Annotated in this window: 52 protein-coding genes (2 of these 52 running past the window's edge); 6 read left to right on the forward strand and 46 right to left on the reverse strand. The window is 46.9% G+C overall.

Going from position 1 to position 57,671, the window contains the following annotated elements; all coding sequences use genetic code 11:
* The 13 genes from MHI01_RS05990 to MHI01_RS06050 all read right to left on the reverse strand — a co-directional run.
* Window positions 1–2,406, reverse strand: the 5' portion of a protein-coding gene (locus tag MHI01_RS05990) for a bifunctional cytochrome P450/NADPH--P450 reductase (protein ID WP_340982755.1). It extends 768 nt beyond the left edge of the window; only the first 2,406 of its 3,174 coding nucleotides appear in the window; it begins with the start codon at window positions 2,404–2,406; the stop codon falls past the left edge of the window.
* Between the two features lie 299 nt (window positions 2,407–2,705).
* Window positions 2,706–3,260 carry a glutathione peroxidase gene (locus tag MHI01_RS05995; RefSeq protein ID WP_101313900.1) on the reverse strand — a complete coding sequence of 185 codons (555 nt, stop codon included), beginning with the start codon at window positions 3,258–3,260 and terminating at the stop codon, window positions 2,706–2,708.
* 215 nt (window positions 3,261–3,475) lie between these two features.
* Window positions 3,476–4,201, reverse strand: coding sequence for a LutC/YkgG family protein (locus tag MHI01_RS06000; protein ID WP_101313899.1), 726 nt, complete (start codon window positions 4,199–4,201; stop codon window positions 3,476–3,478).
* Entirely contained in the window at window positions 4,191–5,708 is a 1,518-nt protein-coding gene (locus tag MHI01_RS06005) for a LutB/LldF family L-lactate oxidation iron-sulfur protein (RefSeq protein ID WP_101313898.1), read from the reverse strand. The genes MHI01_RS06000 and MHI01_RS06005 overlap by 11 nt, the downstream gene beginning before the upstream one ends.
* A complete protein-coding gene (locus MHI01_RS06010; RefSeq protein ID WP_017688927.1) occupies window positions 5,705–6,433 on the reverse strand; it encodes a (Fe-S)-binding protein in 729 nt (242 codons plus the stop codon). Before MHI01_RS06010 ends, MHI01_RS06005 begins: the two co-directional genes overlap by 4 nt.
* Before the next feature lie 113 nt (window positions 6,434–6,546).
* Window positions 6,547–7,308, reverse strand: coding sequence for a DeoR/GlpR family DNA-binding transcription regulator (locus MHI01_RS06015; protein ID WP_340032755.1), 762 nt, complete (start codon window positions 7,306–7,308; stop codon window positions 6,547–6,549).
* 1 nt (window position 7,309) lies between these two features.
* The gene (locus MHI01_RS06020) at window positions 7,310–8,803 is read right to left on the reverse strand and encodes a rhamnulokinase (RefSeq protein ID WP_127546212.1); all 1,494 of its coding nucleotides are present in this window, start codon (window positions 8,801–8,803) and stop codon (window positions 7,310–7,312) included.
* Between the two features lie 235 nt (window positions 8,804–9,038).
* On the reverse strand, window positions 9,039–9,527 hold the full coding sequence (locus tag MHI01_RS06025) for a DUF2500 domain-containing protein (protein WP_340982756.1): 489 nt from the start codon (window positions 9,525–9,527) through the stop codon (window positions 9,039–9,041).
* A 138-nt stretch (window positions 9,528–9,665) separates the two neighbouring features.
* Window positions 9,666–11,468 (reverse strand): oligoendopeptidase F, encoded by a 1,803-nt coding sequence (pepF, locus tag MHI01_RS06030; protein WP_076318670.1) that lies wholly within the window; start codon window positions 11,466–11,468, stop codon window positions 9,666–9,668.
* A gap of 844 nt (window positions 11,469–12,312) precedes the next feature.
* Window positions 12,313–12,672, reverse strand: a complete 360-nt coding sequence (locus MHI01_RS06035) for a winged helix-turn-helix transcriptional regulator (protein WP_036608849.1) — start codon at window positions 12,670–12,672, stop codon at window positions 12,313–12,315.
* A gap of 267 nt (window positions 12,673–12,939) precedes the next feature.
* Window positions 12,940–13,503, reverse strand: coding sequence for a 6-phospho-3-hexuloisomerase (gene hxlB, locus MHI01_RS06040; protein ID WP_340982757.1), 564 nt, complete (start codon window positions 13,501–13,503; stop codon window positions 12,940–12,942).
* Between the two features lie 4 nt (window positions 13,504–13,507).
* Window positions 13,508–14,140: a 3-hexulose-6-phosphate synthase gene (gene hxlA / locus MHI01_RS06045; RefSeq protein ID WP_036670570.1), complete on the reverse strand. Its 633-nt coding sequence runs from the start codon at window positions 14,138–14,140 to the stop codon at window positions 13,508–13,510.
* A 381-nt stretch (window positions 14,141–14,521) separates the two neighbouring features.
* On the reverse strand, window positions 14,522–15,604 hold the full coding sequence (locus MHI01_RS06050; protein ID WP_076327805.1) for a lactonase family protein: 1,083 nt from the start codon (window positions 15,602–15,604) through the stop codon (window positions 14,522–14,524).
* Window positions 15,605–15,818: 214 nt separating this feature from the next.
* On the opposite strand from MHI01_RS06050, the gene MHI01_RS06055 reads away from it, so the two are divergent.
* Entirely contained in the window at window positions 15,819–16,748 is a 930-nt protein-coding gene (locus MHI01_RS06055) for an AEC family transporter (RefSeq protein WP_340982758.1), read from the forward strand.
* On the opposite strand, the gene MHI01_RS06060 is transcribed toward MHI01_RS06055, so the two are convergent.
* The 5 genes from MHI01_RS06060 to MHI01_RS06080 all read right to left on the reverse strand — a co-directional run bounded on the left by MHI01_RS06060 (window position 16,726) and on the right by MHI01_RS06080 (window position 20,754).
* Window positions 16,726–17,316, reverse strand: a complete 591-nt coding sequence (locus MHI01_RS06060; RefSeq protein ID WP_340982759.1) for a DUF2062 domain-containing protein — start codon at window positions 17,314–17,316, stop codon at window positions 16,726–16,728. The genes MHI01_RS06055 and MHI01_RS06060 overlap by 23 nt on opposite strands.
* Before the next feature lie 58 nt (window positions 17,317–17,374).
* Window positions 17,375–17,833, reverse strand: a complete 459-nt coding sequence (locus tag MHI01_RS06065) for an OsmC family protein (protein ID WP_074094724.1) — start codon at window positions 17,831–17,833, stop codon at window positions 17,375–17,377.
* Window positions 17,834–17,853: 20 nt separating this feature from the next.
* Window positions 17,854–18,621, reverse strand: coding sequence for a DeoR/GlpR family DNA-binding transcription regulator (locus MHI01_RS06070; RefSeq protein ID WP_340982760.1), 768 nt, complete (start codon window positions 18,619–18,621; stop codon window positions 17,854–17,856).
* Between the two features lie 137 nt (window positions 18,622–18,758).
* Window positions 18,759–19,889 (reverse strand): NADH-dependent flavin oxidoreductase, encoded by a 1,131-nt coding sequence (locus tag MHI01_RS06075; protein ID WP_340982761.1) that lies wholly within the window; start codon window positions 19,887–19,889, stop codon window positions 18,759–18,761.
* Window positions 19,890–20,076: 187 nt separating this feature from the next.
* A complete protein-coding gene (locus MHI01_RS06080; protein ID WP_036608866.1) occupies window positions 20,077–20,754 on the reverse strand; it encodes an SOS response-associated peptidase in 678 nt (225 codons plus the stop codon).
* 228 nt (window positions 20,755–20,982) lie between these two features.
* Here MHI01_RS06080 and MHI01_RS06085 point away from each other — a divergent pair, with 228 nt between their 5' ends.
* Together MHI01_RS06085 and MHI01_RS06090 are read left to right on the forward strand one after the other, a co-directional pair.
* Entirely contained in the window at window positions 20,983–21,504 is a 522-nt protein-coding gene (locus MHI01_RS06085) for a hypothetical protein (RefSeq protein ID WP_127546191.1), read from the forward strand.
* Between the two features lie 44 nt (window positions 21,505–21,548).
* A complete protein-coding gene (locus tag MHI01_RS06090; RefSeq protein WP_127546188.1) occupies window positions 21,549–22,220 on the forward strand; it encodes a hypothetical protein in 672 nt (223 codons plus the stop codon).
* 136 nt (window positions 22,221–22,356) lie between these two features.
* On the opposite strand, the gene MHI01_RS06095 is transcribed toward MHI01_RS06090, so the two are convergent.
* The 10 genes from MHI01_RS06095 to MHI01_RS06140 form a co-directional block, all read right to left on the reverse strand.
* Window positions 22,357–24,267 carry an AraC family transcriptional regulator gene (locus MHI01_RS06095; RefSeq protein WP_340982762.1) on the reverse strand — a complete coding sequence of 637 codons (1,911 nt, stop codon included), beginning with the start codon at window positions 24,265–24,267 and terminating at the stop codon, window positions 22,357–22,359.
* Window positions 24,268–24,504: 237 nt separating this feature from the next.
* Window positions 24,505–25,593, reverse strand: a complete 1,089-nt coding sequence (gene msrB / locus MHI01_RS06100) for a peptide-methionine (R)-S-oxide reductase MsrB (RefSeq protein ID WP_081745905.1) — start codon at window positions 25,591–25,593, stop codon at window positions 24,505–24,507.
* Window positions 25,594–25,609: 16 nt separating this feature from the next.
* The gene (locus MHI01_RS06105) at window positions 25,610–26,191 is read right to left on the reverse strand and encodes a redoxin family protein (protein WP_036609013.1); all 582 of its coding nucleotides are present in this window, start codon (window positions 26,189–26,191) and stop codon (window positions 25,610–25,612) included.
* A gap of 18 nt (window positions 26,192–26,209) precedes the next feature.
* Window positions 26,210–26,935: a cytochrome c biogenesis CcdA family protein gene (locus tag MHI01_RS06110; protein WP_442789456.1), complete on the reverse strand. Its 726-nt coding sequence runs from the start codon at window positions 26,933–26,935 to the stop codon at window positions 26,210–26,212.
* Between the two features lie 34 nt (window positions 26,936–26,969).
* Window positions 26,970–28,010, reverse strand: a complete 1,041-nt coding sequence (locus MHI01_RS06115) for a sensor histidine kinase (protein ID WP_036670551.1) — start codon at window positions 28,008–28,010, stop codon at window positions 26,970–26,972.
* On the reverse strand, window positions 28,007–28,711 hold the full coding sequence (locus MHI01_RS06120; RefSeq protein ID WP_340982763.1) for a response regulator transcription factor: 705 nt from the start codon (window positions 28,709–28,711) through the stop codon (window positions 28,007–28,009). The genes MHI01_RS06115 and MHI01_RS06120 overlap by 4 nt, the downstream gene beginning before the upstream one ends.
* A gap of 77 nt (window positions 28,712–28,788) precedes the next feature.
* The gene (locus tag MHI01_RS06125) at window positions 28,789–29,340 is read right to left on the reverse strand and encodes a hypothetical protein (RefSeq protein ID WP_340982764.1); all 552 of its coding nucleotides are present in this window, start codon (window positions 29,338–29,340) and stop codon (window positions 28,789–28,791) included.
* Between the two features lie 166 nt (window positions 29,341–29,506).
* A complete protein-coding gene (locus MHI01_RS06130) occupies window positions 29,507–32,056 on the reverse strand; it encodes a beta-mannosidase (RefSeq protein ID WP_340982765.1) in 2,550 nt (849 codons plus the stop codon).
* Window positions 32,057–32,303: 247 nt separating this feature from the next.
* Complete coding sequence (locus MHI01_RS06135; RefSeq protein WP_100528793.1) at window positions 32,304–33,335, reverse strand: LacI family DNA-binding transcriptional regulator; 1,032 nt, start codon at window positions 33,333–33,335, stop codon at window positions 32,304–32,306.
* A 190-nt stretch (window positions 33,336–33,525) separates the two neighbouring features.
* On the reverse strand, window positions 33,526–34,473 hold the full coding sequence (locus tag MHI01_RS06140; protein WP_340936197.1) for a DMT family transporter: 948 nt from the start codon (window positions 34,471–34,473) through the stop codon (window positions 33,526–33,528).
* 165 nt (window positions 34,474–34,638) lie between these two features.
* Between MHI01_RS06140 and MHI01_RS06145 the strand changes: the two genes are divergently transcribed.
* Complete coding sequence (locus tag MHI01_RS06145; protein ID WP_253507762.1) at window positions 34,639–35,514, forward strand: LysR family transcriptional regulator; 876 nt, start codon at window positions 34,639–34,641, stop codon at window positions 35,512–35,514.
* 40 nt (window positions 35,515–35,554) lie between these two features.
* On the opposite strand, the gene MHI01_RS06150 is transcribed toward MHI01_RS06145, so the two are convergent.
* The 5 genes from MHI01_RS06150 to MHI01_RS06170 form a co-directional block, all read right to left on the reverse strand.
* Entirely contained in the window at window positions 35,555–35,761 is a 207-nt protein-coding gene (locus MHI01_RS06150) for a hypothetical protein (protein ID WP_340982766.1), read from the reverse strand.
* 32 nt (window positions 35,762–35,793) lie between these two features.
* A complete protein-coding gene (locus MHI01_RS06155; protein ID WP_127546157.1) occupies window positions 35,794–36,276 on the reverse strand; it encodes a tetratricopeptide repeat protein in 483 nt (160 codons plus the stop codon).
* A gap of 426 nt (window positions 36,277–36,702) precedes the next feature.
* The gene (gene cyoE, locus MHI01_RS06160) at window positions 36,703–37,560 is read right to left on the reverse strand and encodes a heme o synthase (RefSeq protein ID WP_340982767.1); all 858 of its coding nucleotides are present in this window, start codon (window positions 37,558–37,560) and stop codon (window positions 36,703–36,705) included.
* 156 nt (window positions 37,561–37,716) lie between these two features.
* Window positions 37,717–38,283 (reverse strand): hypothetical protein, encoded by a 567-nt coding sequence (locus tag MHI01_RS06165; RefSeq protein ID WP_340982768.1) that lies wholly within the window; start codon window positions 38,281–38,283, stop codon window positions 37,717–37,719.
* A gap of 651 nt (window positions 38,284–38,934) precedes the next feature.
* Complete coding sequence (locus MHI01_RS06170; protein ID WP_036609024.1) at window positions 38,935–39,288, reverse strand: DUF3243 domain-containing protein; 354 nt, start codon at window positions 39,286–39,288, stop codon at window positions 38,935–38,937.
* Between the two features lie 246 nt (window positions 39,289–39,534).
* On the opposite strand from MHI01_RS06170, the gene MHI01_RS06175 reads away from it, so the two are divergent.
* Entirely contained in the window at window positions 39,535–39,750 is a 216-nt protein-coding gene (locus tag MHI01_RS06175) for a hypothetical protein (RefSeq protein ID WP_036670540.1), read from the forward strand.
* A 116-nt stretch (window positions 39,751–39,866) separates the two neighbouring features.
* Here MHI01_RS06175 and MHI01_RS06180 read toward each other — a convergent pair whose 3' ends face one another.
* The 13 genes from MHI01_RS06180 to MHI01_RS06240 form a co-directional block, all read right to left on the reverse strand.
* Window positions 39,867–40,784 carry an NAD(P)/FAD-dependent oxidoreductase gene (locus MHI01_RS06180; RefSeq protein WP_282321736.1) on the reverse strand — a complete coding sequence of 306 codons (918 nt, stop codon included), beginning with the start codon at window positions 40,782–40,784 and terminating at the stop codon, window positions 39,867–39,869.
* A 181-nt stretch (window positions 40,785–40,965) separates the two neighbouring features.
* Window positions 40,966–42,597 carry an S-layer homology domain-containing protein gene (locus MHI01_RS06185; RefSeq protein ID WP_253507756.1) on the reverse strand — a complete coding sequence of 544 codons (1,632 nt, stop codon included), beginning with the start codon at window positions 42,595–42,597 and terminating at the stop codon, window positions 40,966–40,968.
* Window positions 42,598–42,691: 94 nt separating this feature from the next.
* Window positions 42,692–43,291: a nitroreductase family protein gene (locus tag MHI01_RS06190; RefSeq protein ID WP_340982769.1), complete on the reverse strand. Its 600-nt coding sequence runs from the start codon at window positions 43,289–43,291 to the stop codon at window positions 42,692–42,694.
* A 149-nt stretch (window positions 43,292–43,440) separates the two neighbouring features.
* Entirely contained in the window at window positions 43,441–43,695 is a 255-nt protein-coding gene (locus MHI01_RS06195; protein ID WP_340982770.1) for a hypothetical protein, read from the reverse strand.
* 136 nt (window positions 43,696–43,831) lie between these two features.
* Complete coding sequence (locus tag MHI01_RS06200; protein ID WP_340984831.1) at window positions 43,832–44,680, reverse strand: AraC family transcriptional regulator; 849 nt, start codon at window positions 44,678–44,680, stop codon at window positions 43,832–43,834.
* A gap of 80 nt (window positions 44,681–44,760) precedes the next feature.
* A complete protein-coding gene (locus MHI01_RS06205; RefSeq protein ID WP_047842608.1) occupies window positions 44,761–45,309 on the reverse strand; it encodes a glutathione peroxidase in 549 nt (182 codons plus the stop codon).
* 189 nt (window positions 45,310–45,498) lie between these two features.
* Complete coding sequence (locus MHI01_RS06210; protein WP_373888064.1) at window positions 45,499–46,395, reverse strand: carbohydrate ABC transporter permease; 897 nt, start codon at window positions 46,393–46,395, stop codon at window positions 45,499–45,501.
* Window positions 46,396–46,412: 17 nt separating this feature from the next.
* Window positions 46,413–47,294, reverse strand: a complete 882-nt coding sequence (locus MHI01_RS06215; protein ID WP_036670532.1) for a carbohydrate ABC transporter permease — start codon at window positions 47,292–47,294, stop codon at window positions 46,413–46,415.
* Window positions 47,295–47,502: 208 nt separating this feature from the next.
* On the reverse strand, window positions 47,503–48,819 hold the full coding sequence (locus tag MHI01_RS06220; RefSeq protein ID WP_047842606.1) for an ABC transporter substrate-binding protein: 1,317 nt from the start codon (window positions 48,817–48,819) through the stop codon (window positions 47,503–47,505).
* A 168-nt stretch (window positions 48,820–48,987) separates the two neighbouring features.
* Window positions 48,988–49,839: a response regulator transcription factor gene (locus tag MHI01_RS06225; protein WP_282321739.1), complete on the reverse strand. Its 852-nt coding sequence runs from the start codon at window positions 49,837–49,839 to the stop codon at window positions 48,988–48,990.
* A gap of 182 nt (window positions 49,840–50,021) precedes the next feature.
* Window positions 50,022–51,842 (reverse strand): cache domain-containing sensor histidine kinase, encoded by a 1,821-nt coding sequence (locus MHI01_RS06230; protein WP_340982771.1) that lies wholly within the window; start codon window positions 51,840–51,842, stop codon window positions 50,022–50,024.
* Between the two features lie 198 nt (window positions 51,843–52,040).
* Window positions 52,041–54,374: an endo-1,4-beta-xylanase gene (locus MHI01_RS06235; RefSeq protein WP_340982772.1), complete on the reverse strand. Its 2,334-nt coding sequence runs from the start codon at window positions 54,372–54,374 to the stop codon at window positions 52,041–52,043.
* Between the two features lie 362 nt (window positions 54,375–54,736).
* Complete coding sequence (locus MHI01_RS06240) at window positions 54,737–55,501, reverse strand: AraC family transcriptional regulator (RefSeq protein ID WP_340982773.1); 765 nt, start codon at window positions 55,499–55,501, stop codon at window positions 54,737–54,739.
* A gap of 113 nt (window positions 55,502–55,614) precedes the next feature.
* Here MHI01_RS06240 and MHI01_RS06245 point away from each other — a divergent pair, with 113 nt between their 5' ends.
* Window positions 55,615–57,671, forward strand: partial view of an FAD-dependent oxidoreductase gene (locus tag MHI01_RS06245; protein ID WP_340982774.1) — the 5' portion only. It continues 226 nt past the right edge of the window; only the first 2,057 of its 2,283 coding nucleotides appear in the window; its start codon is at window positions 55,615–55,617; the stop codon falls past the right edge of the window.

A 57,671-nucleotide genomic window follows, 5' to 3' on the forward strand; every position in this document is an offset into this window, starting at 1 on the left:
CCGCACTTCATCCATATACACAGATTCATCAAGCAGCGCTTCAAGTTCTTTCTTATGCGGTGGACATACGGTGTATGCTGCCATTTCTCTCAACTGCGCACGAGTTGCCGCCTCCTGAAGCTCAACGCTATGACTGAGCAGATCATACAGGTTCACCGGTTGTTGCAGCGGCAGATGCGCGGCACTCCGACCGGATGCATCCAGAACAAGATGCTCCGTTCCGGTGAATCCATAACGACGCAATACACGTTCCACAAGTTCCGGTGGATTCTGTGGCAGAATGCCCAGATGATCCCCTTCCTTGTAGGTTATGCCTTCAGGCAATTTAATCTCCAGGTGACGTGTGCTTCGTTCACTGCCCGCGTCGTGAAGCTCCCTGTTCTCAATTACTTCTGCCACATGGGCATCATACGTATCCGCAAGCGGTGTTACGGCGAGCCCACTGACAAACTGTACAGATAGGGAACTGCGTTCGCTATTGGAGCTTGAGTTCAGTTTCAGTCCCATCGTTCGTGCGAGATCTGGCCATAATTGCTCTGTCCAATCCCCCACCTGTTTCTCGAAATCTCCACTGGCATCTGACTCACCCAGCGGTGATAACCGCTCTGCTCCTCTGGAAGATAACTGTTCATCTATTAAACGCGGAATACGCTGATAGGTGCTGGCCCAGTTGTGGTCACCGCATCCAAGAACGGCGAAACGCACACCCTTGAATTCATTCGCATCTGCATGTTCGATCCACTCGACAAACATCTTGGCATTACTTGGCGGCTGACCATTATAGGATGCACTGACAATAATGACGGCACCCTCCTTTGGCAGTTTGCCAACACGATCATCCAGCGTAGCAACCTCACTCCGGAAACCCTGATATCTGGCGGTATCTGCAATTTCACGTGCAATGCCTTCAGCGGTACCCAGATTGGAACCGTACAGAACAAGCATCGGTGTGTGGTGGGCATTGGCTGCATCCGGCTCCGTTCTTTTGGCAACTGGCTTTGGTTCTTCAACCGCTACACCCGGAACGGCCATGACTGGCTGCCCACCACGCGCACGTACACGAATTGTGAAGTTATCCGGTTTGAGCGTCAGCGTTTCTTTCACTTTTAACTGATAATCCGAATGATCTATGAAGTCAAAATGCTTCAACACCATGCCCAGTACCAGCGTTGCTTCCTGAAGTGCAAACTGCTGACCAATGCAGGCCCGTTGACCGTTACCAAAAGGTTTATAGGCATCATGCGGCACTTTGCTCGGATCTTCGAACCGTTCCGGGCGGAATTTCTCTACGTCGTCTCCCCATGCTTCGCGGTCACGATGCAGCTTGGGAATAAGTACACTGACACTGTCTCCTTTTTGCAAAGGATATTGACCCGCAAGTACCGTGTCCTCTTTTGCATACAGGGAAAATGCCGGGGCCGTAGGCCATAACCGCAGTGCTTCATTCAAAACCATGCGAACATACTTCAGATTGCGAACCTGGTTGTACGTGGGAACCGGATCTTTCAGAATCTGATCCACCTCAGCTTGTGCTTTAGCCAGCGTATCCGGATTCTTCATCAGATAATAAACGGCGAAGGATAACAGTCCACTTGTGGTCTCATGTCCAGCAATCAGGAATGTAATAATCTGATAACGGATGTTCTCATCATCCAGCGTTTCTCCTGTTTCCGGGTCCTTGCCACTGAGCATGTGGGACAACAGATCATCTGCGCCTTCCTGCGGTTTCTCTTTGCGCTCGGCAATAATGTGATCCACCAAAGAGAACATGGAACGGATATCCTGTTCAAACTGTTTCTTTTTGGTGATCATCAGCTTGTCTTGCAGACGCAGTCGCTGCAATGAACTCATGGATTCATCCAACGCACGAACCATACTCGTAATGAATGGATGTGGTTCTTCCCGATAGAAGCTGTTAAACCGATAGTTGAACCCACACAGACCAATCGTGTCGAGCGTAAGACGTGTCATATCATCCGGAACGTTAACCGTCTCATCCGGGTTCAATCGTGACCATTTCTGAACCAGCTGCACAGCCAGATCAATCATTTTGTTGTGATATCCCTGCATCGCACGTTGACTGAAACTTGGCAGCAGTACGTTATGGGCTTTTTTCCAATTCGGCTCCTCGGTCCAACTCGTAAATAGTCCATCTCCTGCAAAAGCACGAACCTTCGCAAGGGGTGCCCAAACACGTTTGTCGAATTTGGATTCATCTGTTACCTCGGCGACCAGTTTGTGACCGGAAATATACAATTCACTTCGCCCGGGGTACTCCATACGAAAGATCGGTCCGTATTCTTCAGCCAGTTTCACCAAGGATTGCACCGGCTCTTCAAAGTTCAATTGCGGCAAATTGCCCAGTGGGCCAAATGTTTTTGGTTGAGGCACTGAAATTGGTGGCATGACACTCACTCCTTCTTTCCAAGTTAAGAGTTCTACAACTAAAAAATAATGACTTGATTTACAGACTCGATTACACTTACTCTTCAGATCAACAGATTCAAGTTATTTTTTGCACATTTTCATATTTCATCCAGATAACGATAAAACCACAATAGAACTAACTGACCAAAATGGTATATTGGTCATTTTTGATTAAAAAAAATGGAGCCCTTCGTTATCTTCTTTTACCCTAACATTTCCAGTTCTAATCTTCAACAGTCCCAAAGTCATAGGACCTCAGGACAGGGATTAAGGTATAATTATGAATTCTTTAACAGAACCTGAATAACAGACTCCATCTCTAATGGAGCAACTGTCGTTTCATAACGGCCATGGATGTCCCCATTACGGTCAATCAGGAATTTGGTGAAATTCCATTTGATGCCGTCACCTTGATACAATTCTGGATGCTTCTCTTTCACAAAGGTGTCCATCCACTCTCCTTCCTTCGTGTCCAGATCATAACCTTGAAATGGCGCTTCTGTAGTCAGATAACGAAACACAGGATGCATCGATTGCCCAACGACCTCAACCTTCTCCAAAATCGGAAAGGATATCTGAAACTGACTTCTGCAATACTCAGCTACCTCAGCGCTACTACCAGGTTCTTTGTCGTTAAACTGGTTGCACGGGAACGCCAGAATCTCCAGCCCCTGATCACCATATTTCTCATACATCTGCTGAAGTTCACTGAATTGCCGGGAGTAGCTGCACCGACTTGCTGTATTCACAATAAGTAGCACCTTCCCTTTAAAAGCAGAAAAATCACCCTTGTGTCTATCCATAAACGGAACTTGGTAAGAAAATATACTCATCTGTATTCATCCTCCTCTTTCTCTTTTGTATCTCATATGAACTCTCTCTTGAGATGGATTATACACCTCCATTATTAATAGGTGAAATATATAATAAATATAATTTTAATAGCTTTTAACTATAGTAGACGAAATAAAAAACTGCCCTTAGCAGTCACACACTGCATCTCGGACAGTTATCAAAATCATGATGTTAAATCACGCTAAACACATCGTTAACCCATAATTAAACCATATACAATGCCTGGTCCGTGTACCCCAATGGTTAAATCATTTTCAATATCGGAAGAGCGGCTTGGCCCGGAAATAAAGTGGATGCCTGCTGGAAGATTCTCTCTCCCCGCTTCGTCAAATCGATCCAGCGTCTCACCCAGTCTGGTGTGCAGTCGATCTACTGGAATAATGATGATGAGTACCGTAGGCAAGAGACTGACTGAACGACCTTTTTCCGGTGAAGAAAGTACAGTAACCGAGCCTGTGTATGCTGTTGCATAATCCGCCATGACCACACCGATATCAGCCTCAGCTGCCCGAGCCTTCCAGTTCTCATCCGCCTGACTATTCCAGACTGAGATCTGTACATCCGGAAGCTGCTCTTCCAATCCGAGATCCTGTAACGCCTGTTCATTCTGACGAATGATATACCTGGCACTCAGTTCATGAGACTTGTTGGCAATAAATTGAGATACTTCTTCCATGTTCTGAACCCGGGCAATGTGTGCGCCTACACTCACAAAGTTATCTGTAAATGCTTGAATACGCTTCTCTTCATCCCATTCCAGTTCAGTCCAAAAGTCGGGTGCTCCCCGAAAGGGTTGGGTCGGCGCATGGCGTTGCCTTGGTCTCCTCAATTTCGAAGCAATATCATTCATGAACTGCTCCTGTTTCTCCATGGACTTCTTCTCCAATTGTGCGAGCCATTGCTGATGTTCAGTGACCATGCTTATCCTCCCCTTCTTCTCGTTCACGAATAATCTGCTCCATACGACTGCGAACGGAAGAATCCATGGCCGGTTGCTCTTGGTTCAGTTCCTGATCCAGCTTGTTCCATTGTTGCCGGAAGGATTTCTTGGCGAGACTTGGGGCAACCCGATACTTGTTCCAGCCTTTGAGAGGACCCAACTTGAGAGAAATGCCGTTGTTGCGTACAACTGCCTTCTGCCCGATCTGTCCCAGGCGTATGGCCGCACTGAAACGTTTGGAATTGGATACAACAGCGGCAAATCCCTTCATGCCCATGCTTTCCATTTTGTTTCCATGGCCGTCTTCCACTTTACGCCTGCGTAAATAAACGAGCATATCATGCAATGGAATTTTAACTGGACATGCTTCATAACAGGCTCCGCACAGACTCGAAGCACCCGCAATATCGTTCCATTCATCAATGTTGCCATTAAGTGCAGGTGTCAGTACTGCGCCAATTGGACCACTGTATGTTCCACCGTAGGCATGACCTCCAATATGACGATATACTGGGCAAGCATTCAGACAAGCACCACAGCGAATACAATTCAGCAACTCCTGGAATTCAGGATCACCGAGCTGTAAGGATCGACCGTTGTCCACGATAATAATATGCATTTCATCCGGTCCATCCGCATCCGCTGTTCGGCGAGGACCTGTGATGCCTGACATGTACATCGTTAATTTCTGACCTGTTGCGGAGCGTGGCAACAAGGTTGCCATGACCTCCAGATCCGTCCACGACGGGATGATCCGCTCCATGCCCATCAGTGTAATCTGCGTTTTTGGAACAGTGGATACCATACGGGCATTGCCTTCATTTTCGAACAAAACCATGGAACCTGTCTCTGCAATCGCAAAATTGCAGCCGGTCATGCCGATATCTGCTTCGAGGAACTTCTCGCGTAGCTTTTTGCGAACAAATCCGGCAAGTACCGTTGTGTCCGGCTCCAGAATTTCACCCGCTTCCTTCGATAACAACTCTGCAATCTGGTAGCGGTTCTTATGGATGGCTGGAATGACAATATGAGAAGGGGCTTCACCTGCCAACTGTATGATGTATTCACCCAGATCGGTCTCAATGGCTTCAATGCCCGCCGACTCCAATACATGATTCAGGTGTACTTCCTCCGACACCATCGATTTGGACTTCACCACCGTAGAAGCCTGCTTGTGCGCCGCAATATCCAGCGCAATCGCCGCTGCTTCCACCGATGTATCTGCAAAATGAATATGAACCCCGTTCGCACGGGCGTTATTCACAAATTCATTCAGGTAATAATCCAGATACGCAATTGTATGCAAACGAATCTGACGGCCACGCTCCCGCCATTCATCCCAGTTTCCATGTTCTTCTGAGGCAGACTTCTTGCCGTTACGCAATCGTTCTGTCGTGAATTTGACTGCTTTTCGCAGAAAATCATCATTCAAGGCCAGTCCGGCACGTTCTTTGACCGTAGTATCCATAACTCCCGGTTGGCTCATCCTGTTCGCACCCCCTCATACAGTAGTTCCGCCAGATGCATTACACGCACCGGTTCATTCCGATAACGCAGATTACCTGCGATATTCATCAGACAGGCCATGTCCAGCCCCACCAATACTTCGGCTTGTGTCTCTTTGACATGATCGACCTTCTCCGTCACCATCGCTCCTGAAATATCGGACATTTTGATGGCAAACGTGCCCCCGAACCCGCAGCAATCCTCAGCAAATGGGAGCGGAACCAATTCCAGACCTTTTACTTGAGAGAGCAGCGCCATCGGCTCATCCTTCACACCAAGCAGACGGCTACCATGACAGGATGGATGATAGGTTACTTTGTGCGGAAAATGTGCGCCCAGATCGGTTATCCCGAGCACCTGAACGAGGAATTGAGTAAACTCATAAGCTTTGGCTTCCAATCGTTTTGCCTTCTCCAACCATACTGGTTCATCCGCGAACAGCTCGGGATAATGATGAATCATATACGTACACGATCCCGAAGGACATACCACAAAATCACTGTCGTCAAACGCTTCAAGAATCGTTTTGGCCGCTACCCGAGTCTCATCCCAGTACCCGCTATTGTAGGAAGGCTGACCGCAGCAGGTCTGCACCGGCGGAAAATCCAGCCGAACGCCATGAGCGGCGAGCAATCTGACCATGGCCTCCCCCACTCGGGGATAGATGGCATCGCTGAGGCAGGTAATGAATAAGGAGACCTTCATAATTACACGCTCCTATTAACTGATTAGTAGATAAATTTACTATGAATATTTACACTGGACACTCCGTTTCGTGTAAATGTTTAGTTCATTTTATATAGATAAAATCTGAAAGATTAAACCGTGATGATACCAATATCGTATCCGCTCAAATGTTCTGTCTGTTCAGCCTCCAATGGCTGATCGGTAACGATCATATGGACTGCATTTAACCCGGATACTCGGGCAAAAGCACGTACACCAAATTTACTGGCATCTGCAAGTAAGATGACTTGATCTGATATGCCAACCATCTTCTGCTTCAGCCTTGCCTGGAGTTCATTGGATTCACTGATTCCGCCACCTTCGAGATGTACACCTTTGCACGACATGAACATTTTATCCACGTGATACGTTTCCAAAGAACGCTCCGCCAGCGGCCCAACAAAAGACAACGAGCGCGATGCCAGCTGGCCCCCTGTTGAGATGACCTCAACCTTGTCACGGTTGCTGAGTTCAGTGGCAATTTGGATCGAGTTGGTTAAGACCGTCAGCGGAAAATCCGGCATGTTCGCTGCCATATAACCTGCCGTTGTGCTCGCATCCAACAGAATGCGATCACCCGGATTAATCATCGTCAGAGCCGCTTGTGCAATCCGCTTTTTCTCTTCCGCATGGGTTGTCTCCCTGATCCGGTAAGGGATCTCCGGTTGATCTTCCTTCACACTCACTGCACCACCGTGAGATCGGCGTAGTCGTCCTGCGTGTTCCAGCCGATCCAGGTCACGCCGGATGGTTTCCTCCGTCACCCGGCAGCGCTCACTAAGCTCGGATACACGCATACTGCCCTTTACATTCACCATCTCCACAATCCGGTCATACCGCTCGGCTGCCAGCATGTTACACCTCACTCCCCGCTTGTGAATTAGATGAAGCCGTCACACGCAGAAATCTGCCATAAGCATCTTCCCAGATTGACCTGTCCTGCGGCTCATACACAGTTACCGGAAATGAATCACGAATGGCCTTACGCGCTTCCCAGATATCTTTAAAAGCTCCGCTCGCCATCCATTGCACAGCCATATTCCCGATGGCACTTCCCTCTGCTGGACCCGCCCATACCGGCTTACCAATGGAATTTGCAGTCCACTGACATAACAGGCGGTTCTGGATGCCTCCACCGACCATATGCAATCCGTTGAACGCCTGACCCGACAATTGCTCCGTCCATTCCAGAACTCTTCTATACTTCAATGCAAGACTCTCCAGAATTGCCCGGGCAATAGCCCCCTGATCCTCTGGTACCACTTGCCCTGTATCACGGCAATACTGACGTATACGGGTCGTCATATCTCCTGCTGGCATGAATAGTTCATCATCCGGATCAAACAAACTGGCAAATGGAGGTGCTTGTTCCGCCTGCGCCAATAACGCATCATAGCTAATTCCCTGCCCCTGGCGCTCCCACTCGCGCATGCTTTCCTGCAAAATCCATAAACCCATAATGTTCTTCAGCAGACGGAATGTTCCGCCCGCCCCGCCTTCATTCGTGAAGTTCAAGGCCAGACTCTCGGTACTAATTGCAGGATGATCTATCTCCGTACCCATCAGGGACCAGGTTCCACAGCTCAGATAAGCAAATGAACGTTCCGTTGCAGGAACAGCCACAACGGCTGAACCCGTATCATGCTCCGCAACAGCGATCACGGGAATCGGGGACAATCCCAGATCGTTACAGATACTGCTTCGCAATTGTCCAACACGGGTACCTGGCAGCACGGCTTTACCAAACAGTTTCTCCGAAATACGAATATGCGCCAGCAACTCACTATCCCACTGCCCCGCTGATGGATTGTATAATTGTGTTGTGGTTGCATTGGTGAACTCATTCACCGCTTCCCCTGTCAGGAAATAACGTAGCAAATCCGGAATCATGAGAAAACGCTCTGCTTCATGAAGCAACGGGGAACCGCTGCGTTGAAGCGTTGCCAATTGATACAGGGTATTAAAGCTAAGAAACTGTATCCCTGTACGTTCGAAGATTCGCTGAGAGCTCAGCTCTTGGCGTACCTGATCCATCATGCCGTTAAACTGTGTATCACGGTAATGATACGGGTTACCAAGCAACTCACCATTACTGCCAAGCAAACCAAAATCAACGCCCCAGGAATCGATCCCCAGGCTCTCCGGCTGTTCTCCCTGCTGTTTCACAAGGGTAAGCCCCTGCAACAATTCATGATGCAATCGCAGAATATCCCAGTGCATCCGCTCGCCAATCTTCACTGGTTCATTCTTGAACCGATGAATTTCGCTTGTTTCGATCCCTCGATCATTCAGATGTCCCAGTAGCGCTCTCCCGCTCCCAGCGCCCAAATCATAAGCCAGCACACTCACCGCGCTTCACCAACCTTTCGAACCCATCCTATTTTCCAAACGGTATCCCTTGATTCAGACCGTAACTCTGTACTTTATTCTGTATTTATTGTTTGTTTGTTTTTGTTTAATACTGTTTTACTTTATTTTACGAGTATATCACCAATGTAAGCGTTTGAATACCCTTCAGTTTTTCTTTCTTTTGGGTATACCAAAAACGACTCTCTCCCACCTGGGAGGAGCCGCATTTCTTTTTTTACGTATAAAATTGACCTTTGCTTACCCCCGACTGGGGTTGTACATCTCTCTCAAAATGCTTGAAACGTGTCCCCTGATACGTCAGCATCCCTCGATCATTTTCCACCATCATACCATAATGGTTTCCGCCAACAATCAGTTCAGTGCGCTCCCCATTGTCGAATTCAAATGTAACATAATACCGGGTAGTCGCACTGCTATCGCCGCTTCCACCTGAGACTTCCGTTCGTTTGGCTACCACTGTTGAGTGCAGGGTTAACAAGGCTGCCGCGTTATTTGACATCCCTGAGCGTATGCCTGAAATAATAACAAAAACAATGACTCCCGCAATGATGAGAAATATGGCGCCAATGAAAATCGAAGCAAATGCATTCATTGTAGCAAACTCATTAAATCCCGAAAAAAAACCACCCTGATTGCCTTCAAAACCTGGTACTCCATTCATGTCGTCAAACACACCAAAGCCGTCTACGCTTAATCGGCCCATCGATGAGGACACGCTCGTTAACGCCATTCATCATCGTTCCTTTCCCCTTGCAAAAATAAGATGCACCGCCCCCCACGCAAGGAAGGCGGTGCATGCAGACAACCCGTTCTGCCTTGTCCATATACTATATGAACCAGATCAGGAATACAGACGTTCAAGTTCGTCGACCAGACTGCCGACATAAGCAACCGCAGAGCGAATCGGCTCAGGTCCGGACATATCCACACCCGCAAGCTTCATTAACTCCTGTGGTGTGAGACTTCCACCAGCTTTGAGTGCATCAAGCCAGCGATCTACCGCAGGCTGTCCTTCTTCACGAATCTGCTGTGCAGCCGCTGTGGAAGCCGTCAAGCCTGCCGCATAGGTATACGGATATAGTCCCATATAATAATGAGGCTGTCTCATCCACGTGAGCTTGGCCCCTTCATCAATTACCAGATCAGGTCCCCAGAATTCGGAAAGGATGTCTCCCTTGAGTTGACTTAACGTCTTTGCCGTAATGGGCTCATCATTGGTTGCGCGTGCGTACACCCTGCGCTGTAATTCACCTTCCAGCAGATGTGTAACGAAGTTATGGTAATACGTGTTCAACAATTGCAAAATGACCCAGCGACGCATTCTCGGATTATCGGAACGCTTCAATAGATGATCGGCCAGCAGCATTTCATTCATGGTCGACGGCGCCTCAATGAAATAAAGAGATGGCCGTGTATTCGTGAGCCGTTGGTAACGTCCCGCAAGCATGAAGTGGCCTGCATGCCCCACTTCATGGGCAAGTGTAAATGCTCCGCGCATATTGTTCGCCCATGAAATTAAGATATAGGAGTGTGAACCATATATCGAGGAGCAAAATGCCCCTGTGGATTTGCCTGCGTTATCTGCGTAATCCACCCAGCGATCACTGAATGCGCGCTCTACGATCTCGCCGTACTCCGGCCCAAGCACATCAAGTGCTTCTCGAATGAGTATGCACGCCTCATCATATGTAATGGCAGGGCTAAATTCAGGATCAAGCGGCGCCTTCAGATCACAAAACATCAGTTTGTCCAGACCCAGTTCACGTTTCTTGAGAGCCGCCAGTCTGCGCATATGAGGTGCGAGTTCCTGCTGGATAATATCCAGAATATTATTGTACATCTCTTTGCTCACTTGTTGTGGGCTGAGAAGCATATCTGTAACATCGTCGTAACCACGCAGCCTGGATAAAACAACCTGTTTCTTCACTTCGGTTGCATAACCTTCTGCGAACGTATTTTTGTAATCATTTAATGTCGAGCTGAATGCAGCATAAGCAGAACGGCGCAGCTTTGTATCAGACGACATCTCATAATTATTTTCATAGAATGACCAGGACAGTGGACGATTATTGTCCTCTCCATCAAGAGCATCGTCAAACGTCATGTCTGCCAGTTTACCGCGCAGATAGATACGGTATGGCGAATCCAGTACCTCTCCTAATGAAGCGAGTACCTTCTCGGTCTCAGGCGTAAGCCGATGTGCTTTTTCTCGAATCAAACGCTCCAAACTGCGCGCATACGGCTCCAATTCCGGAAGCTCTTCAAGATAACGCTCAACGGTTCCCTCCGGCAGATCAACGATCTCCGAATTGACAAAAGACAAGGACGACGACAGATTTGATAGGATATCTCCTGCCTTGGCTGAATTCTCAATATTCACCGGATTCGTGCTGTCCTCTGACTGCTTCAAGCGGGCATAAGAAGCCGTCTTGCCGATCCGCTCCTGCAAAGCTTCACGCGCATCCAGACAAGCCAGCAATTGTTCAGCGCCTTCGCCAAGACGTCCTTTGAATGTTTCGATCTGGGCAGCAGCCTGAGGAAGTGATCGAAGCTCCTGCTCCCACTCTACATCGGTTACAAACAAGTCTCTCAGATCCCAAGTGGTTTCTGGGTTTACCTCAGCACGTGTACGTATTTTTTCCATCTTTAGTTGTCATCCTCCTTGCATTTTCCAATATCTCTCATCGTATCATATTCCGCGCATCTATACATGACATCTCTTAAAATGAGACTCAGCATTGTCGTAGATAACAGTTGATCTCTCAATATTCATCAAATACAGAAGGTGAATTGGATTGGAAAATAGATATAATTCCTTTTAAAGAGCAAAATGGCTTAACACCGTTGCTACTGGCATATATTTGAAAAACGCAAAAATAGTAATGAGATACATTATTATATAATTTTGAATTGCGTATTATCATACATTTTTCAATCTTTTAATAAAAACAAAGACTTGCGTTAATAGTTAGAGAATAAAATGTTTACATTGATTAAAGAAGTATGCTATTGGAGGTTCGAGTGATTTGAACTTAAATGTAATAATGAATTTAATTATGACTGCTATGTTGCTATTCATTTTTCTTTTTCGAAACAACGTAGCTGTATTAGTTTTTAGTGTTGTATTGTTCGGAATAATGCTTTTCACAACGAATAATCAAAGAACCAAATGGAATGTCGTAACGCTTGTAATTCTATCAATAGTAATGATTATTTGGAATATTTACCTCTGGATTTGATTGAATAGAATGCACCTTGTAACCTCTCCTTGGTTTGTTTATTAATCCGTTAACTCGCTAGCGTTCCGGATCCATAAAAAATCATACAAGGAGTTTTTTCTCAAACATCATATTTCTTCATATTAGAAAAGCTGTCCTCTACGTTTCGTATAAAATTTTGCTCATGTGACAAAAATTTAAAAGTAACTAAAAAACCGCTGGTTTATGGTAGAATCCATTTACCTAGCGGTCATTCTAACTATAACTTATTTAGCTTTCTTTCCAGATTACATTTTCGCCGTAATTTTTACCCCAGTTATACATTGCGTGCAGGACGGGCATCAGACTTTGACCGTGATCTGTCAACGTATATTCCACCCGAGGTGGTACCTCTGCATACACCTTGCGCTCAATCAGTTTGTCTTCCTCCAGCTCACGTAACTGGTTGGTCAGCATCTTCTGGGTAATATGAGGGATTAGGCGTTTCAGCTCACTGAAACGTTTGGTGCCTTCCAGGCCCAAGTGCCACAAAATAATCAGTTTCCACTTGCCACCGATCACCGCAAGGGTCAATTCCTTCTCACAGTTGATTTCTTTCAGATTAATCCGTTCCTTCACTTCGGACGCCATGGCTCCGAGCCCCCTCATCTTCAATCTTATATCGCGTATATTACACATATCACGGGGACACTACACATGAGGTAAGCTTTCCGCTCCATGCATGATGTAATAAGTACATTCATTCGATACAGCTATCTATTAATTCTACTACAGCCTGGTCGGGATGCAAAGTTTAACTGTAAATCACGGATAAAACCTATACAGATGAATGATTATGTATCGCAGAAAAGACCAGAACCCTTCATAATCAAAGGATTCCGGTCTTTCATCTATTCACTATTCCAGGTTCGCGTGGCGGCCAAACATATCCGCTCCGGTCATACCCTTCATTTCCATCATCGTAAGGATGAGAGCATCCATGCCGATTAACAGTCCTTGTTCGAACAACGAGCCCATCGGCTGAATGGTTACTGCCGCTCCGGAAGTTGCTGTGTCCTCTTTGGCTGAAGCCGGGAGACGCACTACCGTAGTTGCCAATTTCCCAATCGTGGAATCTGGCTTAATCGTAATGAGACCTACAGGCGCACCAGCCTGACTAGCCTTTTGAGCCATGGCCACCAGACTGCCTGTCTCTCCTGAGCCAGAGCACAGCAAGAGGAAATCTTTCGAGCTGATCCCAGGTGTTACGGTCTCGCCCACCACATATACACGAAGCCCCATCTGCATCAGTCTCATGGCAAAAGCCTTCCCCATAAGTCCTGACCGACCTGCTCCTGCTACAAAAATCTGTTCCGCAGCCAGAATGTGCTCAGCCATCGCTTGCATCTCTGCATCGTCGATCTGGCTTAGCGTACGTTCCAGCTCCTTCAAGATGTCAGCTGCGTACTGTGTTTTGCTCATCTGCTTACCCTTGTTTAACGAGACGTTGCATTTCAGCTGCAACTGCCGCTTTGTCTGCTTGTCCTGTGATACCGCCGCCTACAATAACCAGATCCGGTTGTGCTTTGATTACTTCTGGCAATGTTTCCAGCTTGATTCCACCAGCGACAGCCGTTTTAGCATTTTTCACAGCAGCTTTGATCGTTTGCAGATCTTCGAACGGGCTTTGTCCTTCAGCTTGTAGGTCATAACCTGTGTGTACACAGATGTAATCTACGCCAAGCGCATCAATTTCACGAGCACGTTGTTCCAGGTTAGGCACGTTGATCATGTCTACAAGAACTTGTTTGTTTTGTTTCTTCGCTTCTGCTACTGCACCTTTGATCGTACTGTCATTGGTTGCCCCAAGCACAGTGATTAGATCCGCACCAGCTTCAGCTGCTTTCATGATTTCATAACCACCAGCATCCATGATTTTAAGGTCTGCAAGAACTTGCAGATTAGGGAATGCTTCTTTCATTGCTTTAACCGCGTGCAAACCTTCATTAATAACGATTGGAGTACCAATCTCAACGATATCAATATATTGTTCAACCTCTTTAACCAGTGCGATACCTTCAGGGATATTTACCAAGTCAAGCGCCAATTGCAATTTCATCATTTATTTCTCCTTTGTTGTTCAAGTATGATTCGTTCCTGTAAAAATAATAATCAGATATTTAGCCTGCACCAATTTGTCTGTTCAGATGCATGCAGTGTTTGTTTTGGCTACTCACTCATTGTAGACCCTGACTATCCATTCAGGAAGTACGCACTTTGAAGTGGGGTAGTTACTTGGGGGATACTATTGATAATTATTCGTTGTTAGGTGAATCAAATATAGAATTAATCCTCTATTCCAATCCACATGCTTACAGCAGAACAGCAGCCTAATCATCCAATTAGATATTCAATATAAAAGACCCCGCCACATGGCAGGGTCTTTATCTTTATTGTTTCATTTTCAATCCAGCCAAAGCTGGTTTAGAAATTTATCATTTTACAGATATACAGGTTTCACGCATACCGGCTTGGATACACCTGTGCTGTGACCAGTGTATTTCAGACGTCCGCTCTCCTGATCCACCGTGAATGTCACGAGGTTGTTCGTATCGCGGTTAGCTGCGATCAGCAATTTGCCGTTAGGTGTCAGCGCAAAGTGACGCGGGTGCTCACCTTCTGCAGATACATGCTCAACCAGTGTCAGGTGACCTTTGTCTGCATCTACTGCAAATACAACGATGCTGTCATGTCCACGGTTAGAACCATATACATAACGCCCATCATTGGAAACCGTGATTTCGGCTGTTGTATTCTCTTTGCCATCATATCCATCAGGCAGTGTGGAGACTGTAGACAATTCAGTCAACGTACCCGCTGCTGCATCATATTTGAACGAAGTAATGGAAGAATCCACTTCGTTGATGACATAAGCGAATTCACCATTCGGGTGGAATGCCAAGTGACGTGGGCCTGCTCCCGGATGTGTTTTGGTTTCACTGTGCAGCACAAGTTCATTTTTGTCTGCATCAATAGAATAGATCGCGATGTTATCTGCGCCCAGATCCTGTACCATCATGTATTTACCATCTGGGCTGAAGAATGCGGAGTGAACATGTGGCTTGTCCTGACGTTCAGGATGCGCACCTTGTCCTTCATGTTTCTTCTCGTCCAGAAGCGCTCCAACTTCACCGTTATCCGTCAAGGCTTGCAGACCTACCAGACCACCGTGGTAGCTGGAGAGGATCAAGTATTTGCCGGAAGGGTCACGCTGGATATGACATGGCGGAGCTGAAATGGAGTTATTCCGGTTCAGCAACGTTAATTTTCCTGTAGAAGGATCAATGCTCAGAGCTACAGCTTCAGACATTTTGTTGCCTTCAGCTGACGCTGTTTCACCAATCGCATACAGTTTATTACCCTCAGCATCCACGTTGACAAACGTTGGGTTTTTCACACCAGCGATGCCGTCAAGCTTGGACAAGCTGCCTGTATCCTCATTCAATTCATATGCATAAATGCCCTCATTTTCCGCTTCGGCGTAAGAGCCAGCAAGTACGAGCAAGCGTTTTGATTCACTCATTACAGTTTCCTCCTCTATGTGTATGTAATCTTGTTGCACCTCTTCTATAATAAATCTGCCATATCAAAATAGCAATCCGCTGTCGCTACCCATCAGGGAAATCCTTAGTTAAGCAAGGCGATTACTACACATCATCATACTGAAATCCATTCATATGAGATGCATCTTCTGCTATGATAAGATAGGTTTTTCATCCAGAAGGGACTGAATTGCATTGCTTCACTCATTTTTACTCACCTTATACCATGTGTTCTTGCCGATATCACTTCCCGTGATCGGAGGTATTCTGTTAAAACGCTTTAAAAATTGGGATACCCGGTCGCTCTCGACCTTTTCCCTTTATATTTTGAGCCCTGCGCTCATCTTCAATACATTGCTGCATGCAGAGATTACCTGGACGGACGTCACCAGCACGTTCTGGTTCTCTATTATTAATCTGATTGCTCTGTGGGCCCTCGCCGAGCTGTTGAGCCGGGTGTTCCGTCTGGGTGCAAGCGAAAAAGCGGGTCTCACCCTCGTCTCCACGTTTACAAACTGCGTGAATTACGGGCTCCCGCTTGTACTGCTTGCCTTTGGTCAGCTTGGACTGGACAAGGCTTCGGTCTACGTCATTGGACAGATGATCATTGTTAATACGGTAGGTATCTTTTTTGCCGCGAGATCCGAATTCACGGTGAAAGATGCGATCCTTTCCGTTTTCCGCATGCCATCCATCTATGCTGCTGGCATCGCCATTGTGCTACGTGCATCCAATCTGAGCCTGCCTGAAGCGCTGGATGGAGGGATCTCCATGCTGGCTGCGGGATACTCTCCTGTCGTTCTCGCCATTCTGGGAGCACAGATGCTCAGACCAAAAGGTGCAACGGTGCCTTGGCTGCCCAATGTACGCCGAGCTTTCTGGACCGGGCTTGTGGTCCGTCTCGCAGCTGCGCCAATCCTGTCCTGGCTTATACTGACCGCTCTTCAGGTCGAAGGTACGTTGTTCAGTGTGCTGCTGATCCTCGCATCGATGCCGACCGCAGTGAACGCCGTTATTTTGGCTGAACAGTTTAATGCTTCTCCGCAGTTTGTATCCCGCTGTATTCTGTGGACCACCGCAGCATCCATGTTGATGCTGCCCATTATGATTGTGATGGCTTCCTGATTAATACCGGAGGTGATACCGAAGCGATATCCGCTTGGCGGCGTTTCTCCAGCCGGCGTTCATAACGCCGGTTGAGCGCTCTGACGTAGAAGAATTTCACGACAAAGTACGAAATCACACCCAGAATGACACCAAACACGGACATGCCTGCCAGAATATCTAGTCCACCAAGCAACAATTCACTCACGGCCGACCAGTTACCGCGAAACAGCTCCATGAATGCACTCTCATGTACCGGTCCATGTCCCATGCTGTGCGCAGGCAATATCCATGAGCCAATTTGTTTCGCGAGCGGCATCAGGATAATAGGTAAAAACGTAAGTTTCCCGATCACATTACCAACAATGGCTGCTGGCACCGAACCCCCAGACAGTCGCACAATCGGATAAAATACGAGATAGATCAGGGAAGCCGTCGAGATCACGATCAGTTCCAGTCCGAACCCTATGGCAAATCCGGTAGATACTTTATGGGCACCTCCGGGAGCACGTAACAATTTGAGAAAATTCAGCTTCATAGCACGTGTTAAACGTACCCAGCGGTTAGTCTTGCGCTTCTGTGTGTTCATACCGAATTACTCCTTATTTTACACAAATGACAACTTGAATCGTCTATTCTTCAGTATATCACACCGCGTTAGCACCTGTAGTAACAACGACCGGCTGTGTCTCCATCTGGACATTACCTGCCACCGCTCGGGAGATCATACAGGAGGATTCAGCCTTATGCGCCAAGCGCTCAGCCTTGGTCAGATCCGCCTCAGAGGCATCTGCGCTGAGCACAATCCGAGGTCTATGTACGATCCGTTCGTACGTAAATACGTTATTTGTAACATCTACCGTTGCTTCCGATTCAAGCGTTAATTCATCCGGCGTAATATCCGAACGCTCCAGCATCGCTGCCAGCGTGATCAGGTAACAGGTGGAGGCTGCACCCAGCAGCATCTCGTCCGGGTTAGTTCCCGTACCGGGTCCGCCCATCTCCTGCGGAATCGATATGACCGTTTTTAATCCACCTGCATCGATTGTTCCCTCACTGTTACGCCCACCATTCCATACCGCTTTCAGATGAAAAGGATGTTTCATGACATTCATTCCTTTCTTGTTTACACACGTATACACGTAATATTCTGCTCAATCAATGCGCTAACGTGCTCTTCGTCTACACCCTGATCTGTAATCACTTTCCCCACACTGCTCATCTCAGCAACTCTGGTAAACGCCTGTATGTTAAATTTGCTGGAATCTGCAAGTAAAATGACCTCATCCGCAATATGGATCATTTTCTGCTTCACCAAGGCCTGTAATTCATTGGATTCACTGATGCCTTTGGTCAGATGCACTCCTTTGCAAGACAGAAATACTTTATCCACATGATAGGCATCAAGCGAACGTTCCGCCAGCGGTCCTACAAAAGACAGTGACTTCGAAGCCAATTGCCCACCTGTGGCAATCACACGAATCTGCTCCTTGTTACTCAGCTCTGCGGCGACCTTAATCGAGTTGGTTAATACCGTCAGTGGAATGTTTGGCAATCCTGCCGCCATATACCACGCCGTTGTACTTGCATCCAGGGCGATCCGGTCGCCGGATTCCACCATTTTCACCGCTTCGCTTGCAATTCTGCGCTTCTCTTCTGCATAGGCTACAGCCCGTTCCGGATACGGAATCTCCGACTGTAACTCATCCTTGTATTTTACGCTGACCGCCCCGCCATGGGACCGTCTGAGCCTGCCCGCCTGTTCGAGCTTGTCCAGATCACGACGAATCGTCTCTTCCGTCACCCCGCAGCGCTCACTAAGTTCGGTCACACGCATGCTGCCTTGCGTATCCACCCATTCCACTATTTTCTCATACCGTTCAGCTACGAGCATATTCCTTCACTCCAAACCGTTGATTATCCAGTTAATCCTGTTCATCCATCATACCACAGAGCGATGACAAGGAGAATTTGGACCATGTGCAAAAAGAGGGAGCTTTCGCCCCCTCCATTCCAGTTCTGAAGTGTATCTTATTTATCTTCTGCCATAGGGAACCAGCCCGGTGTGTGGATGATTGCATTCCACAACCCGTCAGGGATAACCAGACGTTCCTGATCGGATTTGGTCAGAATCGTCTCAATATCTTCTTCCCGTCCGCTCTCGATTTTCTCAACCCAATCCGGTTCAATAATCAGCTCACGTCCAATGGCAAGCAGAGGTACTCCCGTTTGAAGCGCCTCAGCGGCCTGATCAGCCGTATGAATCGAACCTACACCGATCACAGGCAATTTGCCGTTCACACGATCCAGGATGAATTCCATTCTAGAACGTGTATCTGCTTCGCCACGTCTTGGCTTGGACCAGAATTCGTTCAGGGAAACGTGCAGGTAATCCAGATTTTTATCTTTCAGCGCATCCACTAGTAGATACGTATCTTCCATTGTGAGTCCCGGTGTTTCCGGTTCTTCCGGGGAGAAACGGTAACCAATGATGAACGGCAGTTTGGTATGTTCGGCAACCACTTTCTGAATCTCATCCACTACAGCAAGTGGGAATGTCAGACGTTTCTCGACACTACCACCCCAACGGTCTTCACGTCGGTTGGAATGCGGGGAGAAGAATTGCTGGATCAGATAACCATTAGCACCGTGAATCTCAACACCATCAAAGCCGGCTTCGATTGCACGACGTGTCGCTTCACCAAAGTCTTTGATAATCGAAGTAATCTCGGCATCCGTCAACTCTCTTGGTTCAGGAGAGCCCGGACGCTCACTTGCAACCGCACTAGGAGCAACTACTTGACCCGCAGGTACAGCTTGTTCAGGAGTCAGACGGCCCGCATGGAAAATTTGCAATACAGCTACGGAGCCCTGTTGTTTCATGGTATCAGCCAGTTTTTTCAGACCAGGAATGAAGCGGTCGTCATATACGCCAAATTGAGCCGGGAAACCAATGCCTGTCTCTGTTACATGCCCTACAGCCGTAATTGACATGCCCGCACCACCGGTGCGACGTGCATAATAAGCAAGTTCAGCGTCGGATATCGTACCATCAGCATTCGAGGACATATGAGTCATGGGAGCGAGCACGATACGGTTTTTCAGTGTAATGCCAGTCGGTAGTGACACTTGTTCAAACATCTGGTTAAACTTTGGATTCATTCGTGGTTCCCTCCTGATTATAAATATCTCTTTTAATAGATATATGAATATATGCGTTCGCTTACTGTAATGATTATAGTTACGTTTCACTGCAATTGCAACTTTTCATTTTCAGAAAGGAAAAAAAGAGCAGAGTGTCTCCAGACTCTCAGCCCTCTTCATTTTCTTCACATCTTCCAAAGGATACTCAGAAACTCCGAACGTAAGCCAGCTTCTGATCCATCTCTTCTACGCATTCGTAACAATCGTGTTCATCGTTGGCGACCATTGGGGTTACTGGATACAGATTCATCTCTGTACTGTTATACGATTTCAATAGCGGTAACAACTGAGTCACCCGTGTATTTGCCGGGTCAAGCCAGGTGTTGATCTCTTCTTCGGAAAGGATCGCTGGCATTTTACTGCCAAACTCGCGTGTAACCATATTTGCGCCTGTCATAAGCATCGTGCAGGTCCGAAGCGGCTCTTTCCGTGTATCTCTCCACACCTCATATAACCCAGCAATCCCAAACAGGCCACGATCCGGCATAACAACACGAACCGCATAACTTTTTTTGCCCTCTTGCCGCCAGTAATATAATCCATTGCAGGGAATAACGCAGCGCTTGGTCTCTACCAGTTTGTAATAGGAAGGATTCTCATGCACCGTCATGAGGTTTGCGTTAACGGCATCACGCCCCCAGAATGGAATGAACCCCCACCGGAACTCATCCAGTACACGCTCACCATCCTGATGCAAAATAATCGGCGTATGCTGGGTTGGACTGATATTGTATCGGTTTTTGTAATAATACATCACTCGCTGAATCTTGAAATGATCTCTGACATCGTCCAAATCGGCTGCCAATGAAAAACGGTTGCACATGTTCAAGCACTACCTTTCCCTATGAGAAGTTGAACGTATTGTTTGTAATTTTAGGGAAATTATTCATGAACATTGAACAGGAAATGACTTATTTTGACACCATTAGGGTCGGATCAAGATATATTTCATGTTTTTCACGACAAAAACAACGACCTCGGACTCATTTCAACTCCAATATTACTTGTTACTATAATAGAGAATAAAATACATTTATTGGAGGTTTTAAGTATGAAAAGGAAGTTTTTGATGAGCATCATGTTGTTCTCAGCGATTGCGATGTTTGGCAGTACCATCTATGCGGCAACCTTTCTGACCTACGGTTATCCCAGCACCACCATCCCCATTCGTACGTATAATTACGCCGCCGCATGGCAGACTCCCATGGACGCTTCCCTTACCAACTGGAACAATGCAGGTGCCAAAGTTAAATTCACCAAAACAAGTAACTCCCCAAACATCATCACCGCAGGAAACTTCAATAATACAGCATATGGTGTCAACTACGCCTCCGTATCCGGCAGTCAAGTCGTAAGCTTCCGCATCGAACTCAATGCATCCACAATCACCCCTGACGCGACCAACTTATCCAACTTCATTCAAAGCGTATTTGTCCACGAACTCGGACACTCCATCTGGCTCGGTGACAACCCGACAACAAGTAGTCCTTCCATTATGTCTTACTCCCGTAACCGCAATTCCATGACCCAACCCCAAACTTTTGATATCAATAACGTAAAATCCAAGTACTAATCCGCTACGAACTTATCCCAAAAATCCAAGGAGGATTCCTGTCCATGAACAAAAATCGAGTATTAACGCTGCTTCTCTCTTCCATTTTCATTTTATCTGCTGTTGGATGTTCTTCTGTTACACCTACCGCGTCCCCATCCGATGCACCCATGACCATTATTGCTTCTGAAGATCACCCGAGTTATGGCAGCATTGGCGACCTGTCCGAGAGAGCAAATACCATTGTGAAAGGTAGTGTTGTTGAGACTCGTGTGGAAGCTTTAAACGATATCGTACAAGTTACTGATGCTGCCAATGAAAACGAGTTAAACCCTGCGTCCGATCCGGGCGGAGAGCCAGCTTCTTTTGACAAAATCTATACGATCCACACGATTCAGGTCGCTGAATCCTATAAAGGCGGTTACACTGCCGGGGAAAAACTTGAAGTGAAGCAACTTGGGGGACAACTTGGTAACACCGAGATTATTAATGATGACAACCTCAAGCTGATTCCTACCAAAGACTATGTACTCTTCCTGGAAACGTATGAAGACACCCCTGCCAGCCTGCTCAACTCCGTTCAAAGTCTCTACGTGATTAAACCTGCCGCCAAGTCGAATCAGCCTGGTCAGCAACAATCACAGTCAGAAGTCATTGTGAGCGCAAACCCCGAGAATGACCTCACACTGCAACTGGAGGATCTGCAAGAAATTCAGAACGAACAAAAGAGCGAATAAACTCTTATACGGTAATCACACCACACTATTATTTCATCTCCGTACAGGCCCTAATCCCCTCTACTGTTCAGTCCTACATAAGAAAATGAAAACCGTGCTGCTCAGCAAACTGGGCGGCACGGTTTTTTGAAGTTCCTTATTTAGACGGTGTATTAAGTCCAATAATCCATTCAGCCAGATCCTGTGTCTGTTTCAACAAGGCAATAGGGTCACGGAACCAGGATTGTTCTTCCGTCCATATGTACACTTTTCCATTTTTGATAGCAGGCAATGAACCCCAGATCGGATCTGCCTGAAGGTCTTTCAACTGAGACTTGCTGGTCAGCACAATGTAATCTCCAGCGTATTTGGAGAGCAGTTCTATGGAGAATTCATGATAGGCGCCCTGCATCAACTCGGATGGAATGTTCTTTGGTGCTTGCAAACCAAGCAATTCGTAGATGTTACGCCCTCCCCGGCCCGACTGATTGCCAAAAATGAAGACTTGGCGATCATATTCCTGCATAACGGAGAATGTAGCATCAGCTGGAACAACACTCTGCACCTCCTGCTTGATTTTGGCAATCTCCTCATCAAAATCAGCCAGCCACTTCTCTGCTTCCGCTTCTTTGCTAAGGACTTTACCGAAATAGTTCACTTCGTCCTTGAGTGTCGGAAAAGTGATGGATGCGATCGAAACGGTCGGAGCAATCTTGCTATATTTCTCATAAGCCGCCTTGTCCGGATTCAATGTAATAATGAGATCAGGTTCCAGCTCCATCAATTGTTCAACGGAATCCCCTATCGTTTCAAGACCATCCATGTGACCTTCCAGATAAGGACTGTTCATTAGAAATTGGCCTCCACCAATCGGTTTGACACCAAGAGCAAGCACCGTTCCCAGATAATCTATGGCAGCAACTCGCTCGGGATGTGCAGGAATCTCTACCTCACCAAAGGTCGTATTTACCATTTGGGTCTCCACGACTGCCGGTTGTTCGGGTTCAGCCGCAACTTCGGATGTTTCTGCCCCCTGCTGGGCTGTTCCACAAGCACTCAATGTGAGTACAAGCGCAAGCGACATAATCGCTGATTTAAAATGGTTAAACATGTTGATTTCCTCATCTCCCTTATATTGATAATGATTATCATCATCAATTAAAGGATAACGTTCATCCCCTCCTGTTACAATGGATTGATTTGTTGCATTTAATGTACTTTTTGAAACTGATTTCGAGTTTTCCTGCTGCTTCAACCGATATTGCCCTGGTGTGATTCCAGTCTCTTTTTTGAATATACGATTGAAATAAAACGGGTCCATATAACCCACATACGCAGCAATCTCCTGTAATGAAGCTTCTGTGGACGCAAGCAGACTCCTTGCCTCACCCATTCGTAACCGAATCACATATTCTGTCGGTGTACATCCCGTCTGTTCCTTGAATTTGCGTGATAAATATTGCGGACTGTAACTCAAGGACTGGGCAAGCGAATCAAGTGAGATGGATTCCCGGTAATGAGCTTTGATATATCGCAAAACCTGATCGGTAAGCGAAGGCTGTTGAACTTCGTTAGACATGCGACTCCGCTGTAACAAGACAAGCTGTACCAGTTGAAAAAAATACACTTTGACCTGAATTTTGCCCACTCGCTCCTGCCCTGACCAGCATTCATGTATATTCCGCACAAGCTCACGCAGCTCAAGTGTATGATCCGGCACTGTCGCCCAGGACTCTTCAAACGGATTACGCTGGTTCAACATCATTCGGTACTCCACAAGCACATTGGAGGGCAAGGTTGATTTGTACAAAATCAGATGTACCTCCATAACCCCTGTCGCTTCAAGTGTCAGACGTCTTCCTTTTCCCCCATGCAGCAACAAGAACTGGTTTGTAGTCCATACCTCTTCATCAAGCCAGACCTGCCCCCTGCCTTGAACATACACAAATGCACTCGTCGGTAACACATAATTGCGTATGAACTCGTGTGTTGCGAGTGATATAAGACGCACATCAAGCACGCGAACCTGAACCTGATCCCACAGCTTGATGTCATTCTGAATTCCCATATAAACTCCCTCTCCTAAGCGATCAAACACACACAATACCTTGGCATTGTGACTAAAAACCCACCTATAATTGATAATGATTATCAATTATAACAATGATGCAACCATCTTTGAAGCCTACCTTCGTTTTTGTTAGATGCCGCAAAAAAAAAAAACGGTCGAAATCCCTCATAGAGAGATCTCAACCATTCTAAAATTATGGCCTTATTATGTTTTGATAAAGTCAGTTGCCCTTCTCTACTCGACAAAAGACAGTAAATATCCGTATCGTTCTTCCTCCATCTTGTCTAGCGGAATAAAGCGGATCGATGCACTGTTAATGCAGTAACGTTTGCCACCACGATCTTCGGGACCATCATCGAACACATGCCCGAGGTGGATGTCACCTGCCCGGCTTCGTACCTCCGTGCGGTCCATACCAAAGCTCGTATCCGTTGTATAGGTAACAACCTCAGGTACAATCGGTTTTGTAAAACTCGGCCACCCGCAACCGGAATCATACTTATCTCGACTGGTGAATAACGGCTCTCCCGTTGCAATATCCACATACAGACCGGGCTCCTCATTATCCCAGTATTCGTTACTGAACGCATGCTCCGTATCATTGTTTACCGTGACCGCATACTGTTCGTCTGTTAAACGTTCCTTTAATTGTTCATCTGTTGGACGTGGATATTGAGCGGGATCAATTCCAATCTCCAGGTCATCCAAAACAGTCATATCAATGTGACAATATCCGTTCGGATTTTTTTCCAAATAATCCTGATGGTACTCCTCCGCCAAATAATAATTCTGCAGAGGCATTACTTCCGTTACAATGGGTTGGTCATATTTTTCTTGCTCTGCCTCTACAGCCTGCTCGATGATTTTGGCATCTTCAGGCAACGTATAATATATGCCAGTCCGATACTGAACTCCACGATCATTGCCCTGCTTATTCAAGCTGGTAGGATCAATAACTCGAAAATAAGATTCAAGCAATTTCTGCAAAGATACTTGCTGCGGATCATATTTTACATGAACAGTCTCCGCAAACCCCTGGTCCCCGCGAATAACATCCTCATATGTTGGATTCTTTCCTTCACCGTTGGCATAACCGGAAGTCACATCCTGAACCCCTGGAATACGAGCCATATATGCCTCCACACCCCAGAAGCAGCCTCCTGCCAAGTACAGGTTACTCAGGTTTTCCTCAGAGACACTCGAAGCCTTGACAGGTTTAGTGGATATCGAAGATGAAGCTGAATGGCTCTCAGCCCTGTTTCCACAAGCAGACACAACTATCGCTATAACAAGGAGGCACAGGCACAGCAGCGTCCTTTTCATGACACTTCCTCCTTTCTCACAAAATCTCTTGTAATGACTCCATGATCTGTTCATTGGATGCATGCCCTGGCTGCGATTTCGTTAAAATACCATCAGAGCCAATATAAAAGGAACTAGGATATGCTCTTACGCCAAATTTCTTGGCCCATACACCTTTCTCATCCAAAAGAACAGTTATGTTATCATATGGCTGTTGGTCAAACCATTCGGTAAACGCTTGGGAGGATTTCTCTCCTTTGTAGTCCGGCGTCACAATCGTAATGACTTGAAAATCATTGTTTTGACCAGCCAGATTGTTCAGGTCTTCCAAACCCGCAAGGCAGATGGAACACCAGGAAGCCCAGTATTTCACATACACTTTCTTGCCTTGAACATCAGAAAGTCCAACCGTGTTTCCTTTCAGATCACGCAATGAAAATTCAGGAGCCGTCTCTCCCTTGTTCATCATGGTTGACGAACTCATATCGGATGTTGATGCTGGGGCTGATGATGACCCCGTTTGTTTTGATTCAGTTTGCTGTGATCCACATGCGCTCAAGATCAACAGGGCTCCAGCGAATACGATTACAGATACCATCCATTTCCGTGCCGTCTTCATACCAAATTCCTCCAATGATTATTGAAACCAGGTCACCAAGCTGTTTAGTCGGTCTGTCATTAACAATAGTCCCATGACAATAAGAATACAGCCGGAAGTTATTTTGATGACGCCCATGTACTTGTATAAACGACGTATCCGCTTCATAACATATTCCGAAAAAACGGACAGAATCAGGAAAGGAATCGCCAATCCAAGGGTATACAGGAACATGAGAAACCCGCCATACAGTGGAGAGCCTTCTCCTGCGGCGATACCAAGAATGGCCGCCAGCACAGGCCCGATACAAGGCGTCCAGCCAAAACTAAACGTTAGACCCAACAGGAACGCTCCGACATACCCTCCCCGTTTGGCTTGATTGCTTGACAGCTTCCTCTCCCGTTCCAGCCAGGATAGCCGGATCAACCCGGTTTGATAAATCCCAAAAAGCACCACGATGGCTCCGCAGATCGCAATAAACACAGGACTTGAGATCAAATTACCAACCATGCCGGAACCAAAACCGAGTAAAACAAATACCAGGGACAGCCCAAGAACAAATAAAAATGTCCGAAAAACAAGTGTGGACCGCAACCGAACCGAATGGGTGTCAGGCTGCTGCTGATTCGTACCGTTGACCATGCTTCCGGATAGATAAGACACGTATACCGGGATCAGCGGCAGAATACATGGCGCAAAAAACGATAACAATCCTGCACCAAAAACCCCGAAAAGAAAAACCAAATCACTGGTCAAGTCATTCACCACCTGAATAAATACTACGTTTGATTAACCAAGGTTAACGACTGACGTAGATCGGAAGCGTGAACCAGAAGCAGCTTCCTTCTCCTTTTGTACTCTGAACCCCGATCTCGCCACCATGGAGTTCCACAATTGATTGAGCGATGGCAAGGCCAAGCCCGGCCCCCCCATTACTCTTGCTGCGTGATTTGTCAATTCGATAAAAACGTTCAAATATACGCGAAGTCTCCTCCGCTTCAATGCCTTCCCCTTCATCCGTAACTGAAATTCGTATAAACGGCCCCTTTTCTTCGGCAGCCAGAATGATTTTTCCTTCAACAGGAGAGTATTGAATGGCATTTTGCAGCAAATTGGAAAGGACCCGCTTCATTTGTGCAGGCATCATGACCGCGGCTGGTAATTTATCGGGCAAATCGATTTCAACGTTCAGCGTTTTCTCGGCGAGATGAAACGAAAAACTCTCCAACGTACTGAGCAGCAACTCATCAACGTGACAAGGCTGAGGGTCAAATACCTCCCCTTGCGCTTCCAGGCTGGATAATTCAAACAAATCTTGAATAAGCCCTCCCAAACGCTTCGTTTCAAGTCGTATCGTGTTCAGGTAACGTTGAAAGGTTTCTTTATCCTTAATGACATCATCCTCCAACGCTTCGACGAATGACTGAATGGATGCCAAGGGAGTCCGTAAATCATGGGAAACATTGGCGATCAACTCTCGTCTCGCGGTTTCTGAGTGATGTAGATGATCAAAGCTTTCCTTCAACTTGGAACTCATTTCATTAAATTGCTGTGCCAGGAGCTTAAATTCCTGCGTACCGATGAGAGGGACTTCCGTATGGAAATCCCCTTCGGCAATTCGTATTGTCTGCTGTGTAATTCGCGCAATTGATTTCTCTAATGGCTTAGTCAGCAAATATTGAAGAATAAACGAAAGTAAGCCTACCCCTGCCGTTATAGCCGATAACCAATACAATTGTTCGATCGTAAGTAACATTTTGGAATAACTGATGAACAAACAAATTAATAATACGCCAATGCCCGTGAGACTGGACAACACCAAGTATGTGCGAAGTTTCATGAACTACCACCCGCAAACTTGTATCCTATGCCCCAAACTGTTTTAATATATTTTGGATCAGAAGGATTCTGTTCGATCTTCTCTCGTAATCTCCGAACATGTACAGTCACCGTTGTTGTATCTCCCTCATAGCTAAAATCCCAAATCTTGCTTAACATCTGGTTACGGGAGAACACCTGACCCGGGTGACTTGCCAGCAAATACAACATCTCAAACTCTGTAACGGTCAATTCAATTACCTGCCCGCTGATATGCACTTCACGCTTGGTAAAATCAATGGTAAGCCCTTCATAATTGATCGTATATTCAGATGTTGTAACAGGTGATGCCTGTGCAGTTCGCATTCTCCGCAGGATTGCCTTTACACGTAAGACGAGTTCTCTCGGACTGAATGGTTTGGTCAGATAATCATCCGCCCCCATCGTCAGTCCCATCAGACGGTCCTGTTCCTCACCACGGGCCGTCAGCATTACAATGGGCACATCCTCAGTTTGCCGAATCTCGTTGCAAACTTCCCAGCCATTCTTATGTGGCATCATCAGGTCGAGCACAATCAAGCTTGGCGTTTGGCTGTGCCACAGCTCAATAGCCTCCAAACCGTCCTTAGCCGTCACGACAAGATAACCTTCGCGTTCCAGATACCTGCGACAAACGTCCGTAATATTTGTATCATCATCAGCAACCAGTACACATTCATTCAAACGAACCCACCCCATATTCCAGAAAATACATTTGAGCCAATCATATCATATGGTGATGGCAATGCTTAGCCCTTAAATTACTTCATTCCCATGGCTGGCATCATGTATTGTTTAATTACAGACTCAGCCGCATACGAATTCCCTTCATAGATGACAGGCATCGATTTCAAGTTAACTTGCATACCGTCTACCATAATTTTTTTCGATCCAATCCACAATTTAATCGTTTTCCCCGCAGGCATCATCGTTTCTTCCATCATCATGTCGTCTTTCATCATCTTATCGTCTTCCATCATCTTGTCATCTTTCATCTTCATGTCGTCTTTCATCATCTTATCGTCTTCCATCATCTTGTCATCTTTCATCTTCATGTCGTCTTTCATCATCTTGTCATCTTTCATCTTCATGTCGTCCATTTTGCCCATATACATCAAAGTTACAGATCTATCCTTGCTGTCCCACACAATGCTGTAATCATACATTTTCGCCGCCTGTCTCAATTGAACAAGCTCCATGCCATCCTTTTTAATCGTTTTCATATCTGCAGCACTTGCCAATCCAGAAAAGGCCATAGACATCACCAATACCGCTGCTACCATCACTTTTTTGCTCTTATTTGTTTTCATCATTCTTATCACTCTCCATTCGTTTATTACTTACATGGATTACAATAAGCAAGACAGCTTACGATTCTCTAAGCGAATTATTACGAAACCATTACGATATATAAATGGGGTCAGGTTTCAATAAAAAAACGGTTGAAATCTCTCTTACGAGAGACTCCAACCGTTTCTTCTAGGTCAAACGAATAAAATCAATCATGGATCGAACCTCGATCGGTCCCGGATTTGATATCACATCATTAGACTGCAATCCCTCTCTGGAAGTGAACTGCACCTTCACCGGAATGCCAGGAATCAAGTCGAAGAAGTTATCTGAGAAGACACCCTCCACATCCGAAGATAACCATACCTGTTTAGCAAGCACGTCACTTTCCAGTACCAGATGAACGCCGTTTTCATCCGCTCCTCCGCTTACATTGATGGTTGCAGGCTGTAGAGCAAGGTCTTTGGACGGAACAAAATAGTGTTCCTGTACGATATTCGTCGCACCTTCCTGTTTCAGATCCAGGCGCAGCAGCGTGTTAGCTGTATCATGACCTCCAAGCCATTCCGCGTTACGTAATGACAGCACTCGATCACCTGTATTAGATGCCAAGGTCACGTCATGTGTTTCATCACGATGCACCGTTCCATCGAACCCGAGCAAACGAATCTGTAACTGACCTTTTACAGGTTGTAATTGATCCGAGATGATATATATATCTGTTGTATCTTCTTTTGTTCCATCTACCGATACCAACACATCGCTGAAGCTGCGTTTCGCATAATATTGCAATGCTTTCCAACGACCAAGGTAGTCCATACCTGCCCATGAAGCCACCGGCCAGCAGTCATTCATTTGCCAGTAAAGTGTGCCCATACAGAATGGTTTGCGGCGACGGTGCGCTTCAATGGCTGTCTTCATTGCTTCCGCCTGAAGCACCTGGCTCATATACAGGAACGATGGGAAGTCCTTCGATTCATGCATGTACATATCCATGTACTGTTTGATCAGACGATTACCTGCCCCATTCTTTTGATGAGCCAGCATGACTTCCGACTCCAGAGCCAGATCCTCTTCTTCTGCGTAAGTGCGTACTGACTTGTACTCCGGGAAAGACTGGAATCCGTATTCACTCATGAAACGACCCACATGCACGTTGTAGTTCTCGAATGGTTCTACATTGTGCCACACGCCCCAGTAGTGGATATCCCCTTCAGCTGTGGATGGGTGCGCATGCTGCGTCTCATCCCCTGTCAGTGATACCAGTGGTGAGGAAGGCCAGTAATCCACACCTGGCGCATATGCTTCAACGACTTCTGGCAGCAAATCATGGAAGATGGCTTCGTAATCGGCCCAGATGCTTTCACGCTGCTCGGCAGTAAATTCCTTTTTCCAACCCCAGCCACCATTCTCAACATAGTGAGCCCAAGCCGAATCAATCTCGTTGTTCCCACACCAGAGTGCAATACTTGGATGGTTGCGCAGACGTTTCACATTATCAATCGCCTCATGTCTCACACTGTTCAGGAACGCTTCATCTCCTGGATACATGCTGCATGCAAACATGAAGTCTTGCCATACCAGGATTCCGTATTCATCACACAGTTCGTAGAACACATCCTGCTCATAGATTCCGCCACCCCACACGCGTAGCATATTCATATTAGACTCGGCTGCGGATACGATCTCATGACGATAACGTTCATGAGTAATTTCAGTGATGAAGCTATCATTTGGAATGTGATTGGCCCCTTTGGCAAAGACCGCAACACCATTTAGTTCAAAGTAAAAGGATGCTCCTGCTTCATCTTTGTCACGTACCAGCCGAATGGAACGAAGCCCCGTCTTCACTGTAGATTCAGCCACAGCTCGCTCACCTTGAAGCACTTCGGTAAGGAAGGTGTACATATGCGGATCACCAAGCCCACGGCTCCACCACAGTTTCGGTTCATCAATAGAGATTGGAATCTCCACAGTCTGAGTTCCGGGTTGTAGTGATACGGATCTTTCCCATCTCTGTCCATCTGCGCCGATACGAATAATCGTATCTACCGCTTGTGATGTCTCGACTTCCACAACAGCTGTTAATGAAGCTGAGGTAGCGCTTACTTCATTTTGCTGGATATACACATCATTGATTCGTACCTGTGTCCAACCTTCAAGACGTGCTTCACGCCAGATCCCACTGGTTACAAAACGCGGACCCCAGTCCCAACCATAGTGATACGGGGCTTTACGTGCAAAAATACTTACTCTCTTGTCGCCAAGTCCACCAACATCGGACTGATCATTCGATGCAGGTAATGCATATCCGAGCTTCTCCAGCTTAGGCAGATCTTCCTGAATTGGTGACCGAAAACGTATTCGGAGAATGTTGCCGTTCCCCTTCAATACAGACTTTACATCTGCCTTCCATACCCGGAACATATTATCTGCTGATAACACATGCACATTATTCACATACACATCCGCATATGTATCCAGACCATCAAACACCAGTTCCAGATTTTCCTGGGAGAACAACCCTTCGGCAACGTCAAATTCCGTCTGATACTCCCAATCTATCTTATCAATCCATTGTACTTCCTTCTCGTTTGTTCCATAAAAAGGATCTGGAATCTTGCCCAGCTTCAGCAAATCTGTATGCACACAGCCGGGCACCTGAGCCGGCATCCACTCTTGATCTTCGCAAGCCTTGAACGTCCAATTCTGAAAAACATGTGATTGTATTGTGCTCATGACAGCCTCCATTGTTGTTAGAGTTGGTAAATATTATTTTGTTAGGTTTTGTTATTATAAAAACAAATAACTTACAAAACAAAATTAACACGATATGCTTCTTATAGTCAATCTGTTTTGTGATTTAATTTGTTAAACAATCTCTGCATAACAAAAAGACATGAAGCTCTAACCTCTCCATGTCTTTCACCTGATTTCATTTACCCGTATGATCATTGTTAAAATGAGCCCGTAAATTCATATCCCATTACAGTATACTGGCGTTATATTCATCACGAATAATTAATTCCGAATAGATCAGCTTGCGTTCATAAGGTTCATCCAGGTGTTTGATCCGCCACAATAGCTGGTCTACTGCTCTCGTTCCCAGATTCTCTTTGTTAATATGTACCGAAGCAAGTATGGGTTCATCCGTCTGCGTATTGTCAAATCCGGTTACGGCACAACGTTCAGGCACCTGAATGCCTCGACTTTGGAGTGCCTGAATGACAATAACAGCTGTATGGTCATTTGCACATACGATAACTTCAGGGATATCCTCCAGCTCCATTTCAGCAATGGATCTCCGGATCTGATCATACTCTGGTCCCAGCAAGCCGTCTTGCTGTTCCCCCTCCAACTGTTTCTCTTCCAGCACCATACGATATCCAAGCCAGCGTTCTCTAAAACTTGCTGCATCGGGCAGTTGCCCGGCAAACTGGAACCTTCTATACCCTTTACCAACGAGCATGAGAACCAGTTCTTTCATACATTTCATATTGTCCGTAAAAACCGAGTCTGCGTATATGGCAGGGTCTTCATGATCCACCATGACAAGCGGAATACGCAGTCTGTAAATCTCCAGCAATACCGATGTCGAGATGGTGCCCACGGTAATGACTCCGCTGATTGCTTCGGGATTAAGGACCGAGAACATCCGATCTGAAGAGGGTTCTGTCAGCGTTAAAATATCCATCCCCTTCTCATTCAACCTCTCAGAAATGCCATCAAACACAGGCCCCCAGTATAAGGAAGCTCGATTCTGAGAACGAATGTTGGGGAACAAAATCAATATGGTGCCTTGTCGCTCCGCTTCTGGCTTCATCTCCGTTGATATCTGTGTCTCCCCCGGATAACGCTTAGGCTCAGTTCTGAAATACCCGAGCTGCCCCGCTGTTCTGACAATCATCTCGCGTGTATGCTCACTCACACCAGGCTTGCCCGTCAGCGCACGGGAGACTGCGAATTTGGATACCCCCGCAGCATCCGCAATTTGCTGCATCGTTACTCTTTTGGCCATCCTACTCACCCGTTTTTCCTAATTTTCCATTCAGTGTAGCATAAAAAACAAAAATCAACAAAACAAGGTTATGTTATTCTGTTTTTGTTAGGTAGTAGTTTATCTGTTTCACAAGGTGTGCGACATAACCAAAAAAAGGCCCTCTCCCCACCTTCCATAGAAGATGACGAAAGGACCCTTTGTCCGCCAATTATACGCCTGGTGCTCCCTGATCGCCGAGTTCCGACTGTAAAACCGGGCGTTTTCTGCGCCAGAAGATAGGCTGTGGAAGTTTGATCTCTGTGATCAGAACACCAACCAACATCAAAGCTGCTCCCGCATACCCTTGCAACGTTAGCGATTCCCCTTGAAAGGTAAATGCAAAGGCTGCTGCAAACAGTGGTTCGAGTGAAAAAATCAGACTTGTTCTTGTGGGAGAGGCATGACGCTGCGCGAGTGTCTGCAGAATATACCCCAAGCCGCTACACAACACACCTAACCCGAGAATGGCTGCCCAGGATTCAGCCGTATCGGGCATACGTGGCGTTTCCAGCATAAATGTAGCTGCAATTCCCCACATCGCCGCAACACCCAATTGAACTGTTCCCAATGTTAACGGATCAAGCTTCGGTGTAAACTTGCCAGCAATCATTATATAGATGGCATACACAAGTGCTGCTAGTATGCAGAGAATATCTCCCGTGTGCAGACTAAGCTGATGTTGAAGCGTCAGCAAGCCAAGACCGGTAACTGCAACCAGGATACTGAGCGTCAATCGTTTATCCGGCATACGACGATGCTGGATCGTCGTCAGGATCGGTACAAAAATAACGGCCAAACTTATTAGGAATCCCGCTTGAGATGTCGTGGTTCGTTGCACACCATAGGTGATGAATACAAATGCAGCGAATAAAGCTGTCCCCATAATAGCGCCTGCCACAAGTGTACTGCGATCCATCTTAAACAACCGCCGATGAAAAAGAATCCCTGCCGCAATAAAGGCAATTCCAAAACGAAATGCGACCAGATTCAATTCTTGCATGGACTCCAGGCCCGATTTCATAAACAGATAGGAAGATCCCCATATAACCGTTGCGAGCAGCATCTGTATGTCCGCTCTTCTTGTTGTCTGACCTTGACTAACCTGTACACCATTCATCTTGCTTCAACCTTCATTCTATGTATTCTGATCTGTGTGATCGTGCGTCAAACTAACTCGCCTTGGCAAGTATAAACCATCTCTTTGCATTATTAAAATGAATATTTATAATGGATTATATGAAATAAACTCATGCATCAAAAATGGAAGGGAACGGAACCATTCATGTCACTGATCAAATACGAAATTTTGAATACCGTTGTGGAATATGGCAGTCTCACCAAAGCGGCAGAAGCGTTAAACATCACCCAATCCGCAGTCAGCCATGCCATCGCCAGTCTGGAGACAGAATGTGGTTTTTCCCTGCTCCATCGCAGCCGCTCAGGTGTGCGGGTTACCGCTGAAGGGGAACGCATTCTGGGATACACACGTGAGATTCTGCGCTGGACGGAACTCATGAACCAGGAAGTCTCCCTCATTCGCGGCGCTGAGATTGGTACGGTGCGTATTGGTACCTTCGCAAGTGTCTCCACACAATGGCTGCCGGGCATCCTGAAACAATTTCGCCTGCGTCATCCCGGAATTGAGATTAAGCTGTGGGAAGGCGATTATGCTGAGATTGAGGGCTGGCTAGCTGGAGGTGCCATCGATCTCGGATTTCTATCCCTCGGCGATTCATCACCTTTTGAGACGATCCCATTACAAAAAGACAGGATGATGTGCATCCTGCCTCTGGATCATCCTCTCGCCTCAGAGGAGTCTGTTTCGTTTGATGTTTTACTGGAACAACCCTTTATTCTGCCCAAGTGGGGCGGAGATAACGAGATTGAACGACTGATCCGGCAGCATGCGGCCAAGCTCAATGTCGTCTATGAAGTAGCCGAGGATCAAGCCATTATGGCGATGGTCCGTAATGGCCTCGGTATCAGCCTGCTTCCGGAAATGGTTCTTCAAAATCATACCGATTCACTCGCGCTCGTGCCACTCTCTGGAGATCCTTATCGTACAATTGGCATGGCCTGCCCATCTTTGGGCAATCTATCGCCAGCTACGCGGCGTTTCATTGAAGAGGTACAACAGTGGCTCGGCCAGGTAATGTAAATTTGGAGAACTCACTACCTGTCGTCATGATCGACTTTTTCTATCCATTACTCACATTACTCACAAATTGGATAACACCAAGACTCAGCAACAGTACAGATATAATCGCAATCGTGATGCCAAAACCAATCAGGAAGCGCACGCCAGGTGAGCGTTTGCCCTGTTGGCTCTCTCCCAATCTATCCAGCTTCTGCTCAATTTGATCCAACCTTTCATTTACCTGTTTCAGATCTTGATTGGAGTTCATTCATCCATCTCTCCCTTTTCTGTGTATTCGATCTATTCCCACACCCGATCGAGCTGATCTGCGTAGTAACGGATTGCTCTGTTATAGTCATTGATTCTCTTGTCACTTGATGTGTCCGCAAGTTGCACGAGCAGTCTTTGCATCGCTTCTGCATGTTCACCCAGATTATAGAGCACCATGGCATAGAAAACTTCAAATTCCCGGTACGCCGGGAATTCTTTCATCCCTTTTTCAAACCAAACCTTTGCCTGCTCATACTGTCCAAGCGTTCGATATGTGCTGCCCAGCCCGAGTATTGCCCCTGCTCTGTCCTCACCAGAAAGACCAAGACTTAGTGCCTTCTCATAATGCGGGACAGCTTCCCGCTCCAATCCAAGCGAATCATGTGCCCAAGCCAGCTGATACCAGACATTTGCATTTTCGGGTTCCTGGACTGTAATCTCTTGCAGTAGTTCAATCGCTTCCTGCACCTTGCCTTCTTGTCTCCATTGCACGGCCTGTTCCAAATTGCTCATGCTGTCACTTCCCATCTTGCATTATAAATTCCACTTATATGATTCAATTGTTTTATTATACCAAAAAAGCACCCCAGAGAATATGTTGTAACAACTCAAGGTTGTCCAAACGCTATTCCATCGTGTGCTTTTTCATTCTTTGCAGCTTGTTATAAAAAATGGACTAAAGCATATTTCCACTGGACACTTCGATGACAGAACAACCTTCCGATCGCTGTTATCCCCGGATTTTTCGAATCATTTTAACAAAGGTGAAAATCCGGGGATAAGCGTATGCTTTCGATGCAGCTTTCTTTCAGAAAGCTTTTAGGCGAACGCTTTCGCTTCTTCAGCTTCTTTCTGTCCTCTCCGTTTTGTGTAAATGTTTAGTTCAATTTATATAGCTTAAGCTAAAATCTCTCTGAAAATGATCTGTTCATCGTCTAATTAAGACCATACCGTATTCGCTACCATAACAATAAATACGAGCATGAGATAATTAACCGAGATCAGAAAGTTCACTTTTGCCCATTTCTCATCATCCTGTGTCTTCAGTCCGCTAAGTGTATGCACAAACCAGATCAGTCCACCGACCAAAGATACAATCAGAAATACCAGACCTACGTAGTCGTAATAATACAACAGAAATACAGCAGGAAGCAGCAGAAAAACATAAGGAATCATCTGAAACTTGGTGCGTTTCACCCCTTTAACCACTGGCAACAACGGGAAGCCCGCAGCGCGATACTCCTCTACCCGGCGAATACCCAATGACCAGAAGTGTGGTGGTTGCCACAAGAATAATAGTGCAAACAGCAACCAGGCACCTGCATCAATCTCATTGGTTACAGCCGTATAACCGATGACAGGCGGCATCGCTCCGGCAATTCCACCGAGCGACGTGCTCCACGTTGAACTGCGTTTCAACCACATCGTGTAAATCACGATGTAAGCGAACCATCCAAGCAGTGCCATCCACCCTGATAACGGATTCACCAGGAAATACAGTACTGCTACTCCCACAACACCTAGGATAATGCCATAGCCAAGTACAAACCCTGGCTTCAGATGGTTAATGTAATCCATCCTTTTTTTGGTGCGCTCCATCTTTTGGTCCAATTCACGATCCCAATAATTGTTGATAACACAAGCTGAAGCAATAACCAAAGTTGATCCAATCACGACCATGAGCAGAGATAACCAGTTGATATCCCATTTTGAAGCTACCCAGAATCCTACCGCCACCGCAAACACATTTAACCTTAGAAGTCCGGGCTTAGTTAATGCAATCATGTCTTTAAGCATGAGGCTCCTCCTGAACTATGTAAAAACGCCATTCCAATAATGATACATGTACCTACCATTAATTACAATCGCTTTCATGAATTTGTCATAACCAAAAAGCATCCCTCACCGTTCCAATGAACAGGAGGAATGCTTGATGATGAATTTCATCTTATTTTATGGGATGTATTGTTGCACAATTTTAGTAACTTTTCCGTCCTGCACCGTCAGATGATACGGGAATACGGATAGATCAAGAATACGGGTATTCTCATACAACGATTCGAACTTGGATAATGCCACAGGTTCATTCCACTGAATGTCTGCGCCCTGCATCGTACCATCCCGATCATACAACTGCATCAATACTTCAGCATTGGCACTAACCTCAACTTGTTCCTGCTCTTTGCTATCGTTGACAATATAGTAACCATCTGGAGCACCGTCTATACCTGCTTCCGGATTGCGCTGTGCAAAAATCGCATCGGCCTCTTCACCCTGATACCAGCCAATCTTGTCCACTGTCATAAACAATTTGCCGTCTTCTATATGCATACCTTCAACATAGGCTGTAAACATCTCGGAGTTTGCAACTTGAGCTTCTTTCGCAGAAGTTTGTTGAGCGTCCGTACTACCTTGAGCATTCGCAGGGGTAAGTAAATATGTAGTCAGCACAATCATACCAAGTAAAGCAACAACTGCACCGATCATTCCTAGTTTCCATTGTTTTGTCGCGTTCTTCATAGGTAACATCTCTCCTTAATATGAACGTTACTATTCCTTAACCGGAAGTCTTGCTTCTCAAACGCTCATGTGAACTATCGATTCCAACGTTCTTTCTTTTCCTATCATACTTCGAACAGGGATTATAAAAGTATCAGCCAGATTAAAAATAGTTACAATGTACGTCATTACTCCTGTCTGTAGTCTCCGTAAACGGCAATAACCCCTGAAGGCATCGCCATTCAGAGGTTATTTATTAGGGTGTGTCTTTTAAACTCAGGCAAGTGATACGTTGAAGGATATCTGTGTCCAAATTATCTTGAAGTCCAAGCTACCTAGTCCAGACGAATGGTCCAGATAACTAAGGAATCGAGGACATCTTATTTGGCCATCTGGCGCCCCTTTTATTTTGTAAGGAACATGAGACACGTTATTTGCCAAAATTTCCTGGAAATACGCTATTAACGGCTGTTTATACCAATATAACGTGTGTCAGATTCCTTAGATTGCTACGGGACTTTCAAACCCCTGAATAAGACGTCACAGGTTCGTTAGCGCTCCCCTCTCTATGCCCTGCTCCAGACACGCTCAGAGTTACGCTCCAGCTTTTGGCAGGTTTGAAGACCAGCTCAAAGTATTTCTTATGCTTAGGCATAGGCATAGATGCTAATCTTAATGATTGGGTGTGGAGCTTTGTGCCAAACGAACGAGCATATGAGCCAGCATGTGACGTTCATCTTCCTTGCCGACATTCCACAGCTCCTGCAGCAGTTTTTCTTCACGATTACGGGGTTCCTCCCGAGCTGCCAGATAATCTGCTACTTTCTCGGCAATTTTGGCCATCTGCTCCTCACTTAGTCCAATCGATTCTCCCATGGCAATTCGCTTACCCAGGTATTCTTTGAATGCATCAAAGTTCTGTAAAATCTGTTCTCTTTCTTCCGGCGCAATCTTCTCAATTGCATTGTCCACCTTGTCAGTTGATACTTGGCCATCTTTATGGATTACATGATTTTCTTCATTCATCTGAATAACCTCCTGCATAATAGTTATTTATTGGTTTCAAGCTTTAAACTTAATACTCATTGGTTATCTATAATATAAACGTATTGCAGAAGTTTAATCAGTACGTTCAATTCTGTATATATCTTCTATATATGAGCAAGTACACGTTTCAAAAGAACTACAGTGGTTAATCGTTTACATATACGTAACGGTGTTTGGATATGTTAATGAACACCTTATACAATATCGAACCAGGAGGGATTTCCCATGCGTGATAAAACCAAACATGAGAAGACAAACGATGAACTTGAACCAGGAGTGAATACCGTTATCCATCCAGACAAAAACAATCCCGGACCAACCGATATGATCGAAGGCGTGGTTGGTGATATCGTGGACAACATTCGCAAAGATTTCTCACATAACTCGAAGGACAAGAGTTCTTCTTCCAAGTCAACGGATTCATCGGATAAACAAGCGTAAACCTTTTCTCCCTAGCAAAAGATAGCTCAAAAAGTCCTCCTGCCACATGCATGGCTTGGGAGGACTTTTTTGGTAATGAGCAATGGAATAATCAACCTCATAGTTGGAGGTGAAATTCATCGTGAATCCTTGGTCATCTGCTGTAACGCCTTATGAATCCAGATCGCGGCAATGGAACCTTCACCCATCGCAACGGTTGCTTGTTCTGCGTGCAGGCCCAGATCCCCGGCAATCCACACATTAGTCGCTGCCTGCAAGCTGCGCGGATCGGCTTCCACATGTTTATTATCTGCGATTACAGCTCCCAGCTGCTCCGCCAGTTCATAGTGTACCCGGTTGCCTCCAAATGCGATAAATCCACGCTCCGACTCAAAAATCTGCCCATCTTCGGTCAGAACACCGGTGATATGGCCATCCTCAATCTGTTGTACTTCCTGAACAGCCGCTTCCAGATAACGAACTCCCGCCTCTTTCATGCTCCGATGCAGCTCTGCAGATATGGGAGCCTGCTCATGATTGATATATAACAGATCATTCGTACGCTGAATTAAAATCATCGCCATATTGGCACCTGGTTCGCCAGATCCCAATAGTACCGTACGTTGATCCTGAATCTCATAACCATCGCAATCAGGGCAGACATACACCGTTCGGCCCAGCGTAGGGGTTAGTCCCGGAATGTCCGGAACTCTATCCGTGAGCCCCGTTGCCAATAACACGGTTTTGCTCCTATATTCAGTTCCTGAAGTACCGAACAATTGGATCATCTCTCCATGACGTCCTGCTTTAACAATACGGTCTTTCTCAAAAGATACACCGGTCCGCTCTGCCTGCATCCTGCCTCGTTCTCTAAGCTCTTCACCGGATACCCCATCGGGGAAACCGAGGATATTATGATAAGTCCGGCATAACGTCGATCTGCCTTCTCCCGCGTCGATTACCAACACCTGATGAGCTGAATAACGTCCAAGCTGAATGGCTGCCTGAAGCCCTGCGAGCCCTCCACCTACAATTATGCAATCAACCTCTCGCATGCTCCTTCTCCTCCTGAACTTCCATTTATCTAATTTAATTAAACAGTTTGTCCTTATATACATTAAACCGTTCATCCAAGCTTAAACGATTCCTCATATTCCTTATCTTATACCAAAATAAACAGGCCCAAACCATCCGTAGGAATCACGGTGAGTTTGGGCCTATAAGATTTATGATTACTTAGAAGTTATAAGATTCAAATCGCGATGCATTCGAGATGGCGTTCCATACATCCGCTGTTTCGCCGCCCATATACCAGTAAGCCAGTCCAGCAATTTGCCGTTGCTCACTCATTAACACTTTGGCTGATAACGAACGACTGTCCTCTGCCCATATATATCTTGGCTTACCATTACTGTTGTACCCGATAATATATTGAACCAGACTTGCATCCCATCGTCTTACAGATCCCGTAGCATGCGCACGCATTCCCTGGTCTGCCAGTGTAATGTCCCAAGAACTGGTTGCCGGATTCACGGAAGACCAGTCTCGTGTATATAACGGAAGGGCCAAAATTGTTTTGGCACGTACCACCTCGGAGAGCATGGTATCCAAAGCCTTTTCTACCCATGGAAGAGACGCCACTGATCCTGCTTTCGGATCACCGTTCCAGTGTTCCTCGTATCCCATCAGCACCATATAATCCGATACAGCGCCCAGTTTGGCATAATCAAATGCATCCGTCCAATCAGTACCCAGGTCGGGCGAAACGTCCACGGACACCACAGCACCGAGTGCGTGCAACGTAGCCGTCAAAGAGGTCACAAATGCCGTCAGCCCTTCACGATCCGCAGGATCAACATTCTCGAAGTCCACATTAATGCCGTCCAATTTATAGGTTTTGACATAAGCGGCTACCTGTGAGATCACTGCCGCTCGGTTGGCTGAGCTGGATAACATCTGATGGGTAAGTGCCGAATCGGAACGATTCCCAAGTAATGGCCATAGCTGCCTGTCGGTGGCTGATGCCCAGGAGATCAATGCAGGGTCCGCGTGATCTGTTACTTTCATACTGCTGTTCAGGAAAAACCAGCGTGGGACAAGTGTGTTGACCTCAGACTGTTCCACTTGTTTCTTGAATTCAGTTGTAGTGGAGTTATATTGCCAGCCCAGCTGAACGCCAAGTTCATCCCCACGTTGTAACTGCTCAGACCATGTTTTCTTTTGTAAAATGGCATCGAGCATTACGGCTGCTTCTTCTCGCGTTACCTGGTCATGTGGTCGGAACACGCCTCCACTTCCCCGCATTAGTCCAAGTTGATATACCGTCTGAACATAAGGACGTGCCCAGTCTGAGATATCTGCTGCGTCAAAATACGTTGAAGATAAGAGTGATGTCTCTACGGGTTGTTGTTTTAACATTCGAACAAGAAGGGCAGCCGCTTCTTCGCGCGTAATAGAAGCATTAGGCTGGAACGTTCCCTGACCCTTACCCTCCAGAATAAAAAGATTCGTCATGGCGGCAACATTGCCGTAATACCAAGCATTCATGCTTATATCCTGATAGGGATTAATATTATTTTTAACGGGCTTCAAACCTAGTAATCTCACCGCAAACGTCGCAAATTCTGCACGAGTAACGGCTTTCTTCGGTTCAAACGTAGTCTCTGACGTACCGGCAGCAATGCCTTTTGCCACCAGATGTGTAATGGCATCCTTGGCGTAACTGGTGTGCGTATCCTGAAACTGTTGCTGCACGGTTGCGGCCTGAACGGTAGAGCTGTATCCAGCCACCGATCCAAGTGTTAATAACCCGCATAAAACCGTTTTCCATATCCGTTGGTTCGTTATGTCTTTTAATCTATTATTCACATTAAAAAGCCTCGCTTCATTGGATTACGATCAACTATCATCGTATCAAATTGAAGCGAGGCCGTATGTGGTTAAATGTTGGGAAATGCGAAGCTTACTTGTGTACTTTTACGCGCTCTTCAATTGGTTGGAATTCTTTCTCACCCGGTGTTGCCGTTGGTTTACCAAATGGCATTTGAGCGATCAATCTCCAGTTCTCAGGAATGCTCCATTCTTGCTTCACTTTCTCGTCAATCAACGGGTTGTAGTGCTGCAAAGATGCACCCAGACCTTCTTGTTCCAGAGCAGTCCAGATTACCAGTTGCAACATACCGTTGGATTGGTTAGCCCAGATTGGGAAGTTATCTGCATAAGCTGCAAAATTTTGTTGAAGCTGTGCGATCGCATTGTTATCTTCGAAGAAGAGAACCGTACCATATCCGCTGCGGAATCCAGTCATTTTTTCTGCTGTGGATTTGAAGGCTTCTTCATTACCTACCACTTCACGCAAAATTTCTTCTGTGTGATTCCACAATTTATCATGTTGTTCACCGAGCAATACAACGGCACGGGATGTTTGTGAGTTAAAGGAAGTTGGTGTATATTTCACCGCTTCTTCTACGATTTCCTGGATTTTAGCATCCGAAATTGTAGATTCCTTGCTGATTCCATAATAAGATCTTCTGTTTTTCAACGCATCAAAAAAAGTTGTCATTCTTATTCGCCTCCCAAAATTTTTTTTTCAATTGCCAACACAGTAACTATAATATAGTAACATACATTAGTCAACAAACTAATTTATTTTCACTAAATATACATTCACTGAAAACATTTCAACAAGTTTGCCCAATACAGCAATCGAAATTATCCTTCGCCCGTCTTTTTACGATAATCCGCCCGATATTTCTCTTCCGTAGACGAGTTACTTTTTGTCTGATCTTTATTCTTCTCTTCCTGAGCTTCCATATTCAGATCTTCCATCGGAATTGGATCTACGGTCTGTTCTTCTTCATGTCGGTCAAGCAGACTTTCGCGCTCTGTCTTATATTGTTCAGGATTGTCACGGGATTGTTCCTGTTGGGTATCGTTGTTATTCTGATCCGGTGTGCGCTGTTTCATTCATATTCGCCTCCTCTGGGTTCATTACCTTTCTTTACCTGTTCTGCGTGTCCTCTAAACACAGTGGGATGCATTCCTCAAACAAAAACCAACAAAAAAAGCCAACCAGACAAGCTGGTCAGCTCAAAGACGACTTCTATGATTGGCGATGCAATTGGGTACGGTACAGATCAGGCGAACATCCCACACTTTGTTTGAACATCCGACTAAAATGAGAAAGGCGTTTGAAACCGGACAATCGACTTGCTTCTGTCACGGTGATCTCAGGCTGAAACTGAAACAAAAGCTTCGCCTGATTGATACGGCGGTCATACAGGTATTTGAATATCGTCAAACCTGTCATTTCCTTAAACATGCCTGCCAGATATGGCTTGGACAGATGTAATTCCAGTGCCAGATCATCCAGACCAATGTCCTTCATATAATGGGTATCCACATAACGAATAATGTGTTGGACATGCCGCTCCCTCTCCGATGAGGGAAGTTGTTCCTGGACATCACCCTGGCAGATCTCTGCTACAAAATACAACAGATCACACAGTCTGACATTCATTCGCTCTTGCCTGAAATTGCTCTGACTTTGAGACAGACGATGAAGATCATGCAATAGAGATTCGAATTCAGAGCGGTGATCTCCCTTCAGATTGACCCGGCAATTTCTGAGTTCTTCAAATGGTCTCAGGACCTCAGCCATACGGTCCGGATGCAGGCTGCTGCGAATGGCAGACGGATCAAAATGCAGTGTGCTTCGCTCATAAGCACTGCCTGGCTTCGGATGTGGTCGATGAAGAGTCAAGCCATGCATTAACACCAGATCACCCGGCTCCAGGTTATATACCCGGTCTCCTATGATGTAGGTACATTCTCCATCATGAAAATAATAAATCTCATAATGTGGATGTGAGTGGAATCCATCTGACTTGCCTGGGTTAAATATGCTGGTGGATCGGTAACTATACTCCAGTGAAGCACTAAATTGCATCATGCTCGGCACATTCATGCACCTCCTGTTCGGAAGAGGGAAACGATTTGTGTCATGCCCCTGTAGGATATATGAAAGTGAAATTATAGAATCTGTTTAATACTTTCTTGAATCTCGTCGATGGAGTCGATAGGTTCGAAGCGTTTGACCACACGACCCTCTGCATCAATCAGGAATTTTGTGAAATTCCATTTGATTGCATCGCCGTGTAACCATTCCGGTGCCTTCTCAGCCACCATTAATTTCAATAATTTGGCCTGTATATCTGTTTCATCAAAGCCAGCAAAAGGCCCTGATCTTTTCAAAAAGTCGTAGAGCGGGTGCGCCGCTTCTCCATTCACATCCAGTTTGGAGAACATCGGAAATTTCACACCATAGTTAATCTGGCAAAAGGACTCCGCTTCCGAACTGCTTCCAGGCTCTTGCTCTGCAAACTGGTTACACGGGAAACCAATAATCTGAAGTCCTTGATCCTTGTACTGGTCATACAGCTTCTGCATGTCATCAAACTGGTGCGTATATTTACATTTACTTGCCGTGTTTACGATGAGCACAGGTTTTCCTTCATATTGATAGAGTGGGAAACGCTCTCCACTGGTTCTGGTTACGGTAAAGTCGTAGATGGTTGGCATAAGTCTAGTGCACCTCGCGATAGTTATGTAGTCATACAGCATCATATGTCATTGTTAATTATATACGAAGTTTGAACTATTGTATCGCGCAAGATAAGTTACTCTCCCTTTCAACAGAAAACCCTTCTGCCGCGAAAATCTCTTCGTTCAGCAAAAGGGTTATTATATGGGATCACAGTGACAGCAGCTTCAGCCCTTCACGGCACTTCCGGCCACGCCCTGAATGATATAATGCTGACCCACGAGGAAAACGATGATCATCGGAATAATGCCTGCCGTGGCAGCGGCCATCATGCCGTTGTAATCCACATTATTCTCCAGAATAAAGTTCTGCAGTCCGAGCGGAACGGTGTACAAGTCTTTGTCGATCAGGAACACAAGCGCATTCTCATAGTCATTCCAGTGCCAAGAGAAATCAATAATGGCCAGTGTAGCCAGCGCTGGCTTCGCCAAGGGCAGAATCAGCCTGAAGAATATGCGCAGGTGACCGGCACCGTCGATGAACGCCGCTTCCGAGATCTCTGAAGGCACGGACAGGAAGAATTGCCGTAGCATAAACACCCCAAAGATCGTGAACATTCCGGGCAGGATCAATGCCCAATGCGTATTATATATGCCGACCCATTCAAACATCAGGAACTTCGGTACAAAGAGTACCTGCGGAGGCACCATCATCATCGAGAGATAGATCAGAAACAGTGTCTCCCGGCCTTTGAATTGAATACGTGCGAAGCCGTAGGCTGCAAAAGCCGAGAGAAATACAGCTCCGACCGTACTAATTAGCGATATTTTCAACGAGTTCAGATAATACGTCGCAAAGGTATCCGCTCCGCTCCAGACCTTAATGTGATGCTCCCAGTTCAGGCTGGAGGGTATCCACTGGATGGGATAGGTGAATACGTCCGCAGGAGATTTGAACGACGTGCTGATCATCCAGATGAACGGCATAACCATCAGCAGGGCAAACCCGGACATCAGAAGTGTCAGTATGATTTTTCGAATCTGGCTCAAGGACTCCATGCGGACTTTAACTTTAGGTGAATGTGGAGCTGTGGGCTTCGCATTCGCGGCAATTTGTTTCTCCATAACGATCCCTCCCCTCCTTAATAGTGAACCCAACGTTTCTGACCGAGCCACTGCAAAACAGTGAATATCATGATGATGGCAAAGAGTGCCCAGCTTATGGCGGCAGCGTATCCCATCTCGTAATATCGGAAGGCATTCTGGTAGATAAAAAGTGACAGGACGGTTGTGCTGTTCCCCGGCCCACCCTGGGTAATCGCTTGAATGATACCAAAGTTTTTGATCGTCATAATCAGCCCCGTAATCAGCAGCAAAAAGGTCGTTGGACTCACAAGCGGCCAGATCACTTGGCGTATCGTCTGCCAAGGACGGGCTCCATCTATCCGTGCAGCCTCAACCAATTCCTCCGGAATTTCCTGCAAAGCGGCCAGATAAATAATCATGTTGTAACCCAGCATGAACCAAATCCAGATGATATCAATCGCATACATGGACCATTCGGTTGTTGATAACCAGCCGGGAGGGTTCGTAATACCGATTCCGCGCAAGAAACCATTAATCGGTCCCGACGTTGGCTGGAACAGAAGCATCCAGACAAAGGCGATGGCAACGCCGCTAGTGATATAGGGCATGAAATAGAGGGCACGAAGCGTTTTTTGCCAATACACCGACTTGTTCAGCGCCACCGCCACGATAAATGCCAACCCCATCGATACCGGAACCGCTAACAGAAATACAAATGTATTTCGCAGCGCCACGCCAAACAGATCATCATTCAACATCCGGCGGATATTGTCCAGCCCGACGAAATTCGTCTCCGGGCTCATGAATTTGTAATCAGTGAACATGAGATAGAACGAATAGACAGCCGGTATAATAAAAAACAACAGCACGCCAATCATATTGGGCCCAATAAACAGATACCCGAGTCTGCTCTGCCGTTTCATCCAGGATTTATGCATATGCTCCCCCACTCCTTAACATCTGTTCTGGAATTAAGCATAACAAGATGTCCTCTAACATTTAAGGAACATAACCCTGTACCTGATATCACAGATATATGTATTTCGGCAGTGCCTTTCGGGAGGAAAACAACATGGAATTGTTCTATTGCTTATATAGAAAAAACCGCCCCATTGGGACGGCCTTTGGACTCATTGCTTTTGCAACCTATTGATTCTGCTTCAGCCAGTCATTATGGCGTTTGACCATGTTCTGTACCGTTACTTCGGCAGTCTGGTTACCGAGGAAGAACTTTTCATACTCCTGTGCACGCAGATCGACCACTTCCTGCGCAATGCTGCGGACAAACGTAGGTGTCTCGTCACCGTACAACACAAATTCCAGAGACTCTTTATCATAAGAATCGGCATAATCGCCAAGCAGATGATCGATCGCAGTCTGTTGATCAACCGCATTGGAGGAAGGCAAACGTCCACCCGCAGCCATCGGCATCATTCCCCCATCGGCGTACCATTTCAGGAACTCCCATGCGGCTTCTTTATTTTTCGACTTGGAATTAATCGCAATAAAGTCACCAAGTCCTCCACTCTTCACCATATCTGCTTCTTGTGCAGCCAGTCTCGGTACAGGGGCAAAGGCAATTTTCCAATCCCGAGGGAACTCGGTCATATTGTTTGATGTGCGGATCAGCCATTCGCCGATATTAATCATGGCAGACTCACCGCCAAGGAACATGTTCTCCACCGGCATTTTGGAAGTCAGCTGCTCTCCGAGCGGAGGGGTGGTTGCATCCTCCTTCATCATTCCGTTCAAAGTCTCCAGCCATTTAGTGACGAGCGGATCATCTAGGTTGGAAGTGCCGTCTGCCTTAACATAACCGTTCTTCACCAGAACGGAATCGAGCGGGTCTACATAGGAAGCGGTATGTTGCACCAATCCGTACTTGAAGCCAGCTGTCTTCAGTTTGAGTGCATATTCACGGGCTTCATCCCAAGTCCAGGCTGTTGGTACGCTCAGTCCCGCTTGATCAAGCGCTTTCATATTTAAAGCGAAAAAGGCAGCGTTTTTCTTGGTTGGCATCCCGTAATATTTGCCGTCCACTTTCCAGGAAGCCGCATCTTCACCCATTTTCTCATCAATGTTGTAATCGGTGAACTCGCCCAGATCCAGTGCTGTCCCACCCTTGATGCGTTTATCCAGATTTGTGAGGGTATAGTTGACATACAGATCAACGTTCTGCCCGGTGGACAGCGCTGTATCCAGCTTCAGATTGCCATCATCATCATTCACAAACCGAACATATTCCACCTGAATATCAGGATGCTCCGCATTCCAGGTATCCACCACTTCCTGTGGACCATTCTCGGGCGGCACCGCGCCCCACATGGTGAGCTTCACTTTTCCCCCTGCCGCTCCACCTCCGTTATCTCCACCGTTCGTCTCATTTTTACCTACACAGCCGGCAAGCAAGCCCAGCATCAGCGCACCTACGATTAATCCCGTTAATCCTTTTTTGATTCTCATCTGGTCACATGACCTCCCTGAATTTAAGTGTACCTTCCGTTACATCGTAGCAGGGACCTTGCTGGGTTCATAAGATACATATCCATGATTCGGATTGAACAAAAATACGGATTTACTTGTGCTTGCCTGAGCACTCGGTACACATATTCCTTCTACTCATCCTGTGAGTCACGAACGATGGCGATACTGGCTGGGCGTGCAACCGGTCCAACGCTTGAATATTTTAATGAAATAATTATCACTTCCGAACCCTACCCGGTGACCAATCTCCTGTACAGGAAGGTCCGTCTCGCGCAAGTATTCAGCCGCTTTCTCCATCCGTACCCCATGCAAGTAATGAATCAGGGTATGGCCGGTTTTCTTTTTGAACAGAGCACTCACATAATTCTCGCCCATCATCACATATCGTGACATGGATTTGACGGTAATGTCCTGGTCGTAATGCTGCCCGATATACTGAATTATTTTGCTAATCTCCGGATGTTTCACAATCGGCTCACGAACAGGTGTAAATGGAAGATCCGTATCAGACTGGGGCGCAGAAGAGACCGTAAGAGAATCAGGCGAAACAGGCGTTGATGTGAGAACCGGTGTGGAAGGTGGCACTTGATGATGATCTGTCTCTGTCCGGGCTTCAGTCGAAGCTCCCAGTTCTGCACTTACTTTACGGAGTGTATCACGCAGTGAATTCACACTCATGGACAGTTTCAAAATATAATTGGAAGCCCCGTATTCCATTGCACGGCGTACATATTCGAACTCCCCCATACAGGTGAGCATGACAAATTTGGTTTTTAACCCGGCCTGACGGGTCTGTTTGAGTAATTCCAGACCATCCATACCTGGCATGACAATATCGGTCAGTACCAGATCCGGTGTATCCTGTATAATCATCGCCAGCGCTTCGGTCCCATTACCGGATTCCCCGATGACCGTGAAGCCCAGCTCTTCCCAGGAAATAATCTCTCTCACCGACTCTCGTACGAATACCTCATCCTCTACAAGTAATACTTTCCACATGCCAGATTCCCCTCTCCAGTCGTAGGGCGTTTCTCAAAACTCGCGAAGTGCATCTTTTACCGCCTTTTCGCCCCATGCTTCGTCACTTTCCCTTGACGTGCCTCGGCACGCCTGCGGAAAACTTCCTTGCTCGGAACGAAAATTCAGCAAAATCTGCTTCCTTCGGAGTTTTCAGACACGCCCTAGTCTGATCGCTTCTGTAAGTAAGGCGTCGACAATAAAAAAGGAATGCTGAACCTCACTAATGTCCCCGGCTTGGTATCAATCACTTCAAGTTCACTTTGGCCTTTGAACAATAATCGCAATCGTTCCTTAAGGTTAGACAGACCAATTCCCGGACGTGTGCGGGTCATCTGCTGACGCCGGGATTCCTCCATTCCAATTCCGTTGTCTGCCACCTCCAGCATCAGCTTTCCTGTGTCTTGCCTGTAAATTCCGATGCGGATCTGACCAAGCTGCTCCAGTGGCCCGACACCGTGGTGAATGGCATTCTCCACCAGTGGCTGCAAGCTCAGCTTGGGCACGAGCGCATACTCAAGTTTTTCTTCAAATTCACAAGTCACCTCAAAGCTATCACGGTAACGAATCCGCTGGATATGAAGGTAGGCTTGAACCAACTCAATCTCGTCCTTCAGGTATACCAATTCGACCTGTGAATTCAGGCTGACCTCCAGTAATTTGCCCAAGGAAACACACATCTCGGAGATCTCTTCATTCCCGCTGCGGATCGCACTCCATTTCATTGTATTCAATGTATTCAGGAGAAAGTGCGGATTCATCTGGGCCAGGAGCATATGAAAATGTACCGCTTCCTTCTGGCGTTCCTCCGCCTTGAGTCTGTTGATCATCTGATTGGCATCATCCAGCATCGTATTGAACGTACGGGTCAGTTCCAGCACTTCTCCGCGGCTGCGGCCTTCAGGGATACGGACCTTGAGGTTTTTGCGTACAACCTCCTTCATCTGGTTCTGCAGATGTGATAAAGGCCGAGTGAACGTCGCCGAGATCATAAAGGCCATGAGCACAAATGCTGCTGTGAAGCCAAAAAACGTTAAAAAATAGCGCTGCTTAAGCCCCGATATCTCCGTAAACAACACAGCTAGTGGAATACGATTTACCATGTACCAGTCCAGTGACTCGATGTATACGTAGTTAATCAGCGTATCTGAATCATTATCCGTCAGATAGGCCTCTGCCGGATGAAGTGCAATTTCCCGGGTCACGTCTGGGGAAAGTACCGCTTTTTCGGACGAGCGGGCAATCGTTTCCCCATTGCCAGTAATCAGGAAATACTCCTGATTGCTCTGCGAATCCTTCAGCATAGACTGAAACCAATACGAATAATCGATGCTGATCCGTGCCATTCCGTACCTTTTGCCGCCACTGTCCTTCATATACGCATAGAGGGACAAGAGATACGGGCTGGAGGATAACTCCCGCAGGACATGGTTGGTATCCCGGGCATCCCAGCGGTAGAGCAACTCTTCTGATGGAAACGAGTTTGAATCAGTGTTGCCCTTGATAAAGGTCATTTCTCCAAGATGCTTGCGAAATTGTTCCCGATAAGGGCCATAGGCCAGAGCTTTTTTGGGCAAATACGAAGTGTAAACGTTATCATGAAAATCTAACAGCGTGAAGTACACGGAAGGATTATATAGAAAAAAGCTGTTGTTGATCATCTTGAACTTCTCTTCCACCAACGACTTATTCTCAAGCGGAGAACGATTGTCTGGAGAAGTCAGGACGTTTCTTACGGCTGAATCCTGTTCCAGAAAAATCAGGGTTTTGAATGCAATACTCATCTGGTCCTCCAGAGAACCATACATCTGCACCAGTTGCTCGTGGCTCTGTTCGCTGATTTTTTGCTCAACCAGAGATTCGATCTGTCCATAGTTGTAGACATTAAGTACGCTGAATGGCAGCAGAATCAACACCACAAACGCACCAAACAGCCGATACCTGAGCTTATGCGGCAAAAAGGTCTTCCAGTCGGGCTTTGTCATCCCCTCAGCGCTCCTCCTGCAATTATTGAGATCATTATACCATCAGTTCCCCCGCTTCGGCCGGGGCCGGGCTCATTCGCATGGATATGTGATACCAGTTGCCAGGGAAGGGATAGAGATACACAGATTTGTTCTATTGCATTAAAAAAACCGGAGATCTGGGATCTCCGGCTAGGCTAGATATAACGACTTAGCAAATTAGGATACAGGCTCCACTCCCCAGACAAGCTCGCCGTTCCGGTAAAGAGTTACCTTGGTCCAATCGGCAAAAGAGGTCTGCAGCGGGTTAAAGGAATAATCATCCCCCTCGCTGTAATTGGACCAGTCTGCTTTGTGCAACCGGGTATGTATCTCCCCAGAGGTTCCTCCGACCGGGATCACGCCTGCTCCGGTACCGAACTTCAGTTCCAGATAATGGTCCGCTCCAGGAACAGGTGCAGGCAGTTTCACTATGCTGCCGCTGATCTGACTGCCTCCAAGCTGTGCATAATCACAGAAAAAGGATTGTTGTTTCTCCCCGTCCACTGTATACCAGTAACGAATTGTCAGTTCATTCAGGCTAACTGTGGAGGTACCGTTGTTGTGAATGACAAACTGCGGTTTCATTTGGTTATCGAGCAGATTTGTATCCCCTGCACGATAGACTAGAGTCAGATTGCTAGCAGGCTCTGGCAGCCCTCCACCCTGGACCTTTGCGGAAGCTTGAACGGAGTTCACACTCTTCCCAACGCTGTTAACCGCATTCACCACATAGTAGTAGGTGGTTCCAGCAGATACCGCCATATCCTTATAGCTTGTTCCCGATACAGCGGCCACAGATGTATACGGTCCGGCTGCTGTCAGCGACCTGTTTACCGTATAGGAGGTCGCACTTGCAGATGCACTCCAGCTTAGATTGATGCTGTTGTCGCTAACCGCAGTGGCGGTCAGATTCTGCGGAGCGGCAGGTACTGCCTCGACCTGGACCGTCTCTAATACGGACCAATAGGCTGGCTTGGACTGGAGTCGCTCGTCGAAAAGCAGCGGCCAGTTGTTGCGGGCGACCGGGAAGGTTCGTAGCCAGGTATTGGCATCATCCTTGCCCCACAAGGTAACATTTTTGACTGTATCCGTATGCCTCAGGAAGATCTGGAACAGGGACTTGTACAGCGCCGCCTGCTGTGTCTTCAGTTCTTCCGGGAAGATATCATAAGATTGCGAATCATTGGAATATATACTTACATCAAGCTCGGTAATATGTGTTTCGAGACCCAGCGCCTTAAATTTGACAATGGAACTCTCAATTTCCGAAAGGGTTGGATAAAAGAGGCTGATGTGTGTTTGATGGCCGACTCCGTCAATAGGCACACCCTTGGCTTGAAGGCGAGTGATCAGATTGTAGAGGGCCTGGCTTTTGGCCGGCTCATGGGTATTGTAGTCATTAATAAACAACTTGGCATCCGGGTCGGCTGCATGGGCGAATTCAAATGCCTTCTCAATATATTCTTCCCCGGCAATCTGGTACCACAGACTGCGCCGCAGGCCATCTGGCTCGGAGGCATCAATGACTTCATTCACAACGTCCCAAGCGTAGATCTGGCCTTGATAACGCTCCATTACCGTCTCAATATGCTGCTGCATCCGTTCATACAGCATCGTTTTGCTCACCAGATTGCCGTTGGCATCGTGGAATACCCAATCCGGAGTTTGTGTATGCCAAACGAGGGTATGCCCGCGTATCTCTTGTCCGTTCGCTGCTGCAAAAGCGACTGCGGCATCCGCCCCGCTGAAATTATACATACCCTCTTGCGGCTCGGTACTGTCCCATTTCAGAACATTGCCTGGTGTCAGACTATCAAAATGCTTCATAAGCAGCTGCTTGTCCGGTTCGGTCAGCAGTTCATTGTTCGTGAAGGCCGTCCCAATTCGAAACTTGCCCGCAAAAGCATCCTGTAGGGAAGGAATGTCTTCTTCGATCACAATGGGTCCGAGATCTGGCAGCTTCTCCAATCGGAAATCATCCATATAAAAAGAAGCTGTGGCACGGTCTGGCACTTCAAAATAAACCGATAACTGATTCGCTGGTTCCAGCATTTTAAACTGTGCAGTAAGCTTGGTCCATCCGCCTGCGGATGCGGTACCGAATGTTAAATTTTCATAATGTGTTGTATCTGGCAGGGTACGCTGTAAAGACATATTAAGGTTTGTGCTGGACTCTCCCGCCGGAAGCTTCACCCAGCCAGTGAACACATACGTCTGTCCCACCTCCAAAAGTTCTGTCACATCCAACGCTGGCCCATGCCATGTCATAGCACGCCCGCTCACTTCCAGTCCATAATCTCCGGTACGCGCTGCAACGGCGCTTGCATGAAGCGTTTCTACTTCACCGCGTCCGCTCCAGCTCTGGACCGTGCCATCTTCAAAATCATGACTCAGAATCAGGGTGTTTTCCCCTTCTGCCGCATGGACAGATGGAGCCGCCCAATACAAAGGAACTAACAACGTTATCATCAAAACAAATTTAAGCGCTTTCAAAAATATCATTTTTCTCATCGCTTCCATTCTCCTTTATCGAATATTAGGATGAATTCCTTATTCCAAAGGCTAAGGCCATATCCACCTCCTTGGTTTTAGTTATAAAATCAGAGTCCTCATTCAAACGGATACGGGGGGCATACGTTCGGATAAGGACTCCATATGGTAAATTATAGTATAAATTGTCTATGATCTACAACTGAAATGTACTTCCCCCTCTAATTTCGGTTAGAAATGCAATATCCGTTGCTTCTGCACTCATTCACACTAGCTCCTCCATAATCTGACAACCCATAACGAAGGTGTATACCTGGTGCTCCGCTGGCTTCAAAAGTTGTCTTTAAAGTAGTCTTCAAAGCTTTCTGCTTACTTCTTTCAGCCTACACCCTGTGTCTCCTGCGATACTCAGATGGACTTATGCCCAACGTTTTGGAGAACACTCTACTTAGATAAAAACCGTTCTCATATCCGCATCGCTCGGCAATTTGGTTAAGGGTCAGGCTGCTGTCAGCCAAGAGGTTCTGCGCTTTTTTCAGACGGACCCGTTTGAGATAGCCTGATGGCGTCTCCTGAAAAGCTTCCCGGAAACGCCTTGTCAACTGCACCGGACTCAAGGCCAGTCGCTGTGCCAATTCCTGAAGGCTGATCTCCTCTTCCGCCCGCTCCTCCAGCAGCGCTGCCGCTTCAGCCATTCGTGCGTCTTCGGTAAATCTCCGCTCCTTTAAGCGATTCTGTCTGCGTTCCACCTGATACAACTGCCACAAATCCATCATAAAATGTGTCTTCCAACGGGCAACTTCCCCCTTATTCTCCTCACTGTCCTGACGTAAATAAGCGTACGTCGAGGCTAACCGCTTCATGTCATTAATCAGCGATTTTCCGGCTGGTGGCAGAAACTCCTCCTCCTCCAAGCTACTGCTAAACTGTAAATAGTGAAATGTCAGCGGGGTAATGACTATCCGCCGAAAAGGAACCGCCGGGGGGCACAGCACCAGATCGCCAAAACTCGCTTCTCCGATCTGACCCCCAATCTCATAATGGAATATTCCCTCTTCGACGGCAAAAGCCACCCAAGTCGTATAGATATCTTCCGTAAGAGCAAATTCCCCTTTTTGCTTCCAGTAGATGTGGTTAAGCAGCTCCATGACTTGACCACCCTTTCTGTGAAATAAAGTATATGTTTGATGATAGTATAGTGCATTTAAAAAGTGAATATATAAATCTAAGATGAAATTATAGATATGTAGTTGGAGTGAAGGTGGATCTAACTTCAGTTAAGGAGGTCACAGATATGAAACAAGAGCATGTACAAAACGACATCACCGTCATCGGCGGAGGACTTGCTGGTGTATGCGCAGCGATAGCCGCTGCCCGCATGGGGCAGCAGGTGGCGCTGGTGCAGAACCGCCCCGTGCTTGGCGGCAATTCCAGCAGCGAGGTTCGGGTCTGGGTGTGCGGTGCCACCGCCCACGGGATTAACCGTTATGCCCGGGAAACGGGTATTATGGGGGAACTATTTGTAGAGAATCAGTATCGTAATCCAGAGGGCAATCCTTATCTCTGGGACTTGATCATTCTGGAAGCCGTTCGAGCTGAATCCAACATCAGCCTGTACCTGAACACGGATGTACATGAAGTCGAGGCTACTGGCGATGGGGATGAACGAAAGATCACCTCTGTCACTGGCTGGATGATGGGTTCTGAGCGCAAAATCCGATTCGAAAGTCAGATCTATCTGGACTGTACGGGTGATGGATTGGTAGGCTTTCTGGCTGGAGCCAAGTTTGCACTCGGCCGGGAAGCCCGCAGCGAGTATGGCGAAGAGTGGGCACCAGAGGTGGCTGATCAGATCACGCTGGGCAGTACACTTCTCTTTTATACCAAGGATGCTGGTGCGCCTGTCCGTTATATCCCGCCTTCTTTTGCCAAGGATATTACACAGACCAGCATTCCGATTCGCCGGGTCATTCGCAGCGGGGATTCCGGTTGTCATTATTGGTGGATTGAATGGGGCGGTGAACATGACACCGTTCATGACAATGAGCTGATCCGTGATGAACTGTGGTCCGTGATCTACGGGATCTGGGACTATATCAAGAACTCCGGCAAGTTTGATGCAGATCATATGACGCTGGAGTGGATTGGTTCTCTGCCTGGCAAAAGGGAGTACCGTCGCTTCACGGGTGACTATGTGCTCACCCAGAATGATATTATCAGCCAGCGGGAGTTCCCGGATGCCGTTGCTTTTGGCGGCTGGTCCATTGACCTGCATCCCCCGCAGGGCATGTACGCCGAAGCGAGTGGCTCGAAGCATATGCATGCCGATGGCGTATATCACGTGCCGTTCCGCTCGCTGTATTCCGCGAATGTGCGGAATATGCTCATGGCCGGGCGCGACATCAGTGCATCACATGTCGCCTTCGGCACAACGCGCGTCATGGCAACATGCGCGGTCATCGGCGAAGCCGCGGGTACGGGCGCGGCGCTCTGCGCGTCCATGGGGGTGTCGCCGCGCGAGCTGCACGCGAGGCATCTGGCGGTCCTGCAGCAGACGTTGCTGCGGCAGGACGCTTCCATCATCGGGGTGCGCAGCCACGATGAGCTGGATCTGGCCCGGCGTGCCCAGGTTACAGCCTCCAGCACGCTGACGGGCATCGCCCTTGAGCAGCCTGGCGAGACGTACCCGCTGGGTACAGATGTCGCCCTGTTGCTGCCTGTGCATCCAGTGCTCAGCGGCCTGGAGCTACTGCTGGATGCATCCAGCGATACCGCACTGACGGTAGAGCTGTGGGATACGGGGCGTAAGGAGAACTACGTCCCGCATTCGTTACAAGTTACGGCGACTGTTAACGTTACAACAGGAAATGCGCAGTGGGTGAAGCTGCCGCTCGAATGGCGACCGGAAGAACCGCAGAATGCTTTTATAATCATCCGCTCCAATAAAGCCGTCTCACTCTACCATTCGACAGAAGCACACAGCGGAGTGCTGATCTTCTTCAAAACAGAAGAAAACCACGTGTCCAAAAATCTGGAGGATCATGCCACGAATCAGCCTGTCGTATTATGGTCCATGCAGGGGTTGGCGCGTCAGCCATTCTGCTGTCGTACCCTCTCTGAGACTTCGGCATATTCAGCGGACAACACGATTAACGGTTATCATCGCCCTTACGGTGGGCCGCAACAGTGGATGTCGCAGCCGATGCAGTCTGGCAATCCTGAATGGGTGCAACTGACATGGGAAGAGCCACAAACCTTGGCTGAGTTGCACTTGACGTTTAATGATGATGTGAACGAGGATCTGGTTAATTTACATCA

Source organism: Paenibacillus sp. FSL M7-0656 (assembly GCF_038003225.1).
GTDB lineage: Bacteria > Bacillota > Bacilli > Paenibacillales > Paenibacillaceae > Paenibacillus > Paenibacillus amylolyticus.

Bases quoted from the DNA above. Each gene is read 5' to 3' on its own strand.
- MHI01_RS05995 (WP_101313900.1), bottom strand. From the start codon at position 3,260: ATGAGTATATTTTCTTACCAAGTTCCGTTTATGGATAGACACAAGGGT.
- MHI01_RS06000 (WP_101313899.1), bottom strand. From the start codon at position 4,201: ATGGTCACTGAACATCAGCAATGGCTCGCACAATTGGAGAAGAAGTCC.
- MHI01_RS06005 (WP_101313898.1), bottom strand. From the start codon at position 5,708: ATGAGCCAACCGGGAGTTATGGATACTACGGTCAAAGAACGTGCCGGA.
- MHI01_RS06010 (WP_017688927.1), bottom strand. From the start codon at position 6,433: ATGAAGGTCTCCTTATTCATTACCTGCCTCAGCGATGCCATCTATCCC.
- MHI01_RS06015 (WP_340032755.1), bottom strand. From the start codon at position 7,308: ATGCTGGCAGCCGAGCGGTATGACCGGATTGTGGAGATGGTGAATGTA.
- MHI01_RS06025 (WP_340982756.1), bottom strand. From the start codon at position 9,527: ATGGGCCGATTAAGCGTAGACGGCTTTGGTGTGTTTGACGACATGAAT.
- pepF (WP_076318670.1), bottom strand. From the start codon at position 11,468: ATGGAAAAAATACGTACACGTGCTGAGGTAAACCCAGAAACCACTTGG.
- MHI01_RS06035 (WP_036608849.1), bottom strand. From the start codon at position 12,672: ATGGCGTCCGAAGTGAAGGAACGGATTAATCTGAAAGAAATCAACTGT.
- hxlB (WP_340982757.1), bottom strand. From the start codon at position 13,503: ATGAGCAAAACACAGTACGCAGCTGACATCTTGAAGGAGCTGGAACGT.
- hxlA (WP_036670570.1), bottom strand. From the start codon at position 14,140: ATGAAATTGCAATTGGCGCTTGACTTGGTAAATATCCCTGAAGGTATC.
- MHI01_RS06050 (WP_076327805.1), bottom strand. From the start codon at position 15,604: ATGAGTGAATCAAAACGCTTGCTCGTACTTGCTGGCTCTTACGCCGAA.
- MHI01_RS06060 (WP_340982759.1), bottom strand. From the start codon at position 17,316: ATGAACACACAGAAGCGCAAGACTAACCGCTGGGTACGTTTAACACGT.
- MHI01_RS06065 (WP_074094724.1), bottom strand. From the start codon at position 17,833: ATGAAACATCCTTTTCATCTGAAAGCGGTATGGAATGGTGGGCGTAAC.
- MHI01_RS06070 (WP_340982760.1), bottom strand. From the start codon at position 18,621: ATGCTCGTAGCTGAACGGTATGAGAAAATAGTGGAATGGGTGGATACG.
- MHI01_RS06075 (WP_340982761.1), bottom strand. From the start codon at position 19,889: ATGAATCCAAAGTTTAACCAGATGTTTGAACAAGTGTCACTACCGACT.
- MHI01_RS06080 (WP_036608866.1), bottom strand. From the start codon at position 20,754: ATGTGCAACCGTTTTTCATTGGCAGCCGATTTGGACGATGTCAGAGAT.
- MHI01_RS06085 (WP_127546191.1), top strand. From the start codon at position 20,983: ATGAAAAGGAAGTTTTTGATGAGCATCATGTTGTTCTCAGCGATTGCG.
- MHI01_RS06090 (WP_127546188.1), top strand. From the start codon at position 21,549: ATGAACAAAAATCGAGTATTAACGCTGCTTCTCTCTTCCATTTTCATT.
- MHI01_RS06095 (WP_340982762.1), bottom strand. From the start codon at position 24,267: ATGGGAATTCAGAATGACATCAAGCTGTGGGATCAGGTTCAGGTTCGC.
- msrB (WP_081745905.1), bottom strand. From the start codon at position 25,593: ATGAAAAGGACGCTGCTGTGCCTGTGCCTCCTTGTTATAGCGATAGTT.
- MHI01_RS06105 (WP_036609013.1), bottom strand. From the start codon at position 26,191: ATGAAGACGGCACGGAAATGGATGGTATCTGTAATCGTATTCGCTGGA.
- MHI01_RS06115 (WP_036670551.1), bottom strand. From the start codon at position 28,010: ATGAAACTTCGCACATACTTGGTGTTGTCCAGTCTCACGGGCATTGGC.
- MHI01_RS06125 (WP_340982764.1), bottom strand. From the start codon at position 29,340: ATGATGAAAACAAATAAGAGCAAAAAAGTGATGGTAGCAGCGGTATTG.
- MHI01_RS06130 (WP_340982765.1), bottom strand. From the start codon at position 32,056: ATGAGCACAATACAATCACATGTTTTTCAGAATTGGACGTTCAAGGCT.
- MHI01_RS06135 (WP_100528793.1), bottom strand. From the start codon at position 33,335: ATGGCCAAAAGAGTAACGATGCAGCAAATTGCGGATGCTGCGGGGGTA.
- MHI01_RS06140 (WP_340936197.1), bottom strand. From the start codon at position 34,473: ATGAATGGTGTACAGGTTAGTCAAGGTCAGACAACAAGAAGAGCGGAC.
- MHI01_RS06145 (WP_253507762.1), top strand. From the start codon at position 34,639: ATGTCACTGATCAAATACGAAATTTTGAATACCGTTGTGGAATATGGC.
- MHI01_RS06150 (WP_340982766.1), bottom strand. From the start codon at position 35,761: ATGAACTCCAATCAAGATCTGAAACAGGTAAATGAAAGGTTGGATCAA.
- MHI01_RS06155 (WP_127546157.1), bottom strand. From the start codon at position 36,276: ATGAGCAATTTGGAACAGGCCGTGCAATGGAGACAAGAAGGCAAGGTG.
- cyoE (WP_340982767.1), bottom strand. From the start codon at position 37,560: ATGCTTAAAGACATGATTGCATTAACTAAGCCCGGACTTCTAAGGTTA.
- MHI01_RS06165 (WP_340982768.1), bottom strand. From the start codon at position 38,283: ATGAAGAACGCGACAAAACAATGGAAACTAGGAATGATCGGTGCAGTT.
- MHI01_RS06170 (WP_036609024.1), bottom strand. From the start codon at position 39,288: ATGAATGAAGAAAATCATGTAATCCATAAAGATGGCCAAGTATCAACT.
- MHI01_RS06175 (WP_036670540.1), top strand. From the start codon at position 39,535: ATGCGTGATAAAACCAAACATGAGAAGACAAACGATGAACTTGAACCA.
- MHI01_RS06180 (WP_282321736.1), bottom strand. From the start codon at position 40,784: ATGCGAGAGGTTGATTGCATAATTGTAGGTGGAGGGCTCGCAGGGCTT.
- MHI01_RS06190 (WP_340982769.1), bottom strand. From the start codon at position 43,291: ATGACAACTTTTTTTGATGCGTTGAAAAACAGAAGATCTTATTATGGA.
- MHI01_RS06195 (WP_340982770.1), bottom strand. From the start codon at position 43,695: ATGAAACAGCGCACACCGGATCAGAATAACAACGATACCCAACAGGAA.
- MHI01_RS06200 (WP_340984831.1), bottom strand. From the start codon at position 44,680: ATGATGCAATTTAGTGCTTCACTGGAGTATAGTTACCGATCCACCAGC.
- MHI01_RS06205 (WP_047842608.1), bottom strand. From the start codon at position 45,309: ATGCCAACCATCTACGACTTTACCGTAACCAGAACCAGTGGAGAGCGT.
- MHI01_RS06210 (WP_373888064.1), bottom strand. From the start codon at position 46,395: ATGGAGAAACAAATTGCCGCGAATGCGAAGCCCACAGCTCCACATTCA.
- MHI01_RS06215 (WP_036670532.1), bottom strand. From the start codon at position 47,294: ATGCATAAATCCTGGATGAAACGGCAGAGCAGACTCGGGTATCTGTTT.
- MHI01_RS06220 (WP_047842606.1), bottom strand. From the start codon at position 48,819: ATGAGAATCAAAAAAGGATTAACGGGATTAATCGTAGGTGCGCTGATG.
- MHI01_RS06225 (WP_282321739.1), bottom strand. From the start codon at position 49,839: ATGTGGAAAGTATTACTTGTAGAGGATGAGGTATTCGTACGAGAGTCG.
- MHI01_RS06230 (WP_340982771.1), bottom strand. From the start codon at position 51,842: ATGACAAAGCCCGACTGGAAGACCTTTTTGCCGCATAAGCTCAGGTAT.
- MHI01_RS06235 (WP_340982772.1), bottom strand. From the start codon at position 54,374: ATGAGAAAAATGATATTTTTGAAAGCGCTTAAATTTGTTTTGATGATA.
- MHI01_RS06240 (WP_340982773.1), bottom strand. From the start codon at position 55,501: ATGGAGCTGCTTAACCACATCTACTGGAAGCAAAAAGGGGAATTTGCT.